The sequence below is a fragment of the Albimonas donghaensis genome, from assembly GCF_900106695.1.
Taxonomy (GTDB): Bacteria; Pseudomonadota; Alphaproteobacteria; order Rhodobacterales; family Rhodobacteraceae; genus Albimonas; species Albimonas donghaensis.
In genome coordinates this window covers 340979-396974 of sequence record NZ_FNMZ01000002.1, presented here as the reverse complement: position 1 = coordinate 396974, position 55996 = coordinate 340979, and the positions used below count along the sequence as shown (strand labels likewise).

53 protein-coding genes (2 of these 53 cut by a window edge) are annotated in these 55996 nt (G+C 71.7%); 41 read left to right on the top strand and 12 right to left on the bottom strand.

Annotated features, from left to right (window positions below):
- The 14 genes from BLV24_RS07720 to BLV24_RS07665 all read left to right on the top strand — a co-directional run.
- Nucleotides 1–524: the 3' portion of a gamma-glutamylcyclotransferase gene (locus BLV24_RS07720; protein ID WP_176954671.1), read on the top strand. Its footprint begins 619 nt before the window's first position; only the last 524 of its 1143 coding nucleotides appear in the window; its start codon lies off the left edge, out of view; the stop codon is at nucleotides 522–524.
- 177 nt (nucleotides 525–701) lie between these two features.
- Nucleotides 702–1745 carry a cysteine synthase A gene (locus BLV24_RS07715; RefSeq protein ID WP_092680597.1) on the top strand — a complete coding sequence of 348 codons (1044 nt, stop codon included), beginning with the start codon at nucleotides 702–704 and terminating at the stop codon, nucleotides 1743–1745.
- Nucleotides 1746–1812: 67 nt separating this feature from the next.
- Nucleotides 1813–4767: a DUF3772 domain-containing protein gene (locus tag BLV24_RS07710; protein ID WP_092680596.1), complete on the top strand. Its 2955-nt coding sequence runs from the start codon at nucleotides 1813–1815 to the stop codon at nucleotides 4765–4767.
- Between the two features lie 159 nt (nucleotides 4768–4926).
- On the top strand, nucleotides 4927–5670 hold the full coding sequence (locus tag BLV24_RS07705) for an alanyl-tRNA editing protein (protein ID WP_092680595.1): 744 nt from the start codon (nucleotides 4927–4929) through the stop codon (nucleotides 5668–5670).
- Between the two features lie 105 nt (nucleotides 5671–5775).
- The gene (locus BLV24_RS07700) at nucleotides 5776–6567 is read left to right on the top strand and encodes a hypothetical protein (protein ID WP_092680594.1); all 792 of its coding nucleotides are present in this window, start codon (nucleotides 5776–5778) and stop codon (nucleotides 6565–6567) included.
- 176 nt (nucleotides 6568–6743) lie between these two features.
- On the top strand, nucleotides 6744–7604 hold the full coding sequence (sseA, locus tag BLV24_RS07695) for a 3-mercaptopyruvate sulfurtransferase (protein ID WP_092680593.1): 861 nt from the start codon (nucleotides 6744–6746) through the stop codon (nucleotides 7602–7604).
- 73 nt (nucleotides 7605–7677) lie between these two features.
- Nucleotides 7678–8292 (top strand): GNAT family N-acetyltransferase, encoded by a 615-nt coding sequence (locus tag BLV24_RS07690; protein ID WP_176954670.1) that lies wholly within the window; start codon nucleotides 7678–7680, stop codon nucleotides 8290–8292.
- 242 nt (nucleotides 8293–8534) lie between these two features.
- Nucleotides 8535–9335: a SapC family protein gene (locus BLV24_RS07685; protein ID WP_092680591.1), complete on the top strand. Its 801-nt coding sequence runs from the start codon at nucleotides 8535–8537 to the stop codon at nucleotides 9333–9335.
- Nucleotides 9336–9503: 168 nt separating this feature from the next.
- The gene (locus tag BLV24_RS07680; RefSeq protein WP_092680590.1) at nucleotides 9504–10838 is read left to right on the top strand and encodes an NAD(P)-dependent oxidoreductase; all 1335 of its coding nucleotides are present in this window, start codon (nucleotides 9504–9506) and stop codon (nucleotides 10836–10838) included.
- A complete protein-coding gene (locus BLV24_RS07675) occupies nucleotides 10835–11311 on the top strand; it encodes a hypothetical protein (protein WP_092680589.1) in 477 nt (158 codons plus the stop codon). The genes BLV24_RS07680 and BLV24_RS07675 overlap by 4 nt, the downstream gene beginning before the upstream one ends.
- An 11-nt stretch (nucleotides 11312–11322) precedes the next feature.
- On the top strand, nucleotides 11323–12624 hold the full coding sequence (gene preA / locus BLV24_RS07670; RefSeq protein ID WP_092680588.1) for an NAD-dependent dihydropyrimidine dehydrogenase subunit PreA: 1302 nt from the start codon (nucleotides 11323–11325) through the stop codon (nucleotides 12622–12624).
- 114 nt (nucleotides 12625–12738) lie between these two features.
- Nucleotides 12739–13329, top strand: a complete 591-nt coding sequence (locus BLV24_RS21520) for a DUF6932 family protein (RefSeq protein WP_143040253.1) — start codon at nucleotides 12739–12741, stop codon at nucleotides 13327–13329.
- Nucleotides 13322–14269 (top strand): hypothetical protein, encoded by a 948-nt coding sequence (locus tag BLV24_RS21515; RefSeq protein ID WP_143040252.1) that lies wholly within the window; start codon nucleotides 13322–13324, stop codon nucleotides 14267–14269. Before BLV24_RS21520 ends, BLV24_RS21515 begins: the two co-directional genes overlap by 8 nt.
- A 111-nt stretch (nucleotides 14270–14380) precedes the next feature.
- Nucleotides 14381–15292: a DMT family transporter gene (locus BLV24_RS07665; protein ID WP_092680587.1), complete on the top strand. Its 912-nt coding sequence runs from the start codon at nucleotides 14381–14383 to the stop codon at nucleotides 15290–15292.
- Nucleotides 15293–15384: 92 nt separating this feature from the next.
- On the opposite strand, the gene mutL is transcribed toward BLV24_RS07665, so the two are convergent.
- From mutL to BLV24_RS07635, 6 genes are all read right to left on the bottom strand, one after another.
- Nucleotides 15385–17358, bottom strand: a complete 1974-nt coding sequence (gene mutL / locus BLV24_RS07660) for a DNA mismatch repair endonuclease MutL (protein WP_092680586.1) — start codon at nucleotides 17356–17358, stop codon at nucleotides 15385–15387.
- Between the two features lie 183 nt (nucleotides 17359–17541).
- Nucleotides 17542–18942, bottom strand: a complete 1401-nt coding sequence (locus BLV24_RS07655) for a M16 family metallopeptidase (RefSeq protein WP_245710448.1) — start codon at nucleotides 18940–18942, stop codon at nucleotides 17542–17544.
- Entirely contained in the window at nucleotides 18939–20474 is a 1536-nt protein-coding gene (locus BLV24_RS07650; protein ID WP_092680585.1) for a M16 family metallopeptidase, read from the bottom strand. The genes BLV24_RS07655 and BLV24_RS07650 overlap by 4 nt, the downstream gene beginning before the upstream one ends.
- 266 nt (nucleotides 20475–20740) lie before the next feature.
- Nucleotides 20741–21322: a DUF3035 domain-containing protein gene (locus BLV24_RS07645; RefSeq protein ID WP_143040251.1), complete on the bottom strand. Its 582-nt coding sequence runs from the start codon at nucleotides 21320–21322 to the stop codon at nucleotides 20741–20743.
- 54 nt (nucleotides 21323–21376) lie between these two features.
- Nucleotides 21377–21865 carry a signal peptidase II gene (gene lspA / locus BLV24_RS07640; RefSeq protein WP_092680584.1) on the bottom strand — a complete coding sequence of 163 codons (489 nt, stop codon included), beginning with the start codon at nucleotides 21863–21865 and terminating at the stop codon, nucleotides 21377–21379.
- A gap of 1 nt (nucleotide 21866) precedes the next feature.
- Nucleotides 21867–22232, bottom strand: coding sequence for a hypothetical protein (locus tag BLV24_RS07635; RefSeq protein ID WP_092680583.1), 366 nt, complete (start codon nucleotides 22230–22232; stop codon nucleotides 21867–21869).
- A 218-nt stretch (nucleotides 22233–22450) separates the two neighbouring features.
- On the opposite strand from BLV24_RS07635, the gene BLV24_RS07630 reads away from it, so the two are divergent.
- Together BLV24_RS07630 and BLV24_RS07625 are read left to right on the top strand one after the other, a co-directional pair.
- On the top strand, nucleotides 22451–24187 hold the full coding sequence (locus BLV24_RS07630; protein ID WP_092680582.1) for a tetratricopeptide repeat protein: 1737 nt from the start codon (nucleotides 22451–22453) through the stop codon (nucleotides 24185–24187).
- The gene (locus BLV24_RS07625; RefSeq protein WP_092680581.1) at nucleotides 24177–25118 is read left to right on the top strand and encodes a 4-(cytidine 5'-diphospho)-2-C-methyl-D-erythritol kinase; all 942 of its coding nucleotides are present in this window, start codon (nucleotides 24177–24179) and stop codon (nucleotides 25116–25118) included. The genes BLV24_RS07630 and BLV24_RS07625 overlap by 11 nt, the downstream gene beginning before the upstream one ends.
- A 6-nt stretch (nucleotides 25119–25124) precedes the next feature.
- On the opposite strand, the gene BLV24_RS07620 is transcribed toward BLV24_RS07625, so the two are convergent.
- Nucleotides 25125–26066: a polyprenyl synthetase family protein gene (locus tag BLV24_RS07620; RefSeq protein ID WP_092680970.1), complete on the bottom strand. Its 942-nt coding sequence runs from the start codon at nucleotides 26064–26066 to the stop codon at nucleotides 25125–25127.
- A 230-nt stretch (nucleotides 26067–26296) separates the two neighbouring features.
- Here BLV24_RS07620 and BLV24_RS07615 point away from each other — a divergent pair, with 230 nt between their 5' ends.
- The 3 genes from BLV24_RS07615 (at nucleotide 26297) to BLV24_RS07605 (ending at nucleotide 28624) form a co-directional block, all read left to right on the top strand.
- A complete protein-coding gene (locus BLV24_RS07615; protein ID WP_092680580.1) occupies nucleotides 26297–26530 on the top strand; it encodes a putative signal transducing protein in 234 nt (77 codons plus the stop codon).
- Nucleotides 26531–26860: 330 nt separating this feature from the next.
- Complete coding sequence (locus tag BLV24_RS07610) at nucleotides 26861–28048, top strand: M20 aminoacylase family protein (RefSeq protein ID WP_092680579.1); 1188 nt, start codon at nucleotides 26861–26863, stop codon at nucleotides 28046–28048.
- Nucleotides 28049–28450: 402 nt separating this feature from the next.
- Nucleotides 28451–28624 carry a YdcH family protein gene (locus tag BLV24_RS07605; RefSeq protein WP_092680578.1) on the top strand — a complete coding sequence of 58 codons (174 nt, stop codon included), beginning with the start codon at nucleotides 28451–28453 and terminating at the stop codon, nucleotides 28622–28624.
- A 75-nt stretch (nucleotides 28625–28699) separates the two neighbouring features.
- Here the strand turns inward: BLV24_RS07605 and yddG are convergent, their stop codons facing one another.
- Both yddG and gcvA read right to left on the bottom strand, forming a co-directional pair.
- Nucleotides 28700–29656 (bottom strand): aromatic amino acid exporter YddG, encoded by a 957-nt coding sequence (gene yddG / locus BLV24_RS07600; protein ID WP_092680577.1) that lies wholly within the window; start codon nucleotides 29654–29656, stop codon nucleotides 28700–28702.
- Nucleotides 29657–29989: 333 nt separating this feature from the next.
- On the bottom strand, nucleotides 29990–31015 hold the full coding sequence (gene gcvA, locus BLV24_RS07595) for a transcriptional regulator GcvA (RefSeq protein WP_092680576.1): 1026 nt from the start codon (nucleotides 31013–31015) through the stop codon (nucleotides 29990–29992).
- Between the two features lie 144 nt (nucleotides 31016–31159).
- Between gcvA and BLV24_RS07590 the strand changes: the two genes are divergently transcribed.
- The 16 genes from BLV24_RS07590 to BLV24_RS07515 all read left to right on the top strand — a co-directional run bounded on the left by BLV24_RS07590 (nucleotide 31160) and on the right by BLV24_RS07515 (nucleotide 45758).
- A complete protein-coding gene (locus BLV24_RS07590; RefSeq protein ID WP_092680575.1) occupies nucleotides 31160–31342 on the top strand; it encodes a hypothetical protein in 183 nt (60 codons plus the stop codon).
- Between the two features lie 107 nt (nucleotides 31343–31449).
- Nucleotides 31450–32607, top strand: a complete 1158-nt coding sequence (locus tag BLV24_RS07585; RefSeq protein ID WP_092680574.1) for an amidohydrolase family protein — start codon at nucleotides 31450–31452, stop codon at nucleotides 32605–32607.
- Between the two features lie 67 nt (nucleotides 32608–32674).
- Entirely contained in the window at nucleotides 32675–34033 is a 1359-nt protein-coding gene (gene aroA, locus BLV24_RS07580; RefSeq protein ID WP_092680573.1) for a 3-phosphoshikimate 1-carboxyvinyltransferase, read from the top strand.
- Nucleotides 34034–34076: 43 nt separating this feature from the next.
- Nucleotides 34077–34709, top strand: coding sequence for a (d)CMP kinase (gene cmk, locus BLV24_RS07575; RefSeq protein ID WP_092680572.1), 633 nt, complete (start codon nucleotides 34077–34079; stop codon nucleotides 34707–34709).
- Between the two features lie 153 nt (nucleotides 34710–34862).
- Nucleotides 34863–36539, top strand: a complete 1677-nt coding sequence (rpsA, locus tag BLV24_RS07570) for a 30S ribosomal protein S1 (protein WP_092680571.1) — start codon at nucleotides 34863–34865, stop codon at nucleotides 36537–36539.
- A 505-nt stretch (nucleotides 36540–37044) separates the two neighbouring features.
- Nucleotides 37045–37920, top strand: a complete 876-nt coding sequence (sppA, locus tag BLV24_RS07565) for a signal peptide peptidase SppA (RefSeq protein WP_092680570.1) — start codon at nucleotides 37045–37047, stop codon at nucleotides 37918–37920.
- A 119-nt stretch (nucleotides 37921–38039) separates the two neighbouring features.
- Nucleotides 38040–38345 (top strand): integration host factor subunit beta, encoded by a 306-nt coding sequence (gene ihfB, locus BLV24_RS07560; RefSeq protein WP_092680569.1) that lies wholly within the window; start codon nucleotides 38040–38042, stop codon nucleotides 38343–38345.
- Between the two features lie 54 nt (nucleotides 38346–38399).
- On the top strand, nucleotides 38400–38750 hold the full coding sequence (locus tag BLV24_RS07555; protein ID WP_092680568.1) for a LapA family protein: 351 nt from the start codon (nucleotides 38400–38402) through the stop codon (nucleotides 38748–38750).
- A gap of 45 nt (nucleotides 38751–38795) precedes the next feature.
- Nucleotides 38796–39449 (top strand): phosphoribosylanthranilate isomerase, encoded by a 654-nt coding sequence (locus tag BLV24_RS07550; protein WP_092680567.1) that lies wholly within the window; start codon nucleotides 38796–38798, stop codon nucleotides 39447–39449.
- Nucleotides 39450–39771: 322 nt separating this feature from the next.
- Nucleotides 39772–40962, top strand: a complete 1191-nt coding sequence (locus BLV24_RS07545; RefSeq protein ID WP_092680566.1) for a serine hydrolase domain-containing protein — start codon at nucleotides 39772–39774, stop codon at nucleotides 40960–40962.
- A 22-nt stretch (nucleotides 40963–40984) separates the two neighbouring features.
- Entirely contained in the window at nucleotides 40985–41464 is a 480-nt protein-coding gene (locus BLV24_RS07540) for a GNAT family N-acetyltransferase (protein WP_245710447.1), read from the top strand.
- 87 nt (nucleotides 41465–41551) lie between these two features.
- Nucleotides 41552–42772, top strand: a complete 1221-nt coding sequence (gene trpB / locus BLV24_RS07535) for a tryptophan synthase subunit beta (protein ID WP_092680564.1) — start codon at nucleotides 41552–41554, stop codon at nucleotides 42770–42772.
- A 93-nt stretch (nucleotides 42773–42865) separates the two neighbouring features.
- Nucleotides 42866–43291: a hypothetical protein gene (locus tag BLV24_RS07530; protein ID WP_092680563.1), complete on the top strand. Its 426-nt coding sequence runs from the start codon at nucleotides 42866–42868 to the stop codon at nucleotides 43289–43291.
- Nucleotides 43292–43470: 179 nt separating this feature from the next.
- The gene (gene trpA / locus BLV24_RS07525; protein ID WP_092680562.1) at nucleotides 43471–44268 is read left to right on the top strand and encodes a tryptophan synthase subunit alpha; all 798 of its coding nucleotides are present in this window, start codon (nucleotides 43471–43473) and stop codon (nucleotides 44266–44268) included.
- 89 nt (nucleotides 44269–44357) lie between these two features.
- Complete coding sequence (locus BLV24_RS07520) at nucleotides 44358–44564, top strand: hypothetical protein (protein WP_092680561.1); 207 nt, start codon at nucleotides 44358–44360, stop codon at nucleotides 44562–44564.
- Between the two features lie 192 nt (nucleotides 44565–44756).
- On the top strand, nucleotides 44757–45758 hold the full coding sequence (locus BLV24_RS07515; RefSeq protein ID WP_425426087.1) for an LLM class flavin-dependent oxidoreductase: 1002 nt from the start codon (nucleotides 44757–44759) through the stop codon (nucleotides 45756–45758).
- Nucleotides 45759–45822: 64 nt separating this feature from the next.
- Here the strand turns inward: BLV24_RS07515 and BLV24_RS07510 are convergent, their stop codons facing one another.
- Entirely contained in the window at nucleotides 45823–47064 is a 1242-nt protein-coding gene (locus tag BLV24_RS07510; protein ID WP_176954669.1) for a phospholipase D-like domain-containing protein, read from the bottom strand.
- A 288-nt stretch (nucleotides 47065–47352) separates the two neighbouring features.
- Nucleotides 47353–49746 carry an ATP-dependent helicase gene (locus tag BLV24_RS07505; protein ID WP_245710446.1) on the bottom strand — a complete coding sequence of 798 codons (2394 nt, stop codon included), beginning with the start codon at nucleotides 49744–49746 and terminating at the stop codon, nucleotides 47353–47355.
- A gap of 398 nt (nucleotides 49747–50144) precedes the next feature.
- Here BLV24_RS07505 and msrA point away from each other — a divergent pair, with 398 nt between their 5' ends.
- A complete protein-coding gene (msrA, locus tag BLV24_RS07500; RefSeq protein WP_092680558.1) occupies nucleotides 50145–50792 on the top strand; it encodes a peptide-methionine (S)-S-oxide reductase MsrA in 648 nt (215 codons plus the stop codon).
- Nucleotides 50793–51187: 395 nt separating this feature from the next.
- Complete coding sequence (locus BLV24_RS07495) at nucleotides 51188–52057, top strand: 50S ribosomal protein L11 methyltransferase (RefSeq protein WP_092680557.1); 870 nt, start codon at nucleotides 51188–51190, stop codon at nucleotides 52055–52057.
- A 219-nt stretch (nucleotides 52058–52276) separates the two neighbouring features.
- On the opposite strand, the gene BLV24_RS07490 is transcribed toward BLV24_RS07495, so the two are convergent.
- Nucleotides 52277–52495 (bottom strand): YjiS-like domain-containing protein, encoded by a 219-nt coding sequence (locus BLV24_RS07490; protein ID WP_092680556.1) that lies wholly within the window; start codon nucleotides 52493–52495, stop codon nucleotides 52277–52279.
- Nucleotides 52496–52836: 341 nt separating this feature from the next.
- Here BLV24_RS07490 and ruvC point away from each other — a divergent pair, with 341 nt between their 5' ends.
- The 4 genes from ruvC to BLV24_RS07470 all read left to right on the top strand — a co-directional run.
- Nucleotides 52837–53361, top strand: a complete 525-nt coding sequence (gene ruvC, locus BLV24_RS07485; RefSeq protein ID WP_092680555.1) for a crossover junction endodeoxyribonuclease RuvC — start codon at nucleotides 52837–52839, stop codon at nucleotides 53359–53361.
- Nucleotides 53358–54092, top strand: a complete 735-nt coding sequence (gene ruvA / locus BLV24_RS07480) for a Holliday junction branch migration protein RuvA (RefSeq protein ID WP_092680554.1) — start codon at nucleotides 53358–53360, stop codon at nucleotides 54090–54092. Before ruvC ends, ruvA begins: the two co-directional genes overlap by 4 nt.
- A 10-nt stretch (nucleotides 54093–54102) precedes the next feature.
- On the top strand, nucleotides 54103–55176 hold the full coding sequence (ruvB, locus tag BLV24_RS07475) for a Holliday junction branch migration DNA helicase RuvB (protein WP_092680553.1): 1074 nt from the start codon (nucleotides 54103–54105) through the stop codon (nucleotides 55174–55176).
- A 100-nt stretch (nucleotides 55177–55276) separates the two neighbouring features.
- Nucleotides 55277–55996: the 5' portion of a hypothetical protein gene (locus BLV24_RS07470; RefSeq protein WP_092680552.1), read on the top strand. 987 nt of this gene lie beyond the right edge of the window; only the first 720 of its 1707 coding nucleotides appear in the window; the start codon lies at nucleotides 55277–55279; its stop codon lies off the right edge, out of view.

Here is a 55996-nt window from a genome sequence, read left to right as displayed (position 1 = left end):
ATCCGATGACCGGCGGCCGACGCTCCGATACGGTGCGTCGGGCTGTGTGGCTGTCGGGCGATGCGGTGACGGTGATGCCCTACGATCCCGCCGCCGACACGGTGCTGCTGGTCACCCAGTGGCGCGCCGGGCCGCATGCGCGCGGCGACGCCCATCCCTGGCCGGTGGAGGTCATCGCCGGCCGGCTCGACGGGGTGGAGGCGCCCGAGGCCGCCGCCCGCCGCGAGGCGGAGGAGGAGGCGGGCCTCGCGCTCGGCCGGGTCGAGCGGATCGCGTCCTTCTATTCCTCGCCCGGCGCGGTGGCCGAGCATGTCACCGCCTTCGTCGGGGAGGCCGACCTTTCCGACGCCGGCGGCGCCGGGGGGCTGGAGGTCGAGGCCGAGGACGTGATCTCCGCCGTCATTCCCTTCGCCGAGGCGATGGAGATGGTGGAGCGGCAGGAGGCCGACACCTCCCCGGCCCTGATCTCGCTGCTCTGGCTCGCCCGCCATCGCGACCGTCTGCGGGCCGAATGGGCGGCCTGAACGCGGGCGAAATCGGGCGCTGAGGCAACCCCAGCCAAGGGCTGTGTAATTTTTCGTGACCCGAAGCGCGATGTGAAATCCGGCCGCTCATCCTTGCGCGCCGGAGTTCGCGCGTCTAAGTCCGACGAAGCGTCAGCACGCCCCGGCGACCCGGACCGGGGAAGGGAGGAGCGCGCAATGAGCATTCGCAAGGACCTGGCCGCCGCCGTAGGCGACACCCCGCTGATCCGGCTCCGCAAGGCCTCGGAGATCACCGGCTGCGAAATTCTCGGCAAGGCGGAGTTCCTCAACCCCGGCCAGTCCGTGAAGGACCGCGCCGCGCTGTCGATCATCCAGGACGCGGTGGCCCGCGGCGACCTGCGCCCCGGCGGCGTGATCGTCGAGGGCACGGCCGGCAACACCGGCATCGGGCTGGCGCTGGTCGGCGCCTCCATGGGCTTCCGCTCGGTGATCGTGATGCCGGACACGCAGAGCCAGGAGAAGAAGGACATGATCCGCCTGGCCGGCGCCGAGCTGGTCGAGGTCCCGGCCGCGCCCTACAAGAACCCCAACAATTACGTGCGCTATTCCGGCCGGCTGGCCGAGGCGCTGGCGAAGACCGAGCCCAACGGCGCGATCTGGGCCAACCAGTTCGACAATGTCGCCAACCGCCAGGCGCATGTGGTCACCACGGCGCCCGAGATCTGGGAGCAGACCCAGGGCCGCGTTGACGGTTTCATCTGCGCGGTGGGCTCCGGCGGCACCCTGGCCGGCGTGGCCGAGGGGCTGCGGGCGAAAAGCAAGGACGTGAAGATCGGGCTGGCCGATCCGGACGGCGCCGCGCTGTTCAACTGGTACAAGCACGGGGAGCTGAAATCCTCGGGCGACTCGATCACCGAAGGCATCGGCCAGGGGCGGATCACCGCCAACCTGGAGGGGCTCGACGTGGACATGCCCTACAACATCCCCGACGCCGAGGCGCTGCCGGTGATCTTCGACATGCTGGAGCATGAGGGCCTGTGCCTCGGCGGCTCCTCGGGGATCAACGTGGCCGGCGCCATCCGCATGGCGAAGGATCTCGGGCCGGGGCACACGGTGGTGACGATCCTGTGCGACTACGGCACGCGCTACGCCTCCAAGATCTTCAACCCGGCGTTCCTGAGGTCGAAGAACCTGCCGACCCCGGCCTTCCTGGAGCGCGGCGCCAGCACGGTTCCCGAGGTCTTCGCGGAGGCGTCGTGACGCCGGCGGCCGCGGCCGGGCCCGGGATCCGGGCGGACCGTCGTCTCCCGGCCGGGCGGCGACGGTCTTGAGCCTCCCGGCCGCCCGCACGCTCCGCCGCTTCGGCGCGCGCCCGCTTCGGCGGGCGTCGTCGCATGTCGGGCCGCGCGCGATCGCGTCGGCGCTGTTGTTCCTGCTGGCGGTCGTGGTCGCGACGCTGGGGCCTGCGCCCGGCGCCCGGGCCCAGACCGCCGACGTGCTGGGCCAGGCGCTGGAGGCGGCTGCCGGGGGCGGCGGCCGGAGCGATGAGCGGGCGGAGCCGCCGGGCCGCGGTCCGGCCTCCTCCGGCGGCTCGGGCGCGCAGGAGGCGACCGCAGCCGAGATCGAGGCGGAGGCCTCCGTCGCCGAGGACGTGGCCACGACGTCCAGGCCGCTGTCGCTGGAGGCGGACGCGCAGGAGATCGACCGCCGCCTGCGCAGTTGGGACGAGGCCGGCCGCCAGGCGGAGGACGTGATCGCCCGCGGCGTCGCGTCCGGCCCCGCCTATGAGGCGCTGCGCAGCGAACTGGCCGGCCATCGCGACGCCGCGGCGGAGCTCGCCCGTCGCGCGCTGGACGCGCTGACCCCGCTGCGCGCCCAGCTCGACGCGCTGACCGCCCCCGCGGCGGAGGAGGGCGAGCCCCAGATCATGGTCTCGCCCGGCGTCGCCCGTCAGCGGCGAGGCCTGCAGGAGCGCATCGCCCGGCTCGAAGAGGTCCACCGCCGCTCCGAACAGGCGCTGACCCGCGCGACGTCGCTGATCGCGGAGATCGACGGGCTGATGCGGCGGCGCTTCCTGGAGCAGCTGGCCACGCTGGGGCCGACGCCGCTGAACCCGCTGACCTGGCGGGCGGCGGCGACGGAGGCGGTCGGAGTCGCCCGGCGGGTGGTCGAGCAGACGTCGGTGGCGATCGACGATGCGGCGACGCTGCGCGACTGGCTGGACGGGATGCCGCTGACCGGAGGTCTGATCGTCTGCGGTCTGGGCCTGATGTTCTGGCTGCTGCGGCGGCTGGAGGGGGTGCTGCGCGCGCGGCTGGAGCGCGGGGTGACCCGGTCCAGCCGCGCCGCCTACGGGGCCATCGCCACCCTGGTGCGCCTTGCGCTGCCGGTTTCCGCGGCGCTGCTGCTGCGGCTGGGGCTGGGCGACGGCACGCTGATCGGCGCCACCGGCCGCACGCTGCTGAACTACGCGCTGGCCGGCGTCATGGTGATGGGCACGGCGCGGGGCCTGGCCATGGCCTTCTACGCCCCGCGCGAACCGGCGCTGCGCATGTCCTCGCTGGACGACGCCGCCGCCGCCAACGCCGCGCGGCGGGCGCAGGGGCTGGGGCTGGCGCTGCTGCTCGACCTGATGCTGGTCCGCGCCGGCGAGGAGGTCGGGCTCAGCGCCGAGGCGCTGGCCGCCTTCAACCTCGGCGTCATCGCGCTGGGCGCGACCTGCCTGTGGCTGCTGGCCCGTTCCGTCGGTCCGCGCCCGGCGCCGCCGCCGGACCCGGAGGCCTTCGACCCGCTGGAGGAACCGCACGAGACGGTCGAGAGCCTCGGGCGCCGGATCGCCTGGCTGGGCGCCTTCTGCCTGCGGCTGGCGGCGGCGGGCTCGCTGGCGCTGGCGCTGGCGGGGTATTACGCGGCGGCGCAGTTCCTGTTCCGCCCGCTGGCCCTGTCGCTGGGCCTGATCTGCGCCTGCGTGCTGCTGCACTCGCTCCTGCGCAACTTCGTCGAAGCCTACATGGAGCGTCACCCCGCCGAGGCGAGCGGCCTGCGCCTGCTGCCGGTGGTGGCGGGCTTCCTGATCACGCTGGGCGCGCTGCCGCTGCTGGCCTTCCTTTGGGGCGCGCGGAAATCGGACCTGTCCGAGGTCTGGCGCTTCGTCATCGAGGGCGTGGAGATGGGCGGGGTCCATGTCTCGCCCGCCGGCTTCATCAGCTTCGCGGTGGTGTTCGGCGTGGTCTTCGGCGCCACCCGCCTGGCGCAGATGGTCATGGCGACCTCGGTCCTGCCCAACACGCGGCTGGACGCGGGCGGACGCTCGGCGGTCACGGCCTCCATGGGCTATCTGGGCTTCCTGCTGGCGGCGGTGACGGGGATCGCGGCGGCGGGGATCGATCTTTCGAGCCTGGCCATCGTCTTCGGCGCCCTGTCGGTGGGCATCGGCTTCGGCCTGCAGACCATCTTCTCCAACTTCGTGTCCGGCGTGATCCTGATGCTGGAACGGCCGATCAAGGTCGGGGACTGGATCTTCGTGGGCGGGGACCATGGCATCGTCAAGCGCATCTCGGTGCGCGCGACCGAGATCGAGACCTTCGACAAGTCCTCGCTGATCCTGCCCAACTCGCAGCTGATCGAGGGCAAGGTCGTCAACTACACCCATTCCAACAGCGCCGGCCGGCTGATCGTGAAGGTGATGGTGGCCCATGGCACGGACCTGCGCGCGGCGCATTCCATCCTGATGGAGATCGCCCGGGCGGACCATCGGGTGCTGCGCTACCCGGCCCCGCAGGCGCTGGTGTCGTCCTTCGGGGAGTCCGGGGTGAACCTGGAGCTTCGGGTGATCCTGCGCGATGTGCTGATGATCTTCGACGTGCAGACCGACGTCTACCTCGAGGTCTATGAGCGCTTCCGCGAGGCCGGGATCGTGATCCCGCTGCCCCAGCGGGTGATGCGCCTGGCCGAGCCCGAGCGGCTGGCCGAGGCCCTGCGCGCCATGCAGGAGGCCGGCGACGGCGATCCGCTGGACTGGCCCGAGGCCCCGCCCGAGGGCGAGGACGACGGCGCGGAGGGGACCGACGGCGAAGACGGGGCCGACGCGCCGGCGCGCCCCGCCGTCGCGGCGACCAGGCCGATCCTGAAGGGCCGGGGGCGCAGGCAGGGACCGGCTTCGGCCTCCCCGGCCGCCAACGAGGCGCCGTCGGGCGGCGTCCCCTCCGCCGACCAGGCCGGGCGCGCCATGCCGGGCGGCGATGGCGATGGCGGCGGCGACGGCGGCGGCGGCGACTACTGACCGGACGCGGCCTCGCGCCGCCGGCCTGCCTCGCGCCGCCCGCTCGCCCGCGCGCTCTCTTCCCCCGCCCCCCTTGCCCTCACGGCGGGTTTGGCATTCCCTGCGCCCCCGCCCGCCTCTGATCCGAGCGCGGGGCGCCTGCCAGCCGGAGACCCCGCCATGTCCGCCGAGACCGCCCAGATCCCTCTCTATCGCGACGAGCCCTATCTCACCGTGGCCCCGGCCCGCGTGACGGCGCTGACCGAGGACGGGCGCGTGGTGCTCGACCGGACGCTGTTCTACCCGGCCGGCGGCGGCCAGCCGGGCGATACCGGGGAACTGGACCTCGCCGGCCGCACCCTGCGCGTGGTCGACGCGGTGAAGGTCCCGCTCGGGGACGGCGCCGGCGTCGGACTGGTGCTGGAGGAAGGCGAGACCCCGCCCGCGGTCGGGGCCGAGGGGTTGCAGCGGCTCGACGCCGATCGCCGGCTGCGCCACATGCGGATGCACACCGCGCTGCACCTGCTTTCGGTGGTGATCCCGCTGCCCGTCACCGGCGGCCAGATCGGGGCCGAAAAGGGCCGGCTCGACTTCGACATGCCCGAGGCGCCGGAGAACCGCGAGGCCCTGCAGGCCGCGCTGGACGCGCTGGTGGCGGGGAATCATCCGGTGACCGACGAATGGATCACCGACACGGAGCTCGACGCCAATCCGGGGCTGGTGAAAACCATGTCGGTGCAGCCGCCCCGCGGCTCGGGCCGCATCCGGCTGGTGCGCATCGGGGCCGGGGAGGCGCCGGTGGACCTGCAACCCTGCGGCGGCACCCATGTCCGCGCGACCGGAGAGATCGGACGCGCCCTGATCGGCAAGATCGAGAAGAAGGGCAAACGCAACCGCCGGGTGTCCCTGACTCTCGCCGACTGAACGTTGCGTAAAAAAGCTTGAAACTTTGCGGCGCATCATGGTTTGTGAACCTGATGTTCATCAATGTGCCGAGCGTGCGTTCGCCGTCGGCTCCGGAGACCACCGATGCTCGCCGTCACCTGCCCGTTTCACCGCGTTCCGGCCCACCGCCTTCCGACCAACCGCCTTCCGACCCGCCGCGCCTCGCGCCGCGGCGCCCTCCCGTCGCTGGGCGCCGGGGCGCTGCTGATCGCGCTCGCCGCCGCCGCGTCCGCGCCCGCCGCGGCCGCGACCTTCTCCAATGGCGCGGTGTCTACCAGCAATCCCTGGAACGTCACTTCGGACGTCGTGGCGGATGATTTCGTGATGACCTCGGCCAGCGTGCTGACCGGGGCGACGGTCTATCTGTCGGACAGCTATGGGATGGACAACTGGGTCGCCGACGGATCGCCGTTGACCTATTTCCTGTTCGCCGACGACGGCGGCGCGCCGCTGAGCGCCGGCATGGTCTCGGGCGAGGCGCAGAACATCTCGCTGAGCGATTCCGGCGTGTCCCATCATTTCGGCGAGGTGCAGGCGGTCAGCTTCACCTTCGAAACCGGGTTCGCCGCGGCGGCGAACGTGACCTACTGGCTCGGCATCCACGCCGCCGACAGCTATGCGGCCGGCGGCACGGTGCTGTGGATGAACGCCGCCGGCCTGAACGGCGCGGCCAGCCATGTCTCCTCCGGGTCGAATGTCAGCACGGGCGCCTGGTCGAGCCTGTCCGTGGACCGGGCGATGAGCGTGACCGCCGACGCCGCCGCGGCGGTGCCGCTGCCCGCCGCCGCGCCGATGCTGGCCGCCGCCGCCGCGGCGCTGGGCTTCGCGGGGCGCCGTCGCCGCGCGCGGAAGGGTTCGGGCCGCCGCGAGGCCTGATCGCTCCGGCCCGGGCGGCTCCGACGCGCGTCGGCGCGTCCTCCGGGCCGCGGCGCTTGCGGGCGACGATTTGGGGGCGGGGATCTCGTGATCCCGCTCCCTCTTGATCCCGCGGCGCACGCAAGGCTAAGGCAGAGACGCGCCGAGCGGCGGCGCGCAACCCTGGAGATCAGCCCATGCCCGCGTCCGAACCTCAGCTTCTCGTCTCGACCGAGTGGCTGGCCGCCCATCTGGACGCGCCGGACGTGCGGGTGCTCGACGCCTCCTGGCACATGCCCGACACGGGCCGCGACGCGAAGGCGGAATACGCGGCGGCGCATATCCCCGGCGCCCAGTTCTTCGATATCGACGAGATCGCCGACACCCGCTCCGAGCTGCCGCATATGGCGCCGCCGGTGGAGAAATTCGTGTCCCGCGTCCGCGCCATGGGCATCGGCGACGCGCATCGCGTGGTGGTCTACGACCAGGCGGGGCTGTTCTCGGCCGCGCGGGTCTGGTGGCTGTTCCGGCTGATGGGGCACAAGGACGTGGCGGTGCTGGACGGCGGCCTGCCCAAGTGGACGGCGGAAGGGCGCGAGACCGAGGACATGGCCCCGCTCGCCCGCGACCGGCATTTCGTGGCCCGGCGCGACGCGACGCTGGTGCGCGACGTGACCCAGGTGGCGATGTCGATCAAGCTGGGCGACGCGCAGGTGGTCGACGCCCGCGCCGCCGAACGGTTCGAGGGCGCGGCGCCCGAGCCTCGCGCCGGGCTGCGCTCCGGTCACATCCCGGGCGCGCGCAACGTGCCGTTCAAGTCGGTGTTGAACGACGACGGCACGATGAAGGACCCGGCCGACATGCGCGCGGTGTTCGAGGCGGCGGGCGTGGACCTGTCGAAGCCGGTCATCGCCTCCTGCGGGTCGGGGGTCACCGCCTGCGTGCTGGCCCTGGCGCTGGAGCGGTCGGGGCATCGCGACTGGTCGGTCTATGACGGGTCCTGGACCGAGTGGGGCGCCTATCCCGATCTCGCCGTCGAAACCGGCCCGGCGCGCTGAGCCGGTGGCGGGCGCGGGCGCATCGGGGGGCGGAGCTGGCGGGGCTGGCGGGGATCGGCCGCGCCTGCATTCCGTGACCACCGCCGAGCGCGCGGACCTGCCCGGCGACGCCCCGTCCAACCCCCATGCCGGGGCGAAGGCGGGCGAGACCGTGCGGGTGGCGATCACCTGGCTGGAGATGACCGCGCGCCCCGAAGGCCCCTATCCGCCGCTGCCCCTGACCGCGCCGGTGTCGCTGATCCGGGCTGAGGCGCCTCCGGCCGCCTATTTCCGCTATCTCTACGACCTCGTGGGCGAAGAGTGGGAATGGACCGACCGCCACGCCGACGCCCCCGAGGACCAGGCCGCCTGGCTGGCCGATCCGGCGGTGAGCCTGATCTCGATGCTGCACCGGGGCTGGCCGGCGGGGTTCTTCGTGCTGGACGGGCGCGCGGGGGAGCATGGGGAAGGGGTCGTGGATCTCGCCTATTTCGGGATCTCCTCGCGGGCGCTGGGCCAGGGGCTGGGCCGTTGGCTGCTGGGCGAGGCGATCCGGGCCGGCTGGGCGCGGCCGGGCTGCGCGAAGATGACGGTCAATACCTGCTCGCTGGACCATCCGCGGGCGCTGCCGATGTACCAGCGCTTCGGTTTCCGTCCGGTGCGGCGCACCGAGGTCGAGCGGGCGATGACCCGCGACCGGCCCGCCTGATCCGCCCCTCCTGAACCGCCCCTCCTGATCCGGGCCGCCCGGCCCGCAGTCTCCGAACCGTCCCGCGCGTGGCGGAGGGGGGAGCCGCGGCGATCCCTCGCGCGCCCGCCCCCGAGGCCCCGCCCGCCGCGGCGGGGGAGGGACGGCGCCCGGCTTCGCCGCCCGCGATACGGCGCGGTTCCGCGACAGGCGGGGATCGGGTAGGGCTTTGGGCACCCGATTTCAGCCCGGAGCGCCCGCCCATGTCCGACCTCGTGTCCGAAGCCGCCCGTCCCGGCGCCGCCGCCTCGCAGCTTCCGCAGTTCTATGCGGGGGCCGAGCCGCTGGACCGCAACCGCCATGCCGGCCTGCGCCTGCGCCCCCATGCGGGCTTCGCCTTCGCCGCCTCGGCCAACGCCGTGCCGCTGCTGATCGGGGAATTCGCGCTGGCCGCCGTGTCCATGCCCATCGTTTTCGCCGGCCAGGGCGAGGTCGTCCGCCCGGTCGCGGTCACCGGCCTGCGCCAGGGCCGCAACCTGTTCGTGGGCGCGGAGGGCGTCTGGGCGAAGGGCGTGCACATCCCCGCGCATCTGCGCCGCGTGCCCTTCCTGCTGCTGACCGCTCCCGCAGCCCCGGGCGCCGAGACCGACGCGCCCCGCCTGCTGCTGGGGATCGACCCGCATTCCCCGCGCTTTTCCGAGGACCCGACCGAGCCCGACGCGGCGTCGCTTTTCGTCGACGGCGAGCCCTCGCCCGAGACGCTGAACGCCCGCGACTTCTGCCTCGCCCATCACCGGGACGTGGAGGCGACCAACCGCGCCGCCGACGCGCTCTCCGCCGCCGGGGTGCTGGTCGCCCAGCAGGGCAAGGTGGAGCTGTCGGGGGGCGAGATCCTGCGGCTGACCGACTTCAAGGTGGTGGACGAGGCGAAGCTCAACGCGCTGCCCGATGCGGAGATCGCCAAGCTGCGCGCCTCCGGGGCGCTGGCGGCCGCCTATTGCCACCTGGTGAGCCTCAACAGCTTTCCCGCGCTCTCGGCCCGGCTGGCCGAGCAGGGGGGCTGAGACGCTTCGGCGTCCAATGCCTGCGGGGCGCCCAGCGCGCCCCGTCCTGCGCGCCGGGGCGACAGGCGCGGCCTCCTGATTTTACCGATTGATTAAATTTCCGACTCGCGGCAGGCTGATTCCCGACATCAGCCAGCCCCGCCGAACCGGAAAGGGAGTCCGCCAGCCATGAGCCAAGCGCGCCGCGCGCCGGGGATCGCCCCGGCCCGACTTCCCGAGGCCCAGCTCGCCGCCAATTTCGCCGACCTGCACCCGGCGCTGAACGGGCATGAGGCGCTGGTGGCGTCGGATCGCTGCTATTTCTGCCATGACGCGCCCTGCATCACGGCCTGCCCGACCGACATCGACATCCCGATGTTCATTCGCCAGATCCAGACCGGACAGCCCAAGGCGGCGGCGAAGACCATCTTCGAGCAGAACATCCTCGGCGGCATGTGCGCCCGGGTCTGCCCGACCGAGACGCTCTGCGAAGAGGCCTGCGTGCGCATGACGGCGGAGGGCGAGCCCGTCGCCATCGGCCGCCTGCAGCGCTTCGCCACCGACACGCTGATGACCGAGAACGGCCACCCGTTCGAGCGCGCGCCCGACACCGGCAGGACCGTGGCGGTGGTCGGCGCCGGTCCCGCCGGGCTCGCCTGCGCGCACCGGCTGGCGATGAAGGGGCACAAGGTCCGGGTCTTCGACACGCGGCCCAAGCCCGGCGGGCTCAACGAATTCGGCATCGCCGCCTACAAGGCCCCCGACAATTTCGCCCAGGCCGAGGTCGACTGGCTGCTGCGCATCGGCGGCATCGAGATCGACCTGTCGCCGGGCCTCGCCACGGGGCTGGACCTGGAGACGCTGGCGGCGGAGTTCGACGCGGTGTTCCTCGGGATCGGGCTGGCCGGCGTCAACGCGCTGGGCGCGCCGGGGGAGGATCTGGCCGGGGTCATGGACGCCGTCGACTGGATCGCCAAGCTGCGCCAGTCCGCGCCGGCGGACGTGGCGGTGGGCCGCTCGGTCGTGGTGATCGGCGGCGGCATGACCGCGACCGACGCCGCCATTCAGTCGGCCCGGCTGGGCGCCTCCGAGGTCTCGCTGGTCTATCGCCGCGGGCGGGAGGCCATGGCGGCCTCGGACTTCGAGGTGGATCTCGCCGCGGCCTCCGGCGTCGCGGTGCGCACCGATGCGCGGCCCCTGCGCGTGGTCGGCGGCGTCGCCGGCGCCCAGGGCGTGGAGTTCGAGCGGACCGAGACCGGCCCCGATGGCAAGCTGACCGGCACGGGCGAGACCTTCGTGATCCCCGCCGACATGGTGCTGAAGGCCATCGGCCAGACGCTGGACGCGCCCCAGGGCGTGACCGTGACCGGCGGCAAGATCGAGATCGACGCGGAGGGCCGCACCTCCCGCCAAGGCGTCTGGGCCGGCGGCGACTGCGCGACGGGGGGCGAGGACCTGACCGTCACCGCCGTCGCCCAGGGCCGCGACGCGGCCGAAAGCATCCATCGGGCGCTGGCCGGATGACCGAGCGCCCCAAGGCGGAGGTCCGGGCGCTGGCCGCCATCGCCACGATGGAAGACCCGGAGCGCCTGCGCACGATAATGGCGAACGCCAAAGCCAGGGCCGCGCCCGACGTCGAGCGCGCGGCGTTCCTGAGGCTCTGCCATGTGCAGCCCAGCGCCGATCCCGGAACCATGGAGCACGACGTCTGGCGCTCGATCCATGCGCTCGAGGAAATGCTGCGCGCGGAGCGGGGCCGCACCACCCTGCTGTCGCGCACCCGTCAGAAGATCAAGCGGGACGGCGAGGCCAAGGCCTGCGCGGACCTCACCCTCAAGGCGACGCCGAGCGACGGTTTCGCCATGCTGGTGGATCGCGGCCACCCGGACCTGCTGTTCGAGGCGGTGGTCCTGCGCCATCCGGAACGTTTCACATCGGAGGTGGCCGACGCCGCCCGCACCCGCCTCGCCGGCATCGAAGCGGCGCCCGAAAGCTGAGGAGAACGACCATGGCCGACCTGCGCGCCGACTTCGTGGGGATCAAGTCCCCGAACCCGTTCTGGCTGGCCTCGGCCCCGCCCACGGACAAGGCCTACAACGTCCGCCGCGCCTTCGAGGCCGGCTGGGGCGGCGTGGTGTGGAAGACGCTGGGGCTCGACCCGCACATCGTCAACGTTAACGGCCCCCGCTACGGCGTGGTCTACGGCGCCGACCGCCGGGTGCTGGGCATCAACAACATCGAGCTGATCACCGACCGCCCGCTCCAGGTGAACCTCGACGAGATCAAGGCCGTGAAGCGCGACTACCCGGACCGCGCCGTGGTGGTGTCCCTGATGGTGCCCTGCGACGAGGAAAGCTGGACCGGCATCGTGCCGCTGGTCGAGGCCACCGGCGCCGACGGCATCGAGCTGAACTTCGGCTGCCCGCATGGCATGTCGGAGCGCGGCATGGGCGCCGCCGTCGGCCAGGTCCCCGAATACATCGAGATGGTGACCCGCTGGTGCAAGGCCTCGACCCGGATGCCGGTGATCGTGAAGCTGACCCCCAACATCACCGACATCCGCTACCCGGCCCGCGCCGCGGTAAAGGGCGGGGCCGACGCGGTGAGCCTGATCAACACGGTGTCCTCGATCACGTCCGTGAACCTCGACACCTTCTCGCCCGAGCCCTCCATCGACGGCAAGGGCTCCCATGGCGGCTTCTGCGGGCCGGCGGTGAAGCCCATCGCGCTCAACATGGTGGCGGAGATCGCGCGGGACCCGGAGTGCCGGGGCATCCCCGTCTCGGGCATCGGCGGGGTGACCACCTGGCGCGACGCGGCCGAGTTCATGGCGCTGGGCTGCGGCAACGTGCAGGTCTGCACCGCGGCGATGACCTACGGCTTCCGGGTGGTGGGGGAGATGACGTCCGGCCTCGCGCAATGGATGGACGACAAGGGCCACGCCGAGGTCGAGGCGTTCCGCGGCCGCGCGGTCCCCAACGTGACGGACTGGCAGTATCTGAACCTCAACTACGTGGCGAAGGCGAAGATCGACCAGGAGGCCTGCATCAAGTGCGGGCGTTGTTACGCGGCGTGCGAGGACACCTCCCACCAGGCGATCTCGATGAGCGCGGACCGGGTATTCGAGGTGAAGGACGACGAGTGCGTGGCCTGCAACCTGTGCGTGGACGTCTGCCCGGTGGAGGATTGCATCACCATGGAGCGGATGGCGCCGGGGAGCGTGGACCCGCGGACGGGGAAGGTGGTCGAGGACGGCTATGCGAACTGGACCACGCATCCGAACAATCCGGGGCGGGTGGCGGCGGAGTGAGGGGGGCGACGTTCCCTCAGGAACAGATTGGACCTCAAGCCAGCATGCTCGATTGGTGGACAAGCCGTTTGGAATCTGGAAATTATTTCTCAACCTTTGAAGTAGAGATGATTGATGCCAATTCCAAACTTTGAGGCAACGGGCGCTCTGCCTGTTTTCTGTGGTGCCGATGCAATTGCTCCGGCCTCAAGATCACCACACCAAGCGTCCATGATAGAGTTTGTGGAAAAATTTTGCTCATCTCGCGAACGAGCCCGTCTTCTTTTGGGACTTAATTCCTATCGGAAGCATCTATTTTCCGGCGGTTTTTTAGGTGGTGCCCAATGGATTGACGGCAGCTTCGTGGAAGATGTCGAAAAAACTCGTGGGCGCGCTCCTAGAGACATCGACGTTGTGACTTTGTTTGAGAGGCCGCTTGCCTATCAATCTGCAGAACAGAAATGGATGTCGGATTATCGCGGCTTCATACACAAGAGTTACTTTAGTGCGCGCGAAATGAAGGTAATGTTTTCTTGCGACGCCTACGGAGTCGATTTGGCGCTGTCGCCGTCGATCGTGGTTCGCAATACTACATATTGGTTTGGGTTGTTTTCAGATATTCGGAACTCGCCTCGTAAGAAAGGGATCGTTGAAATACCTCTCTCTCGTGATCCTGCGGAGTTTGCGCATTTAGAAGGCGAAATCCGGAGCAGGTTCGATGTCTGATTATTCGGATATCCGCTACCTGCGTGATCAGTGTTCCGATCTTGAAAGTTTGATCATAATTTCGAGGGAAAGTGGTGATATTGTTGCGGAAATGAATTTTTCGGAGCGGTTGGATGAGGTTTTAGGCGAGCTTTCGAGATTGGAATCGGTCGATTCAAATGTTGGTGAGATAGCAATTTTATTCGATGGCGCTCCGGTTGTTGAGCGTAGGGCAATCGATGCGCGGTTTGCTTCCGATGCATTAAATAATTTTCAAGGTCTAGTGACTCGTCTTTTTGCTGCAAATGGAGAAAAGGGGCTGGCGAGCTTCGGAAAAATTCGCGGATCAGAGCTGGTTGATTTGAACATTGTCAATATTGCAACTGGTTCATTCGGGTTCGTTCTCGAGGAGAAATCTGCGAGGCAAGCAAGTGTGTTTCCAACGCCCGTCCGCGAGGCCATGGAAGAAGCGGTTGCACTCTTTCGGGAGTTTGCTCAGGAGAACGAGGATGATTTTCTAATCGAAGTAAATGATATAAATCCTAGAGTGTTTCGGTCGGTCGCAAAATTATTCTCACATCTTCAAAGGAATGAGGCCTCAATTAAGGCGGAGCTGCCTAGTGCTAGTCTATCTATTGATCGATTTGGGGTCGAGCGAGCCTTTCGGCGTATTTCGAACTCAAGGGTAGTTATTAAAAATGAAGTTTGGTTTGGGGCACTTGTTGGCTTGTCGCCGATAAGGCGGACTTTTGATTTTAGAAAGTCGGGCGAGATTGGTTTTGTATCGGGTCGATTCGGGCACCAAGTAAGCCAAGACTATCTCGAGAAAATCGAGTCTGATAGCGGTGTGGTGCTAGGAGGTAGCTTCCGCGCCAATGTTGAGGTTGGCACAATCCGAAAGCCAGATGGCACAATAAGTGTTACTTATACTGCCACTGATCTAACTGAGTGGGATGGCTGATCTCTGGAGGCGCAAATGCGTTCCCGCGGTGCCATCTCTTTGACCCTTGCCACCTCTCCCCCGTTCCCCCCATACCCCTCCGGCCCCCACCCGCCGGACACCCCGCCAAAAATGCCCACCACCCCCCGCGACCGCGCCCTCGGCCATCTGGCCATGCTGGGCTTCGCCCTCGTCATCGCCGGGTCCTTCTCGCTCGGGTCCCGCGCCGCCAACCTGATCGCGCCCGAGGCGCTCAGCGCCACGCGCTTCGCCATCGCGGTCATGGCGCTCGGGGCCGCGGCCTCGGTCGGGCCGGGGATCCGGCGCAGCCAGCTGGTCTCGCCCTGGCGATACCCGGTGCTGGGGGCCCTGCTCGCCGCCTATTTCATCCTGATGTTCGAGGCGCTCAAGACCACCGACCCGGTCTCCACCGGCGCGGTGTTCACCCTGACCCCGCTGCTCTCGGCCGGCTTCGCCTGGCTGCTGCTGCGCCAGGTGATGCCGCCGCGCATGGCCTTCGCGCTGACGCTGGGGGCGGCGGGGGCGGTGTGGGTGATCTTCAAGGGCGACGCGGCGCGGCTGGCGGCCTTCGATGTCGGGCGGGGCGAGGCGATCTACTTCGTCGGCGTGGCGCTGCATGCGCTCTACACCCCCCTGCTGCGCAAGCTGAACCGGGGGGAGCCGGCGGTGGCCTATTCGTTCTGGACCATCCTCGCCTGTCTGGGCTGGGCGCTGGCCTATGCGGCCTGGACCGGGTCGCTGTTCGAGACGGACTGGGGGGCGCTGCCGGGGATCGTGTGGGTCGCGATCTTCTACGTGGCGCTGGGGGCGACGGCGCTGACCTCGTTCTGCCTGCAATTCGCGGCGATGCGGCTGCCGGCGGGCAAGGTGATGGCCTATGGCTACCTCACGCCCTCGGTGATCGTGCTGTGGGAGGGGATTTTCGCGGGCGACTGGCCGCGGGAGACGACGTTGCTGGGGATCGGTGCGACGATCCTGGCGATGCTGCTGCTGCTCAAGAACCAGGAGACGGCGCCGGCCTGAGCCCGGGGCCGCGCGACGACCGATGCGCGCGTGGCGGGGTCATGCCCGCGCGGCGGGTCGGGCCGGGCGCCGGGTCGCGAGGGGCGCGGGTGTCAGCGGCGGCCGAACAGCGTTTCGATCTGGGCGAGGCTGAGACGGACCGAGGTCGGGCGGCCGTGGTTGCACTGGCCGGAGCGGGGCGTCGCCTCCATTTCGCGCAGGAGGGCGTTCATCTCCGCCGCGCCCATGCGCCGCCCCGAGCGGACCGAGCCGTGGCAGGCCATGCGGCTGAGCACGGCGTCGAGCCGGGCGCGGACCGGCCCGCCCTCATCGCTCTCGCCCGCCTCCAGCCCGCCGGCGTCGATCCCGCCGGTTTCGGCCAGCGCGTCGGCGACGTCGCGCAGGATGGCGGTGGCGTCCGCCTGGCCGAGCTCGGCCGGCATTTCCTGCACCGCCAGCGCGCCGGGGCCGAAGGGCTCGATCACCAGGCCGGCGCGGGCGAGGGCCTCGGCCGCCTCCAGCACCCGTTCGGCGTCGTCGCCGGGAAGCTCCACGATCTGGGGGATCAGCAGGGCCTGGCGCTTGACCCCGTTGGCGTCGAGCTGGCGTTTGAGGCGTTCGTAGACCAGGCGTTCATGGGCGGCGTGCTGGTCGATGATGACCATGCCGTCGGTGGTCTGGGCGACGATGTAGTTCTCGTGGATCTGGGCGCGGGCGAGGCCGAGCGGCAGGTCCTGGGCGGCGGGGTCCTCGGGCGCGTCCTCCACCCGGGCGGAGCGGTAGGGGGCGGCGTCTTCGGCGAAGCCGGCCTGCGCGGGGGCCTGGAAGGCGGCGGCCTGGGCCAGCGTCTCGGCGCCCGGGCGGGGGGGCATGTTCTCCCAGGCGCCGAAGGGGCGGGGGGCGGGGCCGCGGCCCTGATACTGCACGGGGGCCGCGCCGGGCGCCGCCGCGCCGCCATGGGGGCCGAGGTCGTCGCGCTGGAATTCCCCCAGCGCGGCGGTCCCCACGGTGGCGGAGGAACGGTGCCCGGCCGCGGCCAGCGCGTGGCGCAGGGCCGAGACCACCAGCCCGCGGGCGATGCCGGGAGCGCGGAAGCGGACCTCGGTCTTGGCGGGATGGACGTTGACGTCCACCAGGTGCGGGTCGCAGTCGAGATAGAGCGCCGCCGCCGGGTGCCGCCCCGAATGGAGCACGTCGGAATAGGCGGCGCGCAGGGCGCCGGTCAGCAGCTTGTCGCGCACCGGGCGGCCGTTGACGAAAAGGAACTGCGCCACCGCCGCGCCGCGGGAATGGGTGGGGAGCGCCGCGAGGCCGGTGAGGCGCAGGCCCTCGCGCTCGGCCTCGATCTCCAGCGCGTCGGCCTCGAAGGCGCGGCCGAGGATGCGGGCGAGGCGGGCGCGGCGGGCCTCCTGTGGCGAGCCCGGCTCGGGGTCGGCGCGGAACAGGACGCGGCCCTCGGTTCCTTCGGCGCCGGTGGCGTCGCGCAGCACGAAACCCACCTGCGGCGCGGCCATGGCCAGCCGGCGGACCATGTCGGCGGCGGCCTGGGTCTCGGCCCGGTCGGTGCGCAGGAACTTCAGGCGGGCGGGGGTGGCGTGGAACAGGTCCCGCGCCTCCGCCACCGTGCCGCGGGGCAGGGCGGCGGGGGTCGGGCGGCCCAGGCGACCGGCGTCGCAGCGCAGGGTCCAGGCCTCCTCCGCGCTCTCGGCCCGCGAGGTCAGGGTGAAGCGGGAGACGGCGGCGATGGAGGGCAGCGCCTCCCCCCGGAAGCCGAAGGAGCCGATGTCGAGCAGGTCTTCGCCATCGGTCTTGGAGGTGGCGTGCCGCTCCAGCGCCAGTTCGAGCTGGTCATGGGGGATGCCGTGGCCGTCGTCGGCGACGCGGATCAGGGTGCGGCCGCCATCGGCCAGCGTGATCTCGATGCGGCGCGCGCCGGCGTCGAGGCTGTTCTCCGCCAGCTCCTTCACCGCCGAGGCCGGACGCTCCACCACCTCCCCAGCCGCGATGCGGTTCTGGGCGGATTCGTCGAGCCGGCGGATCGGCTTGCGGGGGCCGGAGGGCGATATGTTGGGGGCGGGCGCATTCATGCCGCTAGGGGTAGCATGGTGGCGGTGAGTCGGGAAGCGGGGGCGGGGCGTTCGGCCCGCTCCGCCCCCCGCGAAAACCTGTCACGCGCGGCGCCCGCCCCGCGTCCGTCGGAACGAGCGCCGCGCATGTAGGGCGGGTGCAAACCCGCCGCGCTCGCAGGGCGACCCGCCCCGCCGTCCCGCTCAGTTCGAGGCGAGCCCCTCGGGCTGACCCACCACCACCACCTTCAGCTTCGACGGATCCAGCAGCCGCTTCGCCACGCGGGAGATGTCGTCCAGCGTCACCGCCTCGATCATGGCGTTGCGGTTCTCGATATAGTCCGGCCCGAAGCCCTCCGACATCAGCCCGGCGAGCTGCCCGGCGATCTTGCCGTTGGAGTCGAAGCGCAGCGGGTAGGCGCCGGTCAGGTAGCGCTGGGCGGCCTCCAGCTCCTCCTCCGTCGCGCCTTCGTCGCGCATGCGGGCCCATTCGGCCTTGATGACCTCCACCGCCTCCGCGATGCGGGCGTTGGCGGAGCTGACCCCGGCGGCGATCAGCGCCGTGCGGTCATAGGGCGCCAGGTAGGAATAGACCGAATAGGTCAGGCCCCGCTTCTCGCGCACCTCCTCGGTCAGGCGCGAGGAGAAGCCGCCGCCGCCGAAGATGTGGTTCATCACATAGGCCGGGATGAAGTCGGGGTCGTCGCGGTCCAGCCCCTCGGCCACCAGCGTGGCGGAGGACTGGGGCACGTCGAGCGCGATCACCTCCAGGCCGCGGTCCGCGGACAGCTCGGCGCGGGGCAGGGGCGCGACGGGTTCGGAGGGCAGGTCGCCCAGCAGGCGGTCGAGCAGGGGGCCGAGTTCCTCCGCGGTGATGTCGCCGACCACGCCCACCGCGACGCCCTCGCGGTTCAGCGCCACGGCGCGCATGGCGCGCAGGTCGTCGGCGGTCATCGCCGTGATGCTCTCCACCGTGCCGGCGACGGGGCGGGCGTAGGGATCGTCCCCGAACAGCGCCTCGCGCCAGGCCTTGCCGAGGATCGCGCCCGGGTCCGTCTCATCCCCCGCGAGGCCCGAGAGCAGCCCGTTGCGCACCCGCTCCATGGCGTCGGCGTCGAAGCGGGGTTCGGTGAGCGCGAGCCGCAGGAGGTCGACGGAGGCGTCGCGGTTCTCGGTCAGCATCATCGCGGAGACCGAGAACCCGTCGCGCCCGGCGTCGAAGCCGGCCCGCAGCGCCAGTTCGTCGGCGCGGGCGGAGAAGGCGGCGCTGTCGAGATCGCCGGCGCCCTCGTCGAACATGTGGGCGAGGAAGTCGGTGACGCCGGGCCTGTCCTCCGGCTCGTGGGAGGCGCCGGCCTGGAACTGCATCTCGATCGCCAGCATGGGGATCGAGGGCTCCTCCACCAGCCATGCGGTGATGCCGCCGGGCGAGGTGATGACCTGCACGTCGGTCGCGGCCTGGGCGGGGCGCAGGGGGGCGACGACGGCGAGCGCGGCGAGCGCCAGCGCCGCGGGCAGGCGGAAGGCCCGGACCTGCGCGGAGCAGCGGGCTTCGGGATGGGCGGGACGACGGGGCGCGCGGGCGCGGAACATGGCGAGGCTCATCCCTGTTGCTCCGGGGCGGTGGGGGCCGGGGGCGGCGCGGAGGCCGGAGCCGCCGCGTCTTCTTCGGGGGCGGGCTCGGTTGCGGAGACGGGCTCGGGCGCGGGCGCCCGCAGCCAGCCGGTGACCGAGCGGCGCAGGTCCAGCGCGCCGCGCGCGGCCTCCATGATCGCCTCGGGGCGCACCGCCTGGATGGCGTCGGGCCATTCGGCCACCTGCTCCAGCGTCAGGTCGCTGGACAGCGCCTGGCCGTAGCGGCGGGCCAGCGACATCTGACTGTCCTGCGAATAGATCAGCGCGGCGCGGTAGCCGGCCTTGATCCGCGCCAGCTCGTCGGCCTCGGGCGGGGGGCCGGCGAGGAAGGCGGCGGCCTCGGCGTCCAGCGCGGCCTCGACCTCCTCCAGGCTCACCCCGGGGCGCGGCGCGGCCCAGAGGCCGAACTGGCCGTAATCCCGATCATCCGAATACCAGGCGCCGGCCTGGATCGCGAGCCCGTCGCGCACCACCAGCGCCTGCATCAGCCGCGAGTTGATGCCGTCGCCCAGCACGTCGGAGAGCAGCGACAGCGCCGCCGCGTCCTCCTGCCCGTCGCGCCGGGTCGGGGCCAGGTAGACCCGCGCCACATAGGGCTGGCGGACCCGGGCGTCCTCGTAGACCACCCGGCGCGGGGCGGTCTGGGGCGGCTCCATCGGGCGCGCGCGTTCGGGCAGGTCCTCGGTCGGGGCGAGGGGGCCGTAATGCTCGGCGGCCAGCCGCTCGACCTCCTCGGGGGTCACGTCGCCGGCCACCACAAGGATGGCGTTGTTGGGCGCGTAATAGGTCCGGTAGAAGTCCAGCGCGTCCTCACGCGTCAGGGCGGCCATCTCGTGGCGCCAGCCGATCACCGGGACGCCGTAGGGATGGTTGAGGAAAAGCGCCGCGTCCCGCTGCTCGGAGAACAGGGCCGAGGGGTTGTTCTCGGTGCGCTGGCTGCGTTCCTCCAGGATCACGTCGCGCTCGGGCAGCACCTGGGCGTCGGTGATCCGGAGGTCGCGCATGCGGTCGGCCTCCATCTTCATCACCAGGTCCAGCCGGTCCGCGGCGATGCGCTGGAAATAGCCGGTGTAGTCCCGGGAGGTGAAGGCGTTGTCCTGTCCGCCATTGGCCGCGATGATCTTGGAGAAGGCGGCGTCCGGGATCTCGTCCGTGCCCTTGAACATCAGGTGTTCGAGGAAATGGGCGATGCCGGACTTGCCCGGCGGCTCATCGGCGGCGCCGACGCGATACCAGACCATGTGAGTGACGACCGGGGCGCGGTGATCCTCGATCACCACGCCGCGCAAGCCGTTGTCGAGCGTGAAGGTGGAGACCACCGGCTCGGCCTCGGCCGCGGAGGGGGCGAGGATCGGGGCCAGCGCGCCGGCCCAGGCGATCAGCGCCGCGGCGGCGAGCCCTGCGCGCCGCCCGCGCCCATCTCCGCCGGCGTCGCGCCAGGCGCGGGAGGCGGGCGGCGGGGCCGCGGGGGAAAGCGGCGCGGGGCGCGGGGGCAGGGGCATTCGAGGCTCCGGATCAGGCGGGCGCGGCGCGCGGAGGGCGCGGCCGACGCCACGGGGACGGCGCGGAAGTCGCTTTCAACCTAGGCGCTGCGACGGCCGGCGCAAGCGTCGCGCCGGTCACGGATTCGCGCCCTCGCGGCGGGCGCCGCGGGGTCGGGGCTTTCGCAACGCGGGGGGGGGCGTGAGCGAAGGGGCGCGTCAGGCCGCGCCCCGCCGTCCGCGCATCCGGGTCGATGGATCCGGGCCGATGAATCCGGGCTTGCGGATCAGGGGATGTTGATCGGGATCTCGTAGGCGCCCGACGGGGTCTCGGCCGGCGCGGGGGCCGGGGTCGGGGTGCGGGCGCCCTGGGCGCGGACCTCTTCGGCGGCCTCGCGCGGCTCAAGCACCTCGCGCTCGGTGCCGTCGGGGGTGGCGTAGCCGAACAGGCTGCTGAGACCGTATTCGCTGTTCTTGGAGGCGTCGACCTCCTCCTCCAGCGTCTCGCGGATGCCGGGCTGGGCGGCTTCGGCCCCGGCTCCGCCGAGCAGCGCCAGCTCCCCCGGGCTGGGCGACACGCCCGCCCCCGACGGCGCGCCGGCCGAAGCCAGCGCGGCGCGGGCGTCGGCCTGCGGGGTCGGGTCCAGCGGGCTCGGCGCGCCGGGCTGGGGCGCCGGCAGCGCCGCGAAATCCGAAGGCAGGCGCAGCGGCGCGCGGGGGGATACGTTGAAGGCGTTGGGCGATTCCACGGTCAGCCCGAAGGCGTCCCCGATCGCCCGGCGTCCGCCCCCGCATCCGGCCAGCGCCACGCTGGCGGCGGCGACGAGGAGCAGGACCCGCGAGGTGCGTTCGATCGACATGACGGTCATGGACCTCCCGAAGTACCCTGTCGGCCCGTCTGGGGGCCGGGCCGGCGGCGCCGGTCAGACGCTCTGATTGTCAGAACCGTCGAGCAGGATCAAGCCGGCGGCGCCGGCGAAGATGAAGACGTCGGCCAGGTTGAAGGCGTAGGGGTTGTGGAACCCGCAGCAGCTCATGTTCAGGAAGTCGACCACGGCGCCGTGCAGCGCCCGGTCCAGCGCGTTGCCCAGCGCGCCTCCGATCAGCATGCCCACCGCGGCGCGCCGCCAGGACGAGCGCATCCGCGTCGACCACACCAGCAGCGCCAGGGAGATCGCCAGCGCCAGCCCGATCCACACGTCGCGGCCCATGTCGGCGCCGAGCCCGAAATTGGCCCCGGTGTTCCAGGCCATGGTGAAGCGCAGGAAGGGCGGCCAGATGTCGAGTATGCCCACCGCGCGCAGGTCGAGCGGTCCGAGAATCCACCATTTCGTGATCTGGTCGAGGGCGAAGGCGAGGGCCGCGGCGAGCGCGGTGACCCCGAGACCCGCGGCGGGCAGGGCGCGGATCATGTCACTCGCCGGGGCCGCTCTTGCGGAAACCGCTGCGCAGGACCTCGGTCGCGGTGCCGACCGGGCCGACGATGCGGCAGCGGGAATAATAGCGGTTGGAGACCGCGGTCTCGTATTTGAACAGGCGCTGGTCGGCGGGATCGATCGGCTGCGGATTGCGCCCGCGATAGCCGGTGGAGTCGATTTCCTCGATCTTGCGGGCCATGGCGCCGCAGCCCATCTGGCGCGCCGGCGTCAGGGTCACCCGCTTGCCGGCGGAGGTCACGAAGGTCTCCTGCGCGGCCAGCGCGGGCGTCGCGGCCGCCGCGGCCAAGATAGCCAGCGCCACGGCCGAAGCGCCGATGTTGATGCGTATCCAAAGCGTCATGTCTGTTCCGTAGCGCCTCGCGTTTCCGCGTGTCGACGCTACATGATCGTCAGCCAGTGTTCAAATTTGGGCGCCGCTCGGGCGTGTTTGGGGAACCTGCGCGCGAAAAGTTGCGCGGACTGCGCGCAAAAAACCCTGGCCGGCGGCGTTGGCTATGGCGCTGCGGCGCAGTATGTAGGGGCGATGACAGCCGCCACCCAGCCGGAGGACCGGACGCCGTGACGCACCGAGCCCAAACCGTCGCGTTCAGGGCCGCGTTCGCGGCGCTGACCCTCGGGATCTTCGCGCAGGAGGCTGCGGCGACGTCCCTGTCCGGCGCCTATCTGGCCGGCCGATCCGCCGCCGCGCGCAATGACTACGACGAGGCCGCGCGCTTCTTCTCCGCCGCGCTGGCCCGCGATCCCGGCGACGCCGACCTGCGCGACCGGGCGATGACCTTCAAGTTGCTGACCGGCGACCTGCGCGGCGCCGCCGCCATCGCCGAGCGCATCGCCGCCGCCGATCCCGTCCACCAGCTCGCCGCGCTGACGCTGGTGGCCGACGACATCGCCTCGGGCGCCTTCGACGATGCGGCCGAGCGGCTGGGCGTGGATGACGGCCGCATGTCGCCGCTGGTCACCGGCCTGCTGCGCGGCTGGGCCGAGATGGGCCGCGGCGACCGCGACGCGATGGAGGCCGCCTTCTCCGCCCTGCGCGGCGAACGCGCGGCGGAGCTGTTCGGCAGCTATCACCTGGGGCTCGCCCGCGCCGCGCTGGGCGACGCCGACGGCGCGCGCGAGGCGCTGGAGGCCGCCTTCAAGGCCGGCGCCGCCTCGGCCGGGCGTCCGGCGCTGGCGCTGGGCTGGGCGCTGGAGACGCTGGGCGAAACCGACCGGGCCCGCGAGGTCTACGCCAACGCCGCGCCGGGCTTCGTCGAGGCGGCGCAGGAACTCGCCCGGTTCGACCGGGGAGAGCCCCCCGCGCTGCTGGTCTCCAACGCCCGCGAAGGCGCGGCGGAGGCGCTGTTCTCCATCGCCACCGCGCTGGGCACCGAACGCGGCGCCGGGGTGGCGCTGCTCTACGCCCGCATCGCGCTGTCGCTGCGCCCCGAATTGCAGGAGGTGCGGGTGCTCGCCGGCCGCCTGCTGGATTCGCAGGGCCAGCACGAAGCCGCGATCGAGGATTTCCGGATGGTCCCCCGCGGCTCCGCGATCTTCCTGACGGCCGAACTCAGCCGCGCCGACGCGCTGCTGACGCTGGACCGGGACGATGACGCGGTGATCGTGCTCGACGCGCTGGCCGGCGCGCATCCGGGCGATCTGGAGGTGCAGCTCACGCTCGCCCAGGCGCTCAGCAAGGCCGAGCGCTGGCCCGAGGCGATCGAGGCCTATGACTCCGCCATGGCGCTGATCGACCCGGTGGTCCGCCAGCACTGGTCGATCTTCTACCGCCGCGGCATCGCGCATGAGCGCGCCGGCCAGTGGGAACAGGCCGAAGCCGACTTCAAGAAGGCGCTGGAGCTTGAGCCCGATCAGCCGATGGTGCTGAACTATCTCGGCTATTCCTGGGTCGAGCTTTCCCGCAACTTCGACGAGGCCCAGGCCATGATCGAAAAGGCGGTCGAGCAGAAGCCCGAGGACGGCTACATCACCGACTCTCTGGGCTGGGTGCTCTACCGCATCGGCAAATACGAGGAAGCCGCCCCGCACCTGGAGCGGGCGGTGGAGCTGATGCCCACCGATCCGATCATCAACGACCATCTCGGCGACGCGCTGTGGATGGTCGGGCGCAAGCGGGAGGCGCGCTTCCAGTGGCGCCGGGCGATCAGCTTCGAGCCGACCGAGAAGGACCTGGAGCGGATCCGCGCCAAGCTGGACCGCGGCCTGGACGTGGTGCTGAAGGAGGAGGCGGCGGCCGGCGCCAGCGCCGCGGCCCCCGAAGCCGATCCGGCGACGCCCTCCGCCAATGGCGGCTGAGGCCGCCGCCGGGACCAGGGCGGAGGCGAGGGGCGGGGCCGCGTGGTCGGAGCCCGCCCGCGCCAAGGTCAACCTGCATCTCCACGTGCTCGGGCGGCGGCCGGACGGCTTGCACCTGCTGGATTCGCTCGTCGTCTTCCCCGACATCGCCGACCTGCTGGAGGCGGAGCCGGCGCGCGCCCTGTCGCTGAGCCTCGACGGCCCGTTCGGGGCGGGGCTCTCCGCCGGGGCCGACAACCTGGTGATCGCCGCCGCCGAGGCGCTGGCCGCCCGCGCCGCGCGGGAGGGCGCCCAGCCCGCGGGCGCGGCGCTGCGGCTGGTGAAGCGGCTGCCGGTGGCCTCGGGCATCGGCGGCGGGTCGGCGGATGCGGCGGCGGCGCTCCGGCTGCTCAACCGTATGTGGGGGCTGGATTATCCGCGATCGGTGCTGGCGGAGATCGGGCTGGGGCTCGGCGCCGACATCCCGGTCTGCGTCCATGCGCCCCGCGCGCTGGTCATGTCGGGGATCGGTGAGGTCCTGAGCCCCGCCCCGGCGCTGCCGCGCTTCTGGCTGGTGCTGGCCAATCCCGGCGTCGCCACGCCCACCGGCGCGGTGTTCGGGCGGCTCGCCCATCGCGACGGGCGGGCGGCGGCATGGGCCGCGGAGGGATATGCCGACGCCGCGGCGCTCGTCGCAGCCCTGGCGGGGACGTCGAACATGCTGGAGGCCCCGGCCCGCGAGGTGACCCCGCAAGTCGGCGCGACGCTGGACGCGCTCGCTGCCGCGCCGGGCGTCCTGCAGGCGCGCATGTCGGGCAGCGGCGCCACCTGCTTCGGGCTGTTCGCGCGGGAGAAGCCGGCGCTCGCCGCCGCGCAGGCGCTGCGCGAGGCGGGGATGTGGGCGGAGGCCGGGGCGGTCGCGCCGACCCCCGCCCCCGCACCGATCCGCTGACTCGCCTCAGTTCAGGCGGGACACCACGAAATCCACCACGTCGGCCAGCGCCTCCCGCAGGGGCGAGGCGGGGAAGGGGGCCAGCGCGGCGCGGGCCTCCTCGGCATAGGCGCGGGCGCGTGCCTCGGTCTCCGCCAGCGCGCCGGAAGCGCGCATCAGCTCAAGCGCGTGGGGGAGGTCGTCCTCGCCCTGCTCCCGCCGCTCGATCACCCGCACCCAGAAGTCGCGGGCGGCGTCGTCAGGGGCGGCGGCGGCGGCCAGCAGCACCGGCAGCGTCACCTTCCCCTCCCGGAAATCGTCGCCGACATTCTTGCCCAGCGCCGCGGAGCTGCCGCCGTAATCCAGCAGGTCGTCCACGATCTGGAAGGCCATGCCCAGCGCCTGGCCGTAGGCGCGCAGGGCCTCGATCCGGCTTTCCTCGGCCTCCGCGATCACGCCGCCGACCTCCGAGGCCGCCGCGAACAGCGCCGCGGTCTTGCCGTGGATCATGCGCAGATAGGCGTCCTCGCCGGTGGAGAGGTCATTGGCGGTGGCGAGCTGCATGACCTCGCCCTCCGCGATCACGGCCGAGGCGTCGGCGAGGATCGCCAGAACCCGCAGGCTGTCGGCCTCGACCATCAACTGGAAGGACCGCGAGAACAGGAAGTCCCCGACCAGCACGGAGGACTTGTTGTCCCACAACAGGTTCGCCGTGGGGCGCCCGCGCCGCTGGGCGCTTTCGTCAACCACGTCGTCATGCAGCAGGGTGGCGGTGTGGATGAACTCCACGGTCGCGGCCAGCAGGACGTGATGCTCGCCCTCGTAGCCGCACAGGCGGGCGGCGGCCAGCGTCAGGATCGGGCGCAGGCGCTTGCCGCCGGCCTCGACCAGGTGGCGGGTGATCTCGGGGATGCGCGGCGCGTGCTCGGAGGCCATGCGGGTCGCGATCAGGTGATTGACCCGCCCCATGTCCTCGGCGACCAGCGCCTGCAACCGGGAGAACGCGTCCTGCGGGGCGGGGCCGGCTTGGCTGCGGGCGGGGGCGGCGGGCGCGGTCACGGGCGGGCGGATCCTTCGGCGGAGGTCTTGGTCATCGGGCGCCGGCGCGAACGGAGGCCGCGCGCCGGCGAAACTCGGGGTCAGGCTGCGCCGCGGGGCGCACTCGACGGACGCCTCGGGGCCGGGCTATGCGTCGAGACATGGAAGAACTCATCCGCACCAACGATCCCACAGTGATCGCCTTCGCCACGGCCCTGCTGCGTGGCGAGGATATAGTCTGCTTCGAATACGACGTCCATACGAGCGTCCTCGAGGGCAGCCTGGGCGTGCTGCCGCGCCGACTGGTCTGCGCGCGGTCGGATGCGTTCATGGCGCGCGCGATCCTGCGCGAAAACGGGCTGGGAGGCGAGCTTCGTCCCGGATCGGAGGGATGAGCCGGCCGCGGGCCGCCGGAGCGGACCGCGCGCGGAAACGCGGCGTTTCGATCCCGGCGACCGGACCGGGGCGCCTCCGCGCGGCGACCGCGACGCTCCCGACCCGGTGATGCGCCCGCGCGCGGGTTTTCGCCGATCGCGCCGCTGGCGCCGCACGATGGCCCGTGCCATGTCAAGGAGAGAGACGATCTCCCGGCCCGCGCGGTCGCCGCGCCGCGCGACGCCGGACCTCTCGACCTGGACCGCCGCGCCGCGCTCCCGCCCGCGCGGCCCTACCCCCTGGAGACGCGCCGCGCCTCGACCGCGGCCGCCCGCGACCGGAGCCCCGGCATGAACAAGCCCATCCCCAACTCGATCATGGCGCTGGAAGCCGAGCTGACCGAATGGCGGCGCGACCTGCACATGCATCCCGAGCTGAATTACGAAGAGGTCCGCACCGCCGGCGTGGTGGCCGAAAAGCTGAAGGGGTTCGGCTTCGACGCGGTGGAGACCGGGGTCGGCAGGACCGGCGTGGTGGGCATCCTGCATGGCGCCGACGGCCCCGCGGAGGGGGCCGGGCGCCGCATCCTGGTCCGCGCCGACATGGACGCCCTGCCGATCATGGAGGCGACGGGCAAGGCCTGGGCTTCGACCGCGCCCGGCAAGATGCATGCCTGCGGCCATGACGGGCACACGACCATGCTGCTCGGCGCCGCGAAACACCTGGCCGAGACCCGCAATTTCTCCGGCACCGTGGTCTTCGTGTTCCAGCCGGCGGAGGAGGGCGGCGGCGGCGCCAAGGCGATGATCGACGACGGGCTGCTGGAGCGCTGGCCGGTGCGCGCCGCCTTCGGCATGCACAACTCCCCCGGCGATCCGGTGGGAACCTTCGGCACCGCGCCGGGCGCGGCGCTGGCCTATGCGGACCGCTTCGTCATCACCCTGCGCGGCAAGGGCGGCCACGCCGCCATGCCGCATCTGGCGGATGACGTGATCGTGGCGGGGAGCCAGCTGGTCACCGCCTTCCAGTCGATCATCTCGCGGCGACGCGACCCGATGAACCCGGCGGTGATCTCCATCACCCGTTTCCACGCGGGCTCGGCCTACAACGTCCTGCCGCCTTCGGCGGAGCTGTGGGGCACGGTGCGGGTGCTCGACGACACGCTGGCCGCCCAGCTGATCGGCGAGATGGAGCGCCAGTGCCGCCTGATCGGCGAGGCGATGGGGGTGGAGGTCGACGCGCAGCTTGGTCTCGACGCCTACCCGGTGTGCTGGAACGACCCCGGCGCCACCGATTTCGCGGTCCAGGTGATGACCGAGCTGGTGGGGGCGGAGAACGTCACCCCCAACGCGACCCCGGTGCTGGGAGGCGAGGATTTCGCCTTTTTCGGCCAGGTGGTCCCGGCGAATTTCGTCTTCATCGGCAATGGCGACAGCGCGCCGCTGCACCATCCCGAATACGACTTCGACGATCGCGCCGCGCCGCTGGGCGTGGCCTACTGGTCCCTGTTGGTGGAGCAGGCGCTGCCGCGGGGCTGAGCCGTCGCGCACCGCTCTCCGCCCCCGCGGATAGGGCCGGGCGGGGAGGAAGGCCGGGGCAGGTGATTCGCGCCACGGTTGCGTCCGGCGTGCGCGCTCGCCGGGGCTTCTCGACGCCGGTGGGCCGGAGCCCGTCGCCGCCGCGCGCCGCGCCCCGAGAGGGCGGTTCGCGGGCGCGCCGCGGGCGTCGCTGGGCGCTTGCGCGATATTCCAGAAGAAACAAACGCTTGAGTAGCGTTAATCGGTCGTTAATTGCGGAATGGGGGCGCGCTCGGGCAACATTCGTTAAGCTGAGTTTGCGAACTTTTGTGCGTTTACCAACACGCTTCCGTGAAAAACGGATGACGAGATGCCGGACCAATGCTTAGATTGGTGTCACCGCATCATGGAAGGAGGACGTCGATGAACCTCGCCGGGCACATCACCGAGCTCAGGAAGAAGCATCAGTCTCTGGCCCGTCTCATCGAGGATGAGCAGCGCCGGCCCGCCGCCGATGATCTCGAGCTGGCGCGCATGAAGCGAGAAAAGTTGAAGATCAAGGAGGAGATCACGCGGCTCAGTCCGTCGATCCACTGATCTCCCGATCGGGCCGCGGGGAACAGCCGCCGGACCCGATGGCCCTGAAGGGGCCGTTCGCGACAGGGGGGCCGCCTATGCGGCCCCTTTTCCTTTGGCGGGAGGCGATCCTTCGGCGGGAACGGGCGCCGGCGCCCGGCGCGACCCCAGCGCGGCCAGCGCCGCCCCGCCTGCGATCAGCGCCGCGGCCAGCGCCAGCGCGCCGGTCAGCTCCGCCTCTCCCGCCGCCGCCAGCGCGAGGGTCGAGAGCAGGGGCGCCGCATAGGCGGCGACCCCGAGCAGCTGGATGTCCCCCCGCCGCACGCCGTAATCCCAGACATAGAAGGCCAGCCCCAGCGGCCCCAGCCCCAGCCCGGCCACCGCCGCCCATTCGCCGGCGCCGGCGGGCCAGACGGTCCGCTCCAGCGCCAGATGCGCGAGCGCGGACAGGATCGCGCCGGCGGCGCAGTAGACGGCGACGGCTTCGGTCGGGGCTTCGCCCATGCGCCGGGACAGGACCGAATAGCCCGACCAGATCAACGCGCAGAGAATCGCCGCCGCGAAGCCCGCGGCATGGCGGGGCGCGAAGCCCTCCGGCCCCAGCCCGGGCGCGAGGATCAGCGCCGCCCCCGCCAGCGCCACCAGCGCGCCGATCACGTGCAGGGCGCGCAGCCGCTCGCCCGGCAGCAGGCCGGAGAACAGGACGATCAGCAGCGGCCAGAGATAGGCGATCAGCCCGGCCTCGGCCGCCGGCGCGCCGCGCAGGGCGGTGAAGTAGAAGAAGTGGTAGCCGAAGATCCCCCCGATCCCCAGCGTCAGCGCCCGGGGCCCGCCGCGCAGCGCGCCGACCAGCGCCGCCCCCAGCGGCCGCCCGCCGATCCGCGCCCAGACCAGCCCGACGCCGGCCCCCAGCGCCAGGCACATCGCCGTCAGCTGAAACGGCGGCACGGCGCCCGAGCGCACGGTGAACAGCGCCAGCAGCGCCCAGAGCGCCACCGCCCCGCAACCGACCCCCGTGGCCAGCCGGCGCGCGGCCGCCGCGTCCCCGCTCATGCTCCGGGGCCCGGATGGCGGGCGGGGCGGATGGCGATGGCGTGAGGCATGGGGCGGGGTCCGGAACGGCTGCAGGCGCTCCCTCATGTCACGCGGGCGCGCGCATGCGAAGGGGGCGTCCGGTCACGGCGCGAAGGCGGGCGGGGAGGAGGGGGGGTGGTGATCCGACGCGCCGACGGTCAGAGGGGGGGCAATCACGCCGACGCGCCGGATCTGAGGAAGCCGTCCCGGTCGCAGCTCTGGAACCAACTTCTTGAGGGTGAAGATGGGGGGCGAATGGGTCCTGCGTTCGACGTGATTGAGGCGATTGCGCCGCAAAGTTGAGCCCATCGGTCATTCTCGCGGGCTTTGCGGCGCAATTGGTTTCCGGTCCGAACCGATCGCGCGCCTTTCCTTGTCCGGGCCGGCGAAATCGATGTCCGGAAACATCGCCTGCACCGCCGTCCGCGTCGCCGCCATTTCCGATTCGAGCCAGGCGAGGAACCGCGCCAGCGCGCCCCCCCGCTCCGCCCCTTCCGGGCAGACGAACCGGTAGACGCCGGGCAGGGGCAGGGTCAGCCCGAAGGGCGCGACCAGCCGTCCCGCCGTCAATTCGCGCTCGCTGACCAGGAAGCGCCCGAGCACCACGCCGGCATTGTCGAGCGCCGCGTCCATCGCGTGATCGGCATGGGAGAACCGCGGCCCGCGGTCCCCGGCGACCGCCCCCGCGCCGCCGTCGACCCCGGCGGCGCGCAGCCAGGCCGGCCAGTCCGGCTTTCCCGCCAGCAGGGCCAGCGAGTCGTCATGCAGCAGCGTGTGCTCGGCGAGGTCCCGCGGATGGCGCAGGGTCCGGGCCCGCTCCGGCGTGCAGAGCGGGACCAGCCGGTCCACCCAGAGATCCCGCGCGGTCAGGCCGGGCGGCGGCGACTGGCTCAGCCGCACGGCGGCGTCGATGCCGTCCCGGTCGAAATCCATGATCCGCAGCGAGGCGACGAAGCGCAGTTCGATGTCGGGATGCGTTTCGGCGAAACGGAACAGGCGCGGGGCCAGCCATTTGGCGGTCAGCGCGGGGCCGGCGGTGACCACCAGCGGGCGATCCTCCGACAGCCGCCGAACCGCGCGCTGGGCGTCGCGGAAGGCGGCGAACCCGGCCTCGGTCCCCGGGCGGAGGGCGCGGCCGGCCTCGGTCAGCTTGATCGCGCGGTTCAGGCGGCGGAACAGGGGCTGGCCGAAATGCTCCTCCAGCTTGCGGATCCGCCAGGACAGGGCGGCGGGGGTGAGGTGCAGTTCATCGGCCGCCCTGGCGAAGGACATGTGGCGGGCGGCGGCCTCGAAGGCGCGCAGTCCGCCCAGCGGCGGCAAGCGGTCGGACTCGGGCATGACAGGTGGGTCCGGTGTGGCTTCGGAACAGGTGAACTTGTCTGAACCTGGCATAAAGCTCGTTTGCGGGCGAGCGGTTCAGGGCGGATATTGGGGGTCAGGAGATGACGCCCCTGTGTCGTCCGGATCAATGGAGTTGATGCGATGACCGAGTTCGACTTCGCCCGTCCCGCCGCCGATCCCTACGCCGCCGCGGCCCGCCGCGCGCGGGACCTGCGCTCCGCGGCGGTGCGCGGCGCCGGCGCGGTCCTCGCGGCCTGGCTCGTCTCCGGCCTGGTCCGCAGCGGGCTGTCCGGCCGCGCGCCCGCGCTTCGCGCCGCGCCCTGAGGCGCGGGGCCGCCGGGCGGCTTTCAGCCGAACCGCGCGCGGGATTCCGCCGCGGCCGCGGGATCGTGCTAGGCTGACGCCACGTCCAGCATCAGGCGAGCGCAGCCATGTCCGATTTGCCCATCACCAATTGCCACGTCCACGCGTTCACCATGGAGCACGTGCCCGACCGCTATATCCGCTTCGGCCTGCTGAACGTGCTCAAGGCCAGGCCGGTGCGCCAGGCGCTGCTCTGGACCCTGCCGCGGCTGCTGCCGCTCCGCCATCGCGACGTGCTGGAGCGCGCCGCCCGCTTCGCCGCGATCTCGTCGGTCGACAACGGACAGGAGGGGATCCTGCGCACCGTGCGCGGCTATTATCCCAGGGGCGCGCGCTTTGTGGTGCTGCCCATGGACATGGCCCATATGGGCAAGGGCAGGCCGGCCGAGGATCTGCCGGCCCAGCATGACGAGCTCGCCCGCATCGCCGCGCTGCCGGACCTGGCGGGGACGATCCTGCCTTTCGCCACCTTCCATCCCGACCGGGGGCTCGCGGGGGTGGACGAGGTGAAACGCTGTTTCGACATGGGGTTCCGGGGCCTGAAGCTCTACCCGCCGCTGGGCTTCCCGCCGGATCACCCGCTGCTGATGGAGCAGGTCTATCCGCTCTGCGTCGAGCGGAACCTGCCGGTGATCTCGCATTGCTCCCGCGGCGGGGTCTCGCATGTCGGTCTGGACCGGCTGGAGGAGGCCTGGCGGGCCGGGCGCGGCGGGGCCGAGCCCCGGCGCTTCGCCTCCCCCCACGCGTTCAAGCCGGTGATGGAGGCCTTCCCCGACCTGCGGGTGTGCCTCGCGCATTTCGGCGGGGCGATCGACTGGCGCGACTATCTCGAACAGCCGATGGACCCTGACCGGGCCGACCTGCGGGAGGCGAACTGGCTGACCGCCATCCTCGACATGATGGGCGACCCGAAATACGCCAATCTCTACACCGACATCTCCTACACCATCTTCTATTTCGACGAGAATTTCCCGGCGCTTCGGGTGTTCCTCGACGACGCGCAGGTGGCCGCGCGGGTGCTGTTCGGCTCCGACTTCTACATGGCGGAGATGGAACGGCTGCCCGAGCGTTCGCTGTCCATCCGGCTGCGTCACGCGCTGGGGCGCGACCTGTTCCACCGCATCGCCTGCGAGAACCCGGAGCGATGGCTGACCGGGACCGCGCCCGCCCCCGCACCCGAACCCGAACCCGCGCCCAAGGTGGACGACGCGCCTCCGATCGGCTAGGCCCACGGCGAACCCGGATCGGCCCGCGCGCCCTCGGCGACGGGGCCGCGCAAAGGAGTGTATCGCCATGTCCGCGCACGGCGCCCCGCAACCGCTCATCTCCCGCGCCGCCGGCGCGCTGAAGGGCGAGGCGATCATCCCCGGCGACAAGTCCGTCTCGCACCGCGCCCTGATCCTCGGCGCGCTGGCGGTGGGCGAGACCCGGATCACCGGGCTGCTGGAAGGGCAGGACGTGCTCGACACCGCCCGCGCGATGGCGGCTTTCGGCGCGACCGTGACCCGGACCGGCGACGGCGCATGGACGGTGCGCGGCGTCGGCGTCGGCGGCTTCGCCGAGCCCGAGGACGTGATCGACTGCGGCAATTCCGGCACCGGCGTTCGGCTTATCATGGGGGCGATGGCGACCACGCCGATCTCCGCCACCTTCACCGGCGACGCCTCGTTGCGGCGCCGGCCGATGGGGCGGATCACCGATCCGCTGGCCCTGTTCGGCGCCCGGGCCCATGGCCGCCGCGGCGGGCGCCTGCCGCTGACGCTGGTGGGCGCCGCCGATCCGGTCCCGGTCTCCTACCGGCTGCCCATGGCCTCGGCCCAGGTGAAATCCGCGGTGCTGCTGGCCGGGCTCAACGCGCCGGGGATCACCGAGGCGATCGAGCCCGAGGCCACCCGCGACCATACCGAGCGGATGCTGCGCGGCTTCGGCGCGGTGGTCGAGGTGGCGGAGGCCGAGGGCGGCGGGCGCCTGATCCGCCTCACCGGCCAGCCGGAACTGATCGCCCAGACGCTCGCCGTGCCGCGCGACCCGTCCTCGGCGGCCTTCCCGATGGTGGCGGCGCTGCTGGTCGAGGGCTCGGAAGTCGTGCTGCCCGGCATCGGCATGAACCCGACCCGCACCGGCCTGATCCAGACCCTGCGCGAGATGGGCGCCGACCTGGAGGCCCGCCAGTCCCGCGAGGAAGGCGGCGAACCCGCGGCCGATCTCGTGGCCCGTTACTCCGCGCTCAAGGGCGTCGAGGTGCCGCCCGAGCGCGCGCCCTCGATGATCGACGAATACCCGATCCTCGCCGTCGCCGCCGCCTTCGCCGAGGGCAAGACGGTGATGCGCGGCATCGGGGAGCTGCGGGTGAAGGAATCGGACCGCATCGACGCGGTGGCCCGCGGGCTGGAGGCGATGGGCGTGCGGATCGAGGAGACCGAGGACAGCCTCACCGTCCATGGCATGGGCGCCGACGGCGTGCCCGGCGGCGGCACGGTGGCCACGCATCTCGATCACCGCATCGCCATGTCCTTCCTGGTCGGGGGGCTCGCCTCCCGGCGCCCGGTGGGCGTGGACGACGCCGGGCCGATCGCGACCTCCTTCCCCGCTTTCGGCCCGCTGATGGCCGCGCTGGGCGCCCCGATGGGCGCGGAGGACGACGCCGCATGAGCGCGGCCCGCCCCGCCCCATGCCCCCCAGGGAGGACCGCCGCATGAGCTTCGTCGTCGCCCTCGACGGACCCGCCGCCGCCGGCAAGGGCACCATCGCGCGCGCCCTTTCGGCCCGCTTCGGCTTCGCCCATCTCGACACCGGGCTGCTCTACCGCGCCACCGGCCTGCGCGCCCTGCGCGAAGGCGCCGGCGCCGTGAACCGCGACCACGCCGTGGAGGTCGCCGAGACCCTGCGCGCCGAGGACCTGGAGGCCGAGGGCCTGCGCACCGGCCCCGCCGGCGAGGCCGCCTCGGTCGTCGCGGCGATTCCCGAGGTCCGCGCCGCGTTGCTGAAGTTCCAGCGGGAATTCGCGGCCCGGCCCTCCGGCGCGGTGCTGGACGGGCGGGACATCGGCACGGTGATCTGCCCGGATGCGGACGTGAAGCTGTTCGTCACCGCCTCCGACGCGGCCCGCGCCGCCCGCCGTTTCGCGGAGCTTTCGGCGAAGGACCCCGCCCTGACGCTGGAGGACGTGGCCGGCGATCTCGCCCGTCGCGACGCCCGCGACGCCGGCCGGGCCGACGCGCCCATGCTGCGCGCGCCGGACGCGCTCTTGCTCGATACCACGGAATTGACTATAGACGCGGCCATCGCCGAAGCGGCGGCGCTGATAACAAGAAAACGCGAAGGCTGATCGAGCAGGCTCGGGACTCCACCCCCGGGCCTTCGCGTGCTTCCGGCCGAGGCTCGTCCCCGGCGTCTGCGTCCCCGCCGCATCGTCACCGACCAAGACCGCCGGAACCAACCGGCTGGCCCGAATAATCGTGTAACGGAGAAGATACTGAATATGGCACAAGCCACCATGGAAGATTTCGAAGCCCTGCTTCAGGAAAGCTTCGAGCTCCACATGCCCGAAGAGGGCGCCGTCGTTCGGGGCAAGGTGCTCGCGATCGACAACGGCCAGGCTCTGGTCGACATCGGCTTCAAGATGGAAGGCCGGATCGAGCTCAAGGAATTCCAGCGTCCCGGCGAAGCCGAGATCGCTGTCGGCGATGAGGTCGAGGTCTACCTGGACCGCGTCGAGAACGCCAAGGGCGAAGCCGTCCTGTCGCGCGACAAGGCCCGCCGCGAAGAGGCCTGGGACCGTCTCGAGTCCGCCGCCGACAAGGACAGCCGCGTCGAAGGCCAGATCTTCGGCCGCGTCAAGGGCGGCTTCACCGTCGATCTCGGCGGCGCCGTGGCCTTCCTGCCCGGCTCCCAGGTCGATGTGCGCCCGGTGCGCGACATCACCCCGCTGATGGGCGTCCCGCAGCCGTTCCAGATCCTCAAGATGGACCGCCGCCGCGGCAACATCGTGGTTTCGCGCCGCGCCGTGCTCGAAGAGAGCCGCGCCGAGCAGCGGGCCGAGGTGGTCGCGCGTCTGACCGAGGGCGATGTGGTCGACGGCGTGGTGAAGAACATCACCGATTACGGCGCCTTCGTGGACCTGGGCGGCGTCGACGGCCTGCTGCATGTCACCGACATGGCCTGGCGTCGCGTGAACCACCCGTCCGAGATCGTGAACATCGGCGAGACCCTCAAGGTCCAGGTGGTCAAGATCAACAAGGAGACGCACCGCATCTCCCTCGGCATGAAGCAGCTGCAGTCCGATCCGTGGGAAGGCGTCGACGCCAAGTACCCGGCCGGCATGAAGCTGATGGGCCGCGTCACCAACATCACCGACTACGGCGCCTTCGTGGAGCTGGAGCCGGGCGTCGAGGGTCTGGTCCACGTCTCCGAGATGTCCTGGACCAAGAAGAACGTGCATCCGGGCAAGATCGTTTCGACCTCTCAGGAAGTCGAAGTGATGGTGCTGGACGTCGATCCGGTGAAGCGCCGCGTGTCGCTCGGCCTCAAGCAGTGCCTGCGCAACCCGTGGGAGCTGTTCGCCGAGAACTACCCGGCCAACACCGAGGTCGAGGGCGAGGTGAAGAACATCACCGAGTTCGGCCTGTTCATCGGTCTGGACGGCGATATCGACGGCATGGTCCACCTGTCGGACCTGGAGTGGGACCGTCCGGGCGAGCAGGCCCTGGCCGAGTACACCAAGGGCGACATGGTCAAGGCCGTGGTGCTCGACGTGGACATCGACAAGGAGCGGATCTCGCTGGGCGTCAAGCAGCTCTCCGAGGACTCGTTCACCACGACCGCCGGCGGCATCAAGCGCGGTGAGATCGTGACCGTCGAGGTCACCAAGATCGAAGACGGCGGCATCGAGGTCGAGCATGAGGGCATGAAGGCCTTCATCCGTCGCTCGGACCTGGCCCGCGACCGTGGCGACCAGCGCCCCGAGCGGTTCAATGTCGGCGACAAGGTCGACGCCCGCGTGACCAACATCGACAAGAACGCCCGTCGTCTGGGCATGTCGATCAAGGCCCGCGAGATCGCCGAGGAGCGTGAAGCCGTCGAGCAGTTCGGGTCCTCCGACTCGGGCGCCTCGCTGGGCGACATCCTGGGCGCCGCGCTCAAGACCCGCGAGGAGTGATCCTCGCGCCCGGGGGCCCTCGGGCCTCCGGACTTCGGAACAGGGGAAAGGCGCCTTTCGGGGCGCCTTTTTCGTGCGCGCGGCCCTGTTCGCGGCCGATCCAGGCCGGTTTCCCCGCCTCCGCTTTCGTCTCCGCCCGCTGGTCGCGCGGCGGGTTATGCCACGGCAATTCGCCATGTGCGGAGCGCAGTCGGGTGATCGGATCCGGTCCGCGACATGGGGGGCGGGCGCGTCCGGTCGAACGCTCCGGGACGCGGTTGGGAACATCCCGGCCTCGGTCCTTTCGCGACGGCGATTTCGGCGGGGGCGGCGACGATCCGGGGCGTCGAGGGCACGGGGGCAACCACCATGGCTCCGCGGACCCCGACAGCCTGCGATACGATTTCGCGCCCGACGCGCCGAATGCCCTCTCCGGCGCGCGCGGGGGGGCTTGGGGGGCGGCGAAATGCGCGGGCTCCCAGCGTCATCGCTGGACGCCCGGGCCTTCGCATGAGATGACCCTTTCATGCTGCGCTTCATAACCTTCTGGCGGGTCGTCGCCGTTCTCGCCCTCGGGCTCTTCGCCTATGCGCTCTTCTCGGGCGACGGCGAACCTGCGGGGCCCTATGTGGCCCGTCACGACCTGACCGGGATCATCGTGCTGGACGACGACCGGGACGCGCTGATCCGCGACCTGGCCTCCGACCCGGACGCCGCCGCCCTGCTGCTGCGCATCGACAGCCCCGGCGGCACCGTCACCGGGGCCGAGGCGCTTTACGAGGCCATCCGCAAGGTGGCCGAGGTCAAGCCGGTGATCGCGGTGATGGGCGAGGTCGCGGCCTCGGGCGGCTATCTCGCCGCCATCGCCGCCGACCGGATCGTGGCGCATGGCAACACCATCACCGGCTCGATCGGGGTCATCAAGCAGGAGGTCGACATCCGCGGCCTGATGGACCTGGTGGGCGTGCAGGTGTCGGAGCGGCGCTCCGACGTCTACAAGGCCCGGCCCTCGCCTTTCTCCGCCACCCCCGCGCAGGTCGCGGAATGGGAGGACCGGATGATCGGCGAGGCGCATGAGTGGTTCCGCGGCCTGGTCGGCGACCGCCGCGGGCTGGAGGGGGAGGCGCTGGTCGCCGTCACCGACGGGCGCGTGTTCTCGGGCCGGCAGGCGCTGGAGCGGGGGCTGATCGACGAGGTCGGCGGGCTGGAGACGGCGCGGGCCTGGCTCGCCTCCGAGGGAGTCGATGCGGGCCTTCCGACCCGGAAAGTGGAAAAACCCTCGGAAAAAGTGAGCATGCTGAGGGATTTTCTGGATATGAAGGTCGCAGGCGCCACGGTTCTGGGTGAGATGGGCATTGGCCGGTTGACGGGGGGCGTCCGTCTCCTCTCAATACTCAGATGAACGATGAGGCTGTCGGCTGAGCGCGGAAAGCATGTGACTTTTCGCATCGCAGCGGAAATAGTGAATCGCGCGGCGAGGGACGAGGAGGCGAGGTCCATCGCCGGGCAGAGGGGACGAGGATGATCAAGTCGGAGCTGATCCAGCGCCTGACCGAGGAAAATCCGCATCTTTACCACCGCGATGTCGAGCGGATCGTATCCACGGTCTTCGACGAAATCGCGGGCGCTCTGGCGAGCGGGGATCGGGTGGAGCTGCGCGGCTTCGGCGCGTTTTCGGTCAAGAAGCGGGATGCGAGAATGGGACGGAACCCCCGCACGGGCGAATCCGTGCCGGTTCCGGAGAAGCATGTGCCCTTCTTCAAGACCGGCAAGGAACTTCGCCTGCGCCTGAACGGCGACGATGCGGATGACGAAGACGAGGATTGAGGCCCGCGCCGGACGTGTCCGGCCCACGGACCCGTCCGCAGCCAGGAGAGCGCGGTGCGCTACCTCAAGTACCTGTTTCTGATCGTGGTCGCCGTCGCGGCCATCCTGCTGGCCATCGCGAATCGCGGTCCGGTGACGCTCAGCGCGTTGCCGGAGGGCGTGACCGTGCCGGGGGCCGAAGGGCTGCCGACCTCGGTGACGCTGCCGGTCTATCTGGCGGTGTTCCTGTCGGTGTTCCTCGGAGTGGTCATCGGGCTGGTGCTCGAAATGCTGCGCGAGACCGACCACCGCAAGGCCGAGCGCCGCTTCAAGCGCGAGGCCGAGCGGCTGGACCGCGAGAACAAGCGCCTCACCGCCAAGGCCGGCGAAGAGGACGACGACATTCTCGGCCTGACCAAGGGCTGATCGGGGCGGGGGGCGTGGCTCCCCGGACCTTCGGAGAGCGCCGACATGAGCCTTCGCGTGAAGATCTGCGGCCTCCGCACGCCGGAGGCGCTCGCCGCCGCCGCGTCGGCGGGGGCGGCTTATGTCGGCTTCGTCTCCTTCCCCAGATCCCCGCGCCACCTGGATGACGCCGGCATCGCGGCGCTGGCGCCGCTGACGCCGCCGGGGATCTGCAAGGTGCTGCTCTGCGTGAACGCCTCGGACGCGGCGCTGGACGCGGTGCTGGAGGCGGCGCCGCTGGACATGCTGCAACTGCATGGCGCCGAGAGCCCGGAGCGGGTGGCGGAGGTGCGCGCGCGCTACGGGCTGCCGGTGATGAAGGCGGTGGGCGTGGCGGACGAGAGCGACCTGCCCGCGCTCGCCGAACATGCGCGGGCGGCGGATCAGCTGCTGGTGGATGCGAAGCCCCCGAAGACCGGCGCGGCGCTGCCGGGCGGCAACGGCATCGCCTTCGACTGGCGGCTGCTGCAGGGGCGGCGCTGGGGCCTGCCCTGGATGCTGGCGGGCGGGCTGACCCCGGCCAACGTGACCGAGGCCGCGCGGCTGACCGGGGCGACGCAGGTCGACGTCTCCAGCGGGGTGGAAAGCGCGCCGGGCGTCAAGAACCTGGACCGTATCGCGGCCTTCTGCGCCGCAGCCGGAGCCGCCGTTCCGGCCTGAGACCTTCCTGTTTCGTGATGCCGTGGGACCGCGGACCTTTCCGCCCGCGCCCCCGGTCCCGCGCGCCGCGGGCGTCCGGCCGCGGCCTGCGTCCGGGTCGTCGCGGCGCTCCCTCGCCCGCCGCCCGCGCGTCCCGTCGGGACCGAGGCGCCGCGTCGAGGGGGCGCCAGGCCGCGCCCTCGCGCCCGCGGCGCGCGGGACCGGGGGCGCGGGGGGGCGCCGTCTCCGGGTCGCGACGGTTGCGCTTGGCTATGGGCGCGGGGCCGGCTCTGGTCTATCCTTCGGCAAGACGTCGCAAGACGCACATATGGGGAGGTGAGCGATGCCGGAGATCGCCGGGATATCGCGGGCGCTTGACGCCCAGGTCGCCGCGGGCGCCACCGTCGGCTGCGTCGCCGTCGTGGTCGACGCCGACGGCGTGCTGCACGAATCCGCCCACGGCCTGCGCGCCGCCGGGGGAGCGGCGCGGATGACGACCGACAGCGTCTTCCGCCTGTTCTCCATGACCAAGGCCATCGGCTCGGTCGCGGCGCTGCGGCTGGTGGACGAGGGCCTGCTCTCGCTCGACGACGCGGTCGCGGACATCCTGCCGGAATTCGCCCGGCTGCAGGTGTTCGACGGTTGGGACGGCGACGCGCCCCGCTACCGCGCACCGGCCCGTCCGGTCACCGTGCGCCACCTGATGACCCACACCTCCGGCCTGGTCTACGACATCTGGAACGCCGACCAGTCCCGCCTGATCGACGTCACCGGCGCGCCGCGCATGTCCCATGGCCGCCGCGCCTCGCTGCCCGCCTTCCCGCTGCATTTCGATCCCGGCGCGCGCTGGGAATACGGGGTCTCGACCGACTGGCTCGGCCTCGTGGTCGAGGAGATCGCCGGGGAGCGGATCGAGGGGTTCCTCAAGCGCGAGATCCTCGGGCCGCTGGGCATGGGGTCCACCGACGTGACCTTCTCCCCCGACATGACCGCCCGCAAGGTGGCCGTCCATGCCGCGGGGCCGGAGGGCTGGCGGATTCTCGACGCGGACCTGCCGCCCACGCCGGATTTCTTCGGCATGGGCCACGCGCTGAACGGCTCGGGCGGGGACTACGCGCGTTTCCTGCGGATGATTCTGCGGGGCGGAGAGCTGGACGGCGCCCGCATCCTGGGCCCGGACTCCATCCTCGGCCTGCGCGAGAACGCCATCGGCGACCTGCGGGTGGAGCCCGCCGCCTCCGCCAGGCCGGAATATGGCGGGGGCATCGAGTTCTTCCCCGGCGTCGAGAAGACCTGGACGCTCGCCTTCATGCGCAACGAGCAGGCGATTCCGGGGATGCGCAATGCGGGCTCCATCGGCTGGGCGGGGGTGATGAACACCCATTACTGGATCGACCCGACCGCGGGGCTGGCGGGCGTGCTGATGATGCAGCAGCTCCCCTTCCTCGACGCCGGGGCCGTCGCCGCCTATGAGGCGTTCGAGCGCGCGGTCTACGCCCATGTCCCCGCCCGGACCGTCGTCGCCGCCGCCTGACCTCCCCGATCCGGAGCCCTTCGTGACCGACCCCGCGCATCCCTCGCTCGACGCCCTCACCTTCCGCGATGCGCGGGAGGAGGACGTGCCCCAGCTCGCCGCCATGCTGGCCGACGACCCGATCGGGGCGGCGCGCGAGGGGGCCAATGACGATCCCGCCTATCTGGAGGCGTTCCGCGCCATCCAGGCCCAGTCCGGCAACCGCCTGATCGTGGCCGAGGCCGGGCATGGCGCGGTGGTCGGCTGCCTGCAGCTGATCCTGATGCCCGGCCTGTCCCACAAGGGCGCCATCCGGGCGGAGATGGAGAATGTCCGCGTCGCGCTCTCCCACCGCTCGCACGGGGTCGGAGCGAAGATGGTCGCCCACGCCATCGCGCTCGCGAAGGCCGAGGGCGCGCGGCTCGTGCAGCTCACCTCCGACCTCGCCCGCCCCGACGCGCATCGCTTCTGGCTGGCGCAGGGCTTCGCGCGGTCCCATGCCGGGTTCAAGATGAAGCTCTGAAAGGCCCCGCGCCGCCTGCGGAACCTCTCGACGCGGCGCGCCATGGGGTCTAAACCTCGCGGCGTGAGCCACGGGGAGATCGCCGAGATGACTGCAGACGGCGCCAACAGCTTCCGCACCGGACCCGACGAGCGCGGCCGCTTCGGCATCTACGGAGGACGTTTCGTCTCCGAGACGCTGATGCCGCTGATCCTCGACCTGGAGGCGGAATACGAGAAGGCCAAGACCGATCCGACCTTCTGGGCGGAGATGGACGACCTGTGGACCCACTATGTGGGCCGGCCCAGCCCGCTCTACTTCGCGCCGCGGCTGACGGAAGAGCTCGGCGGCGCCAAGGTCTACCTCAAGCGCGACGAGCTGAACCACACCGGCGCGCACAAGATCAACAACGTGCTCGGCCAGATCCTGCTGGCGCGGCGCATGGGCAAGACCCGCATCATCGCCGAAACCGGCGCCGGCCAGCATGGCGTGGCGACCGCGACGGTCTGCGCCAAGTTCGGCCTGAAATGCGTGGTCTACATGGGCGCGACGGATGTGGAGCGCCAGAAGCCCAACGTGTTCCGCATGCGCCTGCTGGGCGCCGAGGTCATCCCCGCCACCTCCGGCCGCGCGACCCTCAAGGACGCGATGAACGAGGCGATGCGCGACTGGGTGACCAATATCGACGACACCTTCTACTGCATCGGCACCGTCGCCGGCCCGCATCCCTATCCGGCCATGGTCCGCGATTTCCAGTCGATCATCGGCAAGGAGACCAGGGCCCAGATGCAGGAGGCCGAGGGCCGTCTGCCCGACGTGCTGGTGGCCTGCATCGGCGGCGGCTCCAACGCCATGGGCCTGTTCCACCCGTTCCTCGACGACAAGGACGTGCGCATCGTGGGCGTCGAGGCCGGCGGCCACGGGGTCGATGAGCGGATGGAGCATGCGGCCTCGCTGACCGGCGGGCGTCCGGGCGTGCTGCATGGCAACCGCACCTATCTGCTGCAGGACGATGACGGCCAGATTCTGGAGGGGCACTCGATCTCCGCCGGGCTCGACTATCCGGGCATCGGGCCGGAGCATTCCTGGCTGCACGACATCAAGCGGGTCGAATACGTCTCGGTCACGGATGCGGAGGCGCTGGACGCCTTCCAGCTATCCTGTCGCACCGAGGGCATCATCCCCGCGCTTGAACCTGCGCACGCCTTGGCGCATGTGACCAAGCTCGCTCCGACCCTGCCGAAGGATTCGCTTCTGGTGATGAACATGTGCGGGCGCGGCGACAAGGACATCTTCACCGTCGCCGAGGCGCTGGGGACGTCGATCTGATTCTGTCCCGCCCCGCGGAAAGGGTCCGCGGGGAGGACGAAGAGCCAAGCCCCGGGGCAGGACCCTGACGGGGCGCATCGAAGGTTACGTTACGTGGCGAAGTTCAATACGGGCGACATGGTCGTCCTCATCTCCGGCTCCATGCGGATGGCCGTCGAGAGCATCGATGCCGACAAGGTCAGCGTCGTGTGGTGCCATGAAGGGCGTATCGGCCGCGATACGTTCGACGAGAAGCTGCTGAACAAGTGGGAATTCCGCGGCAGCGACGACAACCGCAGCGGCGGCCGTCCGGGCGGCTTCGGCGGCGGTCATCGCGGCGGCGACCGCAACGACCGGGGCGGCCCCGGCGGCTATCGCGGCAACAACGACCGCAATGACCGCGGCGGCGACCGGGACGATCGCGACGGCGGCGGCTTCGGCGGCAAGCCCGGGCGCGACGACCGCGGCGGCCCGCGCGGCGGCAAGACCGGCTGGGACGGTCGCCCGCGTGAGAAGAAGTTCTTCCGCGACGACGATTGATCCGCGCGGCCGGGCGCGTCCCGGCCCGCACGCCCGCCCCGCCGCCGCCTGACCCGGTCAGCGCGCGCGGGGGTGGGTTCGACCCCGGCGCGGGCCCTCCGGCCCTCGCCCGATCCGACGACCGGCCGCCCGCCCGCGAACCAGGGGCGCGGCGGCGAGGCTGAGGCAAGAGGGCCCGCATGACCCGCATCGACCGTCGCTTCGCGAAGCTCGCCGCCGAGGGGCGCGCCGCCTTCGTGCCCTACGTGATGGCCGGGGATCCGGACCGCGAGACCTCGCTGGAGATCATCCGCGGCCTGCCCGCCGCGGGCGCCGACCTGATCGAGTTCGGCCTGCCCTTCACCGACCCGATGGCCGACGGCCCCGCCGTGCAGCTCGCCGGTCAGCGGGCGCTCGAGGCCGGGATGACCCTGCAGGGCACGCTCGATCTGGTCCGCGCCCTGCGCGAGACCGATGATGAGACCCCAGTGGTCATCATGGGCTACTACAACCCGATCTATTCCATGGGCGTGGAGACCTTCCTGGCGGAGGCGAAATCCGCCGGCGTCGACGGTCTGATCGTGGTTGACCTGCCGCCCGAGGAAGACGACGAGCTCTGCCTTCCCGCCAAGGCGGCCGGGCTGAACTTCATTCGCCTGGCGACGCCCACCACCGATGACAGGCGCCTGCCCAAGGTGCTCTCGAACACGTCGGGCTTCGTCTACTACGTCTCGATCACCGGCATCACCGGCGCCGCCGAGGCCACGGCCGCCGCCGTGGCCCCCGAGGTCGCGCGGATCAAGTCCCAGGGCGGCCTGCCGGTCTGCGTCGGCTTCGGCATCAAGACGCCGGAGCGCGCCTCGGAGATCGCCAAGGTCGCCGACGGCGTGGTGGTCGGCTCCGCCATCGTGGAGCGGATCGGCGCCGGCCAGTCCCCGGCCGAGGTGCTGGCCTTCGTCAAGTCCCTCGCCGACGCCGCCCACAACGCCAAGGGCTGAAGCCCGGGCGGCGCCGCGGCGACCGCGCGTCATGCGCCCGTCCCGGCGGCCCCGGGACGGGCGTTTCGCGTTCCGGCGGCGGGGACTGGATGTTCGCCCGCAAGATCGCGCGGCTGGACGTGGACAGGGCGCTGACCTCCCGCGGCTACGGCGCGTCGGACGTCGACCATGCAGGGAAGCGCTCGGCGCTGCCGGACCGGGCCGACGCCGGGGGGGCCGAGGGGCTGGAGGCCTTTGGGCGGACTAGGACCTTCCGCTCCCTCGACGGCCCGCCCACCGGCTTTCCGGTGGGCTGAGCGCGCGCCCTCTTCGTCACGCGTCCCTCGCCGCAAGCGCCCCTGCCGCAGCGCCGCGCGGGCGCCTCTTTTCCGCAAGCGGGCGGGGTGACGCGCGGCTCCCTCCGGTCGACGCCGCGCGCGCCCCCTCGCCTCCGCGCGCCCGCGCCCCTATGTTAAGGCCAACGAACCATTCCGGGGAGGGACCGCATGATCCCCTATTCGCTGCTCGACCTCGCCCCCGTGCCCGAGGGCTTCGAGGCCGCCGACAGTTTCCGCAACACGCTCGACCTCGCCCGCCAGGCCGAGCGTCTGGGCTTCACCCGCTACTGGATGGCCGAGCATCACAACATGCCCGGCATCGCCTCCGCCGCCACCGCGATCCTGCTGGGGCATGTGGCGGGGGGGACCAGGACCATCCGGGTCGGCTCGGGCGGGGTGATGCTGCCCAACCACTCGCCCCTGATCATCGCCGAGCAGTTCGGGACGCTGGCGACGCTCTACGGCGACCGCATCGACCTGGGGCTCGGCCGGGCGCCGGGGACCGACATGGCCACCGCCCGGGCGCTCCGTCGCGGCATGGATCAGGTCGACACCTTCCCCCAGGACGTGGTGGAATTGATGCGCTATCTGGGCGAGCCCGATCCGGGCGCCCATGTCCGCGCCTTTCCGGGGCAGGGCACGAAGGTGCCGATCTGGATGCTGGGCTCGTCGCTCTACGGCGCGCAGCTGGCCGCGCATCTGGGGCTGCCCTACGCCTTCGCCTCGCATTTCGCGCCGCAGCTGGCCGAACAGGCGGCGGAGGTCTACCGCGCGCATTTCCAGCCCGGCCAGCTCGACGCCCCGCATTTCATGCTGGCGATCAATGTCTTCGGCGCGGAGACGGAGGCCGAGGCGAAGCGCATCCGCACCTCGTCGCAGCTCGGCATGGCGCGGCTGCGCTCGGGCCGGCCGGGCAAGCTGCCGGCGCCGGTGGACCGGATCGAGGATCATCTCGACCCCGCCGCGCTCGCCATGGTGGCGGCGACCCAGGCCGTCACCGCCTGCGGCACGCTCCAGCAGGTGACCGAGGGGATCGAGACGCTGGTGGCCCGCTACCGGCCCGACGAGGTCATCCTCGCCGGCCAGATCCACGGCCATGCGGAGCGGGTGCGCAGCTTCGAGATCGCCGCCCAGGCGATGCGCGACATGACGATGCCCGCCGCCGCGGAATAGGCGGGTCGAACAGGCGGGGCCGAACAGCGGGGCCGAACAGGCGGGGCGGGGCGGGCCGGACCCGTCAGGCCTGGGAGCGCAGCGGCGACGCCGCGGCTTCCAGCGCCCGGCGCAGCATCGACCGCCTGCCCCAGCGCCGCGGGCAGACCGGCTCGCAGAGTTCGAGGTCCTGCTCGAAATGGCCGTCGAGCAGGGCGCACATCTCCGCGTCCAGCAGGTTCACCGCCACTTCGTGATCCTTGAGCCGCGAGCGCTGGTTGAAATTGGCCGACCCGATCGAGGCCAGCCGCCCGTCGATGGTGATCAGCTTGGCGTGCAGCATCGTCGGCTGATACTGCATCAGCGTGACGCCGGCGGCCATCAGCCGTTCCCAGTGCTCGGCGCCGGCAAGCTCGGACAGGCGCTTGTCGATGATCGGGCCGGGCATCATCACCTGCACCTCGACGCCGCGCCTGGCCGCGGCCTCCAGCAGGTCGGCCATGGTCTGGTCGGGGGAGAAATAGGGCGTGCAGATGCGCAGCCGCCGGCGCGCCAGCCGGATCAGCGCGTTGTGCAGCCGGGCGATGGAGTTCAGCCCGACCGAGGCCCCCGCCGGCGCCACCTGAGCCAGCGTCCCGCCGGTTTCGTCCACGCCGGGGCGGACGCGCGTTGGGGTCGGGGCCACGGTGAACAAGGGGCCGAGATCGCCGCCCGATTCCATCCAGTCTTCGTAGAACGCGGCCCGAAGGCCGGCCACCGCCGGGCCCCGGATGCGGAAATGGGTGTCGCGCCAATGGTCCGGCCCGTCGGCGTTCCCCTCCCATTCCGCCGCGATCCCGACGCCGCCGGTGAAGCCCACGCGCCCGTCGATGATCAGCGCCTTGCGGTGGGTGCGGTTGTCGGATTGCCAGAGCTTGAGGCGCGGCAGGGGGCGGAACCAGCGCACCTGCACGCCGGCGTCCTGCATCAGGGTCACCAGGTTCGAGCTCATCGGCCGCGCGCCGAACCCGTCCAGCACCACCAGCGTCTCCACCCCGTCGCGGGCGCGGGCGGCGAGGGCTTCGGCGAAGCGCTCGGCGATCTCGCCCTGCCAGTAGACGAAGGTGAGGAACTCGATGCGCCGCCGGGCGGCGGCGATGGCGTCGAGCATGGCGGGGAAGATCTGGTCCCCGTTGCGCAGCACGTCGACCCGGTTGCCCGGCGAGAACGGCGTGCCCAGCGCGCTTTCGAGCGCGAGCGCCAGGCGTCGCGCTCCGGGATCGGGACGCGGCGGGATCGGATGGCGCGGTCGGGGCGGCGCGGCGGGCGAGGCGTCGATCAGGGTCATGCGCGGGAAGGTAGCACGTCCGGGGGCGAGGTCACGGCGCCGGCGCGACCTGATTGCGGCGGAGCGGAATTCGGCGGCGCCCCTGCGGGGCGTTCCCATGTCTCCGGCCGCAAGCGGCCTTCGGGTCTGCCGCGTCCGGCGGCGGGGACGCCTGCATGTTCGCGGCGCGGCCGGCCGGCTGGAGACGGCGCCGCGTGCGCTTCCGGCTCTGGGCCGCGCGGGCGCGAGGGGGCCGCCGGCGCGCGGGTCGGCGCGCGGCGTTGGAACCGCGGGGCCGCGCGGGCGGGTTCAGAAGGGCGCGTCGTCGGCGGCGGTGACGAACTTCGCAACGATGCGCTTGGTTCCGGCCTTCTCGAAGGCGACGGTCAGCTTGTCGCCCTCCACCGCCTCCACCGCGCCGTAGCCGAATTTCTGGTGGAAGACCCGCACGCCGACCTCGAAAGTCGGGATCGCCTCGGCGTCGATCACCAGATGCGCGGAGTCCCGCGGCTGGCTCATCGGGCGTTTTCCGGCCCGCGACTGCATCCGGCGCCAGCCGGGCGAGTTGTAGGCGTCGGTGCGCGTCGCCCGCTCCTCCAGCTCCGAGCCGCGCATGACGCCGGGGATGTTCCCCACCGCGCCCTGCGCCGCCGCCCGCGCCGCCGGGTGGCCGTGCAGGCCCGGCGGGGTCAGCACCTCGACATGGTCGGCGGGAAGCTCGTCGATGAAGCGGGAGGGCAGGGCGCTCTGCCACCGGCCGTAGATGGCGCGGTTGGCGGCGAAGCTCACCACCAGATGTTCGCGCGCGCGGGTCAGGCCGACATAGGCGAGGCGGCGTTCCTCCTCCAGCCCCTTCAGCCCGCTCTCGTCCATGCTCCGCTGCGAGGGGAACAGACCGTCCTCCCATCCCGGCAGGAACACGGCCGGAAACTCCAGCCCCTTGGCGGCGTGCAGCGTCATGATCGAGACTTTCTCGGTCCCGTCATCGCTTTCGTTGTCCATCACCAGGCTGACATGTTCGAGAAAGCCCTGCAGGTTCTCGAACCCGTCCAGCGCCTTCACCAGTTCCTTCAGGTTCTCCAGCCGGCCGGGCGCCTCGGGCGAGGTGTCGGCCTTCCACATGTCGGTGTAGCCGCTTTCATCCAGGATGGTTTCGGCCAGCGCGATATGGTCGGCGCCCGACGCGCAGGCGGCGTGCCAGCGGTCGATGCCGTCGATCAGCTGGCCCAGCGCCTTGCGCGGCCGGGCGGTCAGCCCGCCGGAGGCGACCAGCGCGCGGGCGCCCTCGACCAGGGTCAGCCCGCCTTCGCGCGCCGTGAGGTTGATGGTCTGCTGCGCCTTGTCGCCGATCCCGCGCTTGGGATTGTTGACGACGCGCTCGAAGGCCAGCCCGTCATCGGGCGAGACCGCCAGCCGGAAATAGGCCATGGCGTCCCGGATCTCGCGCCGTTCGTAGAAGCGCGGGCCGCCGATGACCCGGTAGGGCAGGCCGATGGTCAGGAAGCGGTCCTCGAACACCCGCATCTGGAAGCCGGCGCGCACCAGGATCGCCATGGAGTCGAGCCCCAGGGGCGCGATGCCCCGGGTTCCGCGCTGGAAGGATTCGATCTCCTCGCCGATCCAGCGGGCCTCCTCCTCCCCGTCCCAATGGCCGATGAGGCGGACCTTCTCGCCCTCGTGCGCCTCGGTCCACAGGCTCTTGCCGAGGCGTTCCTCGTTGGCGTGAATGACCGAGGTGGCGGCGGCGAGGATATGGGGGGTGGAGCGGTAGTTCTGCTCCAGCCGGATGACGCGGGCGCCGGGGAAGTCCTTCTCGAAGCGGAGGATGTTGCCGACCTCCGCCCCGCGCCAGCCGTAGATCGACTGGTCGTCGTCGCCCACGCAGCAGATGTTGCGCGACCCCGCCGCCAGCAGGCGGAGCCACAGATACTGGGCGACGTTGGTGTCCTGATACTCGTCCACCAGCACGTAGCGGAAGCGGTGGCGCCATTGCTCCAGCACGTCCGGATGGGTCTGGAAGATGGTGATCATGTGCAGCAGCAGGTCGCCGAAATCCACCGCGTTCAGGCTGCGCAGGCGGGCCTGGTACATGGCGTAGATCTCGCCCCCGCGCCGATTGAAGGCGTGGGCCTCGTCGGAGGGGAGCTGCTCGGGCCGCCAGCCGCGATTCTTCCAGCGGTCGATGAGGCTCGCCATCATCCGCGGGGGCCAGCGCTTGTCGTCGATCTGTTCGGCCTGGAGGATCTGCTTGATCAGGCGCAGCTGGTCGTCGGTGTCGAGGATCGAGAAGCTGGACTTCAGGTGGACCAGTTCCGCGTGCCGGCGCAGCATCTTGGCGCAGAGCGCGTGGAAGGTGCCGAGCCAGGGCATCCCCTCGGCCGGCTGGCCGATCAGGTCCGCGACCCGGTGCTTCATCTCGCGCGCCGCCTTGTTGGTGAAGGTGACGGCGAGGATCTCCCACGGGCGGGCGCGGCCCTGGTTGAGAATATGGGCGATGCGGGCGGTGAGCGCGCGGGTCTTGCCGGTGCCCGCGCCGGCGAGCATCAGGACCGGGCCGTCCAGCGTCTCCACCGCCTCGCGCTGGGGCGGATTGAGCCCGTCGAGATAGGGCGTCGGCCGCGCGGCCATGGCGCGGGCCGAGAGGGACATCTCGGCGGCGTCCTCTAACGCGTCGAAGGCGTCGAAATCTGAGGCGGAGGTCATGGGCGGCAGGGTAGCGCGGACGGGGCGCCGGGGAAAGGGGCGTTCTTTATATGTTCCGCGCGGCGGGACGGGCCGGCGCAGGTCGCCTGCGGGGCGCCGCGTCGACCCGCCCGCGGGTTGGACCGGGACGCCCGCGGCGCGCGGAGGGGGCGGCGCCGGCGGAACCGGGGGGAGCGGCGCCGGTTGGGGACCTGGCCACGGGCGCCAGGGGCTGGACGCGCCGCGGGCGGAAGTTCTCCACGGGCGCGGCGGAGGACGCGGCGCTCCCTCGGCGGGGGGGGCGCGAGGACAGCGAGATGGCGCGCGCCGCCGCGCCTCGCGCCGAATTGTCGCGGGTGGGGCTAGGCGGGACCGTCCCGAGCCCTTACATTGGGGCCTCACGCCGGAGGAGACGCCGAATGTTTTTCATGCGCAAAGCCGACGACCTGCCGACCGCCGCCACCGCGCTGCCGGGTCGTCCCGACCCGATCCCCACCGCCGAACTGCACCACGTATCCGGACGCCCGCTCCAGGGTCCGTTCCCCGAGGGGATCGAGACCGCGGTTTTCGCCATGGGCTGTTTCTGGGGGGTGGAGCGCCGCTTCTGGACCCTCGATGGCGTATGGGTGACCGCCGTCGGCTATGTCGCCGGGCTGACCCCCAACCCCACCTACCGCGAGATCTGCACCGGCCGCACCGGGCACACCGAGGCGGTGCTGGTGGCCTTCGACCCCTCGGTCATCTCCTACGACCGCCTCCTGCAGACCTTCTGGGAGGGGCACGACCCGACCCAGGGCATGCGCCAGGGCAATGACGTGGGCAGCCAGTACCGCTCGGGCATCTATTATTCCGGCGACAGCCAGAAGATCGCGGCCGAGACCTCGCGCGACGCCTACCAGCAGCGGCTGAAGGCGGCGGGCTACGGCAGGATCACGACCGAGATCCAGCCCACCGGCCCGTTCTTCTTCGCCGAGGATTATCACCAGCAATACCTGTCCAAGAATCCGGGCGGCTATTGCGGCGTGGACGGAACCGGCGTGACCTGCCCGATCGGCGTCGGCGCCTGAGGGCGCGGGCGGGACTTCGGCGGAGCCCCTGCGGGGCGAGCCGTCTTCTCCGGCCATGACTGGCCTTCGGGCGGGCGCCTTCGGCGCGGGGTTGCCGCGCCCGGACCGCGCCCCGTACGGTCCTCGTGTGGCCCCCGGCGCAGGGCCCGGCCCCCAGGGACCCGTCCCGGAGGCCCCGACTCGGAGGGCTCGACTCGGAGGGCTGATCTGCAAGGGCCCGTCCGGGAGAGCCGGGCGACGGCGCCCCCCGCGCCCCCGGTTCCGCGCGCCGCGGGCGCCTCGTCGCCGCCCGCGCGCGCTCTGCGCGGCGCCTCCCTGCGTCTCCGCGCCCAACCCCGGCTTGACGCGACCGCCCCGGCGCCGCATCCCGGCCCCGCCCCAACGGAGACGCCGCGATGACCACCTGGACCGCCCTCACCACCCTTCCCGGCGAAGCCGCCGCCTACGCGCTGGGCGAGGATGTCGAGGCGCTGGACCTCGAGCCCACCGCGCTCGCGGTGCTGGAGGTCGAGGACGGCTCCGGCCTCTGGGAGGTCGGCGCCTATTACGAAGAGAAACCCGACGAGGTCGCGCTCGCCCTGCTGGCCGCCGCCCATGGCGCCCGGCCCTTCGCGGTCTCGAAGCTCGATGAGACCGACTGGGTCGCCCAGGTGCGCCGCGAGCTTTCCCCCGTCGAGGCCGGCCGTTTCGTGGTGCATGGCGGCCATGACGCCGCCGACATCCCGATCAACAAGGTCGGGCTGGAGATCGAGGCCGCCATGGCCTTCGGCACCGGCCATCACGGCACCACCCGCGGCTGCCTGCTGGCGCTGGAGCGGCTGCTGAAGGAGGGGCTGGTCAGCCGCCGCACGCTGGATGTGGGCTGCGGCACCGGGGTGCTGGGCATGGCCGCCGCCGCCGCCTGGCGGTCGGTCGTCGTGGCCACCGACATCGATCCGGTGGCGGTCCGCACCGCGCGGGCCAACGCCATCGCCAACGGCCTCTCCCCCTGGATGCGCATCGCCCGCGCCGACGGGTTGCGCGCCCCGGTGATCCGGAACGCCGGCCCCTACGGGCTGGTCTTCGCCAACATCCTCGCCAACCCGCTCAAGCGCCTGGCCCCGCAGATCTCCGAGGTCACGGCGCCCGGCGGCTATGCGGTGCTGTCGGGCCTGCTGCACGACCAGGCCCGCGGCGTCGAGGTCATGTTCGCGGGGCACGGCTTCCAGCGGGTCGATCGTATCCGGCTGGAAGGCTGGACCACCCTTTTGCTGCTCAAGGGCTGAGCGGGTCTGCGCCTGCTCAAGGTCTGAGCGGGGCCGCAACGTCGTCGGGACGGGCGCGCGCCGGTCGCGGGGCCGCGCATCGGCGGGCGCCGCCCCGGAACGGCTCCCCCGCGACCCTACCCGGCGACCCTCCCCCGCGACCTTCCCCCCGGAAACGAAAAACGCCGCCTCCGCATCGCGGAGGCGGCGCCGCCTGACCCCTTGAGGTCGGTCGTGTCGTCAGCGGCGCAGGCGCGCCGACAGATCGTCCGAGGTGATGCCTTCGAGGCCGATGTCCGACAGCTGGGTGCGCGACAGCTTGGCCAGCTCCGACGCGGTGCTACGGCGGGCGTTCCAGGTCTGGGCGGCGGCGACCACCGACTCGAACGCGCAGATGATCGAGTGGATGAGCACGGCGCCGCGGGGCAGGGCGGGGGTGTTGACGGTCATGTTGGCCATGGTCGGGACCTCAAGGCAGGGACGGCGGAAACGGACGGCATGTCAGGCGAAAAGCCGACGCGGGGCGGAGGCTTCATCGCTCGCCTCCGTCCCGCGCCAGCCGCATCTAGGGGGCGCCGCATCTTTAGGCAATCCCCGTTTTCGCATGGGACCCATGCGCACTGCGCATAGGAGAAAGCTGTTCGTTTACAGTTGGTTGCGCGAGGTCGGTTTCCGACGTTCCCGTGTCGGTTTCAGCCTCGGACCGTCTCGAAACCGTCACCGATCCGACCCCTTTCGCTGGCCAGATGTTCGCCTTTCGTGCTAGTTCTCCGAAAATTCCACGCGAAAGAGGCGGACGCATGCGGATCATCGGGATCGACCCGGGGCTCAGACGGACCGGCTGGGGGGTGATCGAGAGCGTCTCGGGGCGAATCTCCCATGTCGCGAACGGGGTCTGCGAATCGCGGGGCGAGGATCTGGCGACCCGGCTGCTGAGCCTGTTCGACCAGCTCACGGACGTGGTGGCGCGGATGGCGCCGGAGGCGGCTTCGGTCGAGCATACCTTCGTCAACAAGGACGCGGCCGGGACGCTGAAGCTGGGGCAGGCGCGGGCGGTGGCGCTGCTGGTGCCGGCGCGCGCCGGGCTGCCGGTGGCCGAATACGCGCCCAACGCGGTGAAGAAGGCGGTGGTCGGGGTCGGCCACGCCGCCAAGCCGCAGGTGGAGCACATGGTGCGCCTTCAGCTCCCCACCGCCACGCTCGCCGGCCCCGACGCCACCGACGCGCTGGCCATCGCGCTGTGCCACGCCTTCCATTCCCGCGCCGGCGGACGGCTGGAGGCGGCGCTGGCCGCGGCCTCCGGGACCGGGAGGGCCGCGCGATGATCGGCAAGATCTCGGGCCGCATCGACTATATCGCCGAGGATCACGTGCTGATCGAGGCGGCGGGGGTCGGCTATGTCGTCCACGCCTCGACCCGGACGCTGGCCGCGCTGCCGGGGCCGGGGGAGTTCGCCGCGCTCTACACCGAGATGGTGGTGCGCGAGGATCTCATGCAGCTCTACGGTTTCCCGACGCTGGTGGAGAAGGAATGGCACCGGCTGCTGGTCTCCGTGCAGGGGGTGGGGCCGAAGCACGCGCTGGCCATGCTCGGGCTGCTGGGGACGGACGGGGTCGGCCGGGCCATCGGGCTGGGCGACGCGGGCGCGCTGCGCCGGGCGCCCGGCGTGGGGCCGAAGCTGGCGGAGCGCGTGGTGCTGGAGCTGCGGTCCAAGGCGCCGACGGTGATGGCGATGGGGGCGCGGGGCGCGCGTCCGGCGCTGGCCGAGGCGCTGGTCGATGATCCGGAGGCGGCGCCCGCCGCGCCGGCCTCCGCTCACGCCCCGGCCGCCGCCCCGAAGAAGGGCCGCAAACCCGCCGCGCCCTCCGCCGCGCAGGTCGAGGCCGCCGCTTCCGCCGCCGCCCAGGCCGACGCCCTGTCGGCGCTGGTCAATCTCGGCTATCCCGAGGGCCAGGCCGCCGCCGCGGTGATGGAGGCCGCCGACGCCGAGCCCGGCCCGCCCGAGCCCGCCGCCCTGATACGCGCCGCCCTGCGCGCGCTTTCGCCCGTCCGCTGAGGCCCGCGCCATGCCCGTTCCCGCTCCCGACCCGGACCGCCTGCCCGATCCGGACCGTCTGGTGGACCGCGACGCCCGCCCGGGCGACGAGGCCGACCGCGCGCTGCGCCCCCAGACGCTCGACGATTTCGTGGGGCAGCCCGAGGCCCGCGCCAACCTCCGCGTCTTCATCGAAAGCGCGCGGATGCGGGGCGAGGCCATGGACCACACGCTGTTCCACGGCCCTCCCGGGCTGGGCAAGACCACGCTGGCGCAGATCGTGGCGCGGGAGCTGGGGGTGAACTTCCGCATGACCTCGGGCCCGGTGCTGGCCAAGGCCGGGGACCTGGCGGCGATCCTGACCAACCTGGACGCGCGCGACGTGCTGTTCATCGACGAGATCCACCGCATGAACCCGGCGGTGGAGGAGATCCTGTATCCCGCGCTGGAGGATTTCGCGCTGGACCTGGTGATCGGCGAGGGGCCGGCGGCGCGCACCGTGCGCATCGACCTGCCGCCCTTCACGCTGGTCGGGGCGACGACGCGGCTGGGGCTGCTGACCACGCCTTTGCGGGACCGGTTCGGGATCCCGGTGCGGCTGGAATTCTACGACATTCCCGACCTGGTGAAGATCGTGACCCGCGGCGCGCGCCTGATGGGCGCCCCCGCCGCCCCCGACGGGGCCGAGGAGATCGCGCGCCGCGCCCGCGGCACGCCGCGCATCGCCGGGCGGCTGCTGCGCCGGGTGGTGGATTTCGCGGTGGTGGAGGGGGACGGAACCGTGACCCGCGCCATCGCCGACCGGGCGCTGACAAGGCTGGGGGTGGACGACCTCGGGCTGGATGCGGGGGACCGGCGATACCTGCGTCTGCTGTCGGACCACTACAATGGCGGCCCGGTCGGCATCGAGACCATCGCCGCCGCCCTGTCCGAGGCCCGCGACGCGCTGGAGGAGGTGATCGAGCCGTTCCTCCTGCAATCCGGCCTGATCCAGCGCACCCCCCGCGGCCGCATGCTGGCCGCCCGCGCCTGGCGCCACCTGGGGCTGGAGCCGCCCCGCCCGCCGACGCCGGAGCCGCGTCCGGGCGGTCTTTTCGACGGTTGACGGGCCGGCCGAGGGGCGGGGCGGGGCCCGGCGCGGGCGGCGGGCTCGGCCTGAGCGTCCCGGATTGACGCGGCGACCGGGGCGGAGGATCGTTCATCCCATGATCATCCCCGCCGCCCTCCGCACCCGTTTCGGAAATCTCCTTCCGGCCGAGGCCCGGGTCCTCGCCCGCATGGCCGAGGACGAGGATGTGGTGATCGGCGGGGATCTGCCGACCGAGGGTGACGATACCCGAAAGATCCGCGCCGAATTCGTCGCCGTCCTCGCCCGCGGCGGCTGCGAAGGCGCCGCCCCGCCGCCAAGTGGCCTGCACATCCAGGGCGCCTGGATCGCCGGCCTGCTCGACCTGCGCGGCCCGCAGATCGACCTCGACCTCGGCCTTCTCGACTGCCGCTTCGACGCGCCGCCGCTGCTGCTTTCGGCCCGCCTCGCCAACCTCAGCCTCATTGGCTCGCATCTTCCGGGCATCGACGCCGACCGGCTCGAGACGCGGGGCGACGTGTTCCTGCGCGGGGCGGTGGTGCAGGGCGAGGCGCGGTTCCCCGGTGCGCGGCTGGGCGGGAACCTGGACTGCGTCGGCGCGCGGTTCGAGCGGGAGGGGGGCTTCGCGTTGACCGCCGACGGGCTCGAGACGCGGGGCTCCGTGTTCCTGCGCGGGGCGGTGGTGCAGGGCGAGGCGCGGTTCCCCGGCGCGCGGCTGGGCGGAAACTTCGACTGTGACTCCGCTTATTTTGAGCAAGAATATGGAGCTGCGCTCAATGCGGACGCCATTGAAGTAGAGGGCGACGTGCTTCTGACACGAACAGAGGTGCGTGGCGCA

Bases quoted from the DNA above. Each gene is read 5' to 3' on its own strand.
- aroA (WP_092680573.1), top strand. From the start codon at position 32,675: ATGTCCGCGCACGGCGCCCCGCAACCGCTCATCTCCCGCGCCGCCGGC.
- BLV24_RS07700 (WP_092680594.1), top strand. From the start codon at position 5,776: ATGCTCGCCGTCACCTGCCCGTTTCACCGCGTTCCGGCCCACCGCCTT.
- yddG (WP_092680577.1), bottom strand. From the start codon at position 29,656: ATGAGCGGGGACGCGGCGGCCGCGCGCCGGCTGGCCACGGGGGTCGGT.
- BLV24_RS07715 (WP_092680597.1), top strand. From the start codon at position 702: ATGAGCATTCGCAAGGACCTGGCCGCCGCCGTAGGCGACACCCCGCTG.
- BLV24_RS21520 (WP_143040253.1), top strand. From the start codon at position 12,739: ATGCCAATTCCAAACTTTGAGGCAACGGGCGCTCTGCCTGTTTTCTGT.
- BLV24_RS07590 (WP_092680575.1), top strand. From the start codon at position 31,160: ATGACCGAGTTCGACTTCGCCCGTCCCGCCGCCGATCCCTACGCCGCC.
- BLV24_RS07610 (WP_092680579.1), top strand. From the start codon at position 26,861: ATGAACAAGCCCATCCCCAACTCGATCATGGCGCTGGAAGCCGAGCTG.
- BLV24_RS07495 (WP_092680557.1), top strand. From the start codon at position 51,188: ATGACCACCTGGACCGCCCTCACCACCCTTCCCGGCGAAGCCGCCGCC.
- BLV24_RS07665 (WP_092680587.1), top strand. From the start codon at position 14,381: ATGCCCACCACCCCCCGCGACCGCGCCCTCGGCCATCTGGCCATGCTG.
- gcvA (WP_092680576.1), bottom strand. From the start codon at position 31,015: ATGCCCGAGTCCGACCGCTTGCCGCCGCTGGGCGGACTGCGCGCCTTC.
- BLV24_RS07510 (WP_176954669.1), bottom strand. From the start codon at position 47,064: ATGACCCTGATCGACGCCTCGCCCGCCGCGCCGCCCCGACCGCGCCAT.
- BLV24_RS07625 (WP_092680581.1), top strand. From the start codon at position 24,177: ATGGCGGCTGAGGCCGCCGCCGGGACCAGGGCGGAGGCGAGGGGCGGG.
- ruvB (WP_092680553.1), top strand. From the start codon at position 54,103: ATGCCCGTTCCCGCTCCCGACCCGGACCGCCTGCCCGATCCGGACCGT.
- BLV24_RS07550 (WP_092680567.1), top strand. From the start codon at position 38,796: ATGAGCCTTCGCGTGAAGATCTGCGGCCTCCGCACGCCGGAGGCGCTC.
- mutL (WP_092680586.1), bottom strand. From the start codon at position 17,358: ATGAATGCGCCCGCCCCCAACATATCGCCCTCCGGCCCCCGCAAGCCG.
- trpA (WP_092680562.1), top strand. From the start codon at position 43,471: ATGACCCGCATCGACCGTCGCTTCGCGAAGCTCGCCGCCGAGGGGCGC.
- BLV24_RS07490 (WP_092680556.1), bottom strand. From the start codon at position 52,495: ATGGCCAACATGACCGTCAACACCCCCGCCCTGCCCCGCGGCGCCGTG.
- preA (WP_092680588.1), top strand. From the start codon at position 11,323: ATGGCCGACCTGCGCGCCGACTTCGTGGGGATCAAGTCCCCGAACCCG.
- BLV24_RS07705 (WP_092680595.1), top strand. From the start codon at position 4,927: ATGTCCGCCGAGACCGCCCAGATCCCTCTCTATCGCGACGAGCCCTAT.
- ruvC (WP_092680555.1), top strand. From the start codon at position 52,837: ATGCGGATCATCGGGATCGACCCGGGGCTCAGACGGACCGGCTGGGGG.
- BLV24_RS07685 (WP_092680591.1), top strand. From the start codon at position 8,535: ATGTCCGACCTCGTGTCCGAAGCCGCCCGTCCCGGCGCCGCCGCCTCG.
- ruvA (WP_092680554.1), top strand. From the start codon at position 53,358: ATGATCGGCAAGATCTCGGGCCGCATCGACTATATCGCCGAGGATCAC.
- ihfB (WP_092680569.1), top strand. From the start codon at position 38,040: ATGATCAAGTCGGAGCTGATCCAGCGCCTGACCGAGGAAAATCCGCAT.
- msrA (WP_092680558.1), top strand. From the start codon at position 50,145: ATGTTTTTCATGCGCAAAGCCGACGACCTGCCGACCGCCGCCACCGCG.
- lspA (WP_092680584.1), bottom strand. From the start codon at position 21,865: ATGATCCGCGCCCTGCCCGCCGCGGGTCTCGGGGTCACCGCGCTCGCC.
- BLV24_RS07620 (WP_092680970.1), bottom strand. From the start codon at position 26,066: ATGGGGCGGGTCAATCACCTGATCGCGACCCGCATGGCCTCCGAGCAC.
- BLV24_RS07505 (WP_245710446.1), bottom strand. From the start codon at position 49,746: ATGACCTCCGCCTCAGATTTCGACGCCTTCGACGCGTTAGAGGACGCC.
- BLV24_RS21515 (WP_143040252.1), top strand. From the start codon at position 13,322: ATGTCTGATTATTCGGATATCCGCTACCTGCGTGATCAGTGTTCCGAT.
- BLV24_RS07650 (WP_092680585.1), bottom strand. From the start codon at position 20,474: ATGCCCCTGCCCCCGCGCCCCGCGCCGCTTTCCCCCGCGGCCCCGCCG.
- BLV24_RS07645 (WP_143040251.1), bottom strand. From the start codon at position 21,322: ATGACCGTCATGTCGATCGAACGCACCTCGCGGGTCCTGCTCCTCGTC.
- BLV24_RS07545 (WP_092680566.1), top strand. From the start codon at position 39,772: ATGCCGGAGATCGCCGGGATATCGCGGGCGCTTGACGCCCAGGTCGCC.
- BLV24_RS07675 (WP_092680589.1), top strand. From the start codon at position 10,835: ATGACCGAGCGCCCCAAGGCGGAGGTCCGGGCGCTGGCCGCCATCGCC.
- BLV24_RS07635 (WP_092680583.1), bottom strand. From the start codon at position 22,232: ATGACGCTTTGGATACGCATCAACATCGGCGCTTCGGCCGTGGCGCTG.
- BLV24_RS07520 (WP_092680561.1), top strand. From the start codon at position 44,358: ATGTTCGCCCGCAAGATCGCGCGGCTGGACGTGGACAGGGCGCTGACC.
- BLV24_RS07605 (WP_092680578.1), top strand. From the start codon at position 28,451: ATGAACCTCGCCGGGCACATCACCGAGCTCAGGAAGAAGCATCAGTCT.
- sseA (WP_092680593.1), top strand. From the start codon at position 6,744: ATGCCCGCGTCCGAACCTCAGCTTCTCGTCTCGACCGAGTGGCTGGCC.
- BLV24_RS07585 (WP_092680574.1), top strand. From the start codon at position 31,450: ATGTCCGATTTGCCCATCACCAATTGCCACGTCCACGCGTTCACCATG.
- sppA (WP_092680570.1), top strand. From the start codon at position 37,045: ATGCTGCGCTTCATAACCTTCTGGCGGGTCGTCGCCGTTCTCGCCCTC.
- BLV24_RS07615 (WP_092680580.1), top strand. From the start codon at position 26,297: ATGGAAGAACTCATCCGCACCAACGATCCCACAGTGATCGCCTTCGCC.
- trpB (WP_092680564.1), top strand. From the start codon at position 41,552: ATGACTGCAGACGGCGCCAACAGCTTCCGCACCGGACCCGACGAGCGC.
- rpsA (WP_092680571.1), top strand. From the start codon at position 34,863: ATGGCACAAGCCACCATGGAAGATTTCGAAGCCCTGCTTCAGGAAAGC.
- cmk (WP_092680572.1), top strand. From the start codon at position 34,077: ATGAGCTTCGTCGTCGCCCTCGACGGACCCGCCGCCGCCGGCAAGGGC.
- BLV24_RS07655 (WP_245710448.1), bottom strand. From the start codon at position 18,942: ATGAGCCTCGCCATGTTCCGCGCCCGCGCGCCCCGTCGTCCCGCCCAT.
- BLV24_RS07680 (WP_092680590.1), top strand. From the start codon at position 9,504: ATGAGCCAAGCGCGCCGCGCGCCGGGGATCGCCCCGGCCCGACTTCCC.